Raw genomic sequence first — 48,108 nt, 5'->3', positions numbered from 1 at the left:
AAACCGAGGCGGTATTCGCTGCGCTCAATACACCCGCCTCGGTTTTAGCGGGGGTCTCCACGGGAGGAGTCAGATGATTCGATTGACTCAGGAAGATTCTCAACAACTGGGCTTAACTAATGATGAATTGAAAGATGCTCAAAAAAGCTGGATTCAAAGATGCAACAGTATTTATGGCTCGTCTCTTTCGTGAATTCTAGCGGGAGGACTGGTAGCTTCAATTGCTGTAAAAGATTCGATAATTTTGTAAGTATGAGACGCACCTTTTGGTACTAACCAAGAATCTCCAGCTTCTAATTTAACTACTTGACCCTCTAGATGTAGTTCGGCTTTTCCTTTGATTACATAACCTATGGTTTCATATTCGCGAGTTTCTTCGGGTTTTAAGTCTTCTGGCTGCTCGCTATCCCAAAGACGCATGGATATGCTTTTTCCCGCCACTAAATACTTTTGACCCATTTCGCCCGTTGGCGAATTAGTAGAACTAACTTTTTTAACAGTAGTATCGCTCATAAGAGTTTTTTCAAGAGGTTTAATTGCTACACGCGTAACTTGTTTTACTTTAGTGCCGTAGCCCAAACTTTTGCTTCTACTGAAAGACAGAAAAACAACAAATTATATAAATACTTGTCTGACTAAAGCAATATATTTAAAACGTCTCATGATTTAAAATTCTTTAAACTACAAAAAAATTTCCAACTAGGTCTTGAATATATTCTTGTTAATTTCAAAATTATTTATCTCTACTATTAGCAATAGATAAGTTAATAGTCTGCACTGAAGGATAACGAAATATCTATCGAGAGTATAAACAACGCTTGATGGCTAATGTGCGGGGAGTTTGGGGATCGGGCGTAACCTTGGCAGCAGATTTTTTACATCAGTCAGGATTGATTCATTATCAATGTGGCAAAATTGCAATTTTAGATCGGCAGAATTGGGAAGACGCTGCTTGTGAATGCTATCAGCTTTGCCACGACAACTATTATATCGGGAATAAATTTGCTATCAATATACATTTCCTGCTAAGTTTAAACAAGATATTCCAGGCTGGAACACCTACCAAAAGGGCTGAGTATCTCGCCGATTTGTAATCGTCGATCGCATCATTTAAATTGCCTCGGATTTTGTAGTTAGCTGCAACATTCCTTGAGTAATACCAGGAAATAATCGATGTAAGAAAGAAGGGACTTTTGCCGAACCGACTATGACCTCCGCTTGAGGATGTTTAACTGCATCCCAGATAGCTTGAGCGACATCTTCAGATTTGCTAGCCAGGGGACTAGTGAGCATTTTTTCCATTGCTTGACGGCGGTTTTGTTCTGCTTGAGAATCGCGATCTTTAAAGATTGCCCGTTTTAAAAAATCGCTTTTAGTAACACTAGGATGTATCCCCGAAACATGGATACCTTGTGGTTCTAATTCTAAACGTAGAGTTTCGGTTAAACCCGTAATAGCGAATTTGCTGGTACAGTATGCCGTCATTTTGGGTAAGGGAACTTTGCCCCCAAAAGAGCCGACGTTAATTATATTACCTTGTTTTCTAGCGATCAAATGGGGTAACAATGCTTTAATGGTGTAGATATATCCCCAAAGATTGACGTTAATAATTGTCTCCCAATCGTCAATACTAGTTTCAGCCATGGGCGCACTCATACATATTCCTGCATTGTTAACCAAGACATCAATCGCCGAAAATTGTTCAATACCCAACTTGACTAATTCTTCTACAGCCACGCGATCGCTGACATCTGTTGGGATGGCTAATACTTGTCTGCCATAACTTTTTATTTGTTCAGCAGTAGAATCTAATTGATCCTTAGTTCGGGCGGTAATAATTAGATCGTAGCCATTTTTGGCAAACAACAAAGCAGTAGCTTTACCAATTCCTTGAGATGCACCAGTGATTAAAGCAGTAGAAGACATATTGATCGAGCAAAATTGAATATTAAGGTGACTTTGAATCTAATTATAGAGAATATTGTAATTTACAGTTTTGATTCCCACAGCAGTTCGTCGCGATCAAGCAGACTAATCTTGATAATTCGCATTGGTTTGCTAAATATATTGCCCAAGCTACCAAACCACCCCCCATTACTGTCCGATTCATTAGCGAGTTTGACAACGATTTGTTTTTTGTAATCTTCTTCACCTCCTGGATAAATCACCGTTCCTTCACAGCTTACCTGAGTAGAAAAAGTGCCATTGCCTAACTTGACTGGTTGGGCTATGGAATTAATAGGGCAGTTTGGAGATACCGCCGATATGGACATATTTTCTGGTTCGAATTTGCCTTGGTAAGTTATCCGTAAGACAGGATTCTCAATACCTTTAGCAGGAGCATGAGATTGATTGAAGATAGAAAGAGTTAACTCTGTGGCTGCTTGAATTTCCTTGATTTGAGATTCAACATAAAGCTGTGGCTGATTTACCGAGGGAAAAGTTATTTCTGCTAGAGGCTCTCCACCAAATTCGGCATACATCTTCGCCAAAGCCCCCGTAAAGGCTGCATTGTAGCCAACGCCTACTTCATTTCTAATCCAATCAGTGCGATCGTCCTCCCAGTTATCCTGTTCATCTGGCCCCCCTACTAACGCCCCCATCAAAAGGTTACGGGTTTCTACTGGGTCGGACATACTATTCAACCAACTACCATGAGCAGTGCGGTGATGGGGGTTTTGGGGCGAGTTTTCACCATAGCCAATTTGATAACTGCGTTGAGCAGGATTTTTCCCTAGGATATAGTCAATTTGGCTCACGCCAAAATTCAAATAACGCTGCGCTTTATCTATTTGACCTTGAGATTTTAGCCAATCGCTGTAAATAAAACCGACAAAACTAGTATTAGCGCTTAAAGCCAGAGAAGCCCATTTAACTAAAAAAGCTAAACCACCAGGAGTATAAGTGATTTTTTCTCCCTGATAGCCTATCGTCCAAAAATCCAACCAAGCTTCAGTTCGTTGCTGATATTCTTCCTTCCCTGTTAATTGAGCGAGCAAGACATAAGTACCATAAGATTTATCATCAAACTGGTAAGTATAGTTATAGGGTTTGCTCATTTGGGCATACTCAGACTCTGCCTTAGCTAAATATTCTGAATCACTACCTTGAGCTTGTTTCGCCTTATATAACCAAATTGCACCCCAAACCAACTCATCTTGATAACCATTATTGGAGGTATAAAAAGGATTTGCAGCTTGGAGACAGTCGGAATATTTACCCCGATAGGTGTCAGCAAAATCAAATAGCCGTTCAGCTTTTTGCACTAGTAGATTGGCATATTCCGTCTCACCCTGATTACGAAACAGAATTGAACTAGAAGCCAAAGCAGCAGCAGTCTCCGCTGCTAAATCCGTTCCAGGACAAGTCGTATCAATTTTGTAGGCTGGGCGCTCCATTTCGTAATGCACCACCTCCAAGGGGCCCCACCAATTATGGTCTAGCTCACCGTTGCCCACCTGTCCATAGAGAACATATTCTCCAGGATTATCATTAGCAAAAGAACTGAGTAAATAATCAGTAGCCCATTTAATATTTTGCGTTAAATGTTCTAACTGACCTGCTGCTTGATAAGCATCATAATATTCAATCCCGCCCCAAGCTAAATTAACTACCGAAAACGCCAAAGGAAAATTAAACTTGACGTTATCTCCAGCATCAACCCAACCGCCAGTCAGATCTAACCCGACATCTGCCCCATCTTTGGGGGTAGAATCTCCCCGCCAGGGAAAACGATTCCACTCTGGTAGTTTGCCCGTCTGTTGTGCTTCATAAAATAAAATCGATTTTTGTAGTGCTTCGCCATAGTTTATGCTCTCTAAGCTGAAGCTTGGTGAGGAGGTCAAAGCAACCAAGACAAACGCCATCAGCCCCGCTAATATTTGCTTTAATTTGGGGTTTTTGCTCAAGTTGAAGTTTAAATACATCAGTAAATATATAAAAATGTTTTAATTTACTAGGCTATCGTGCAATACGTTACATATTCGATAAACTAAGAAATTTTCATATTTGAAGCAGCAAAATCTTAACTCTGTTTTGAGATCGCCAATTCTATAATTGCCCAAGGTATCCATAAAACTGGCTCTGTACCTAGATCTGGTCGATTAGCATAATCACTTCCTTGAATTGCTTGGTCGTATTGGTCAATTAATCCATGTTGATTCAACTTGATATTTAGCTTATGTGCAAAATCAGTTTCTAAACTATTACAAACAAATGAATGAAATCCTCCACAATCGTTGCCAAGAACTTCATAACCAAGAAAGTCATGATTGATGTTGATAGTTTGATTTGACTGTAGGGTTTGTTGACACTCCCACCACTAAATGATTGACTCCACTATCGTTTCGTCTTTCATTTTAGTGGGGGATTCTACATTCACCGACTCGCCATTAGCCAATAGGTTTACACCAACTGACCAAGAGGGCAAATCTCCTGTAGCGTACCGACAGTTCCCTGCGGAGGGAAACCCGTCCGCAGGACTGCCGTAAATTCCCGTGTGACCCACGGTACATAGTCCTTTTTTCAGGATATTGAGGCTAGCTGCAACGTCTCGATCTTCCGTATATCCGCAACTGCAAACATGAGTACGAGTAGAGAGAGATTTTTTGACTCGTTTACCGCAAGCTGGGCAATCCTGAGATGTGTACTGTGGTGGAACAGCAATGGTTATTTTCCCCATTTTCCATCCAAAGTATTCTACCCATCTGCGGAATTGCGTCCAGCCAGCATCCGATATGGATTTAGACAATCTGCTATTACGGACTAGATTCTTGACCTGTAAGTCTTCATAGACAATACAATCGTTAGAAGTACATACGGTACGCGCTAGTCTCTTAGCGTGTTCTTCCCGCTTTCTACTTATTCTCAGGTGTAATCTAGCGTAACGATTTCTAGCTTTGTGATAGTTTTTAGATTGCTTTTGTCCCTTCCTGAACTTCCTTGACTTGCGACGATTAAGCTTATTTAATCGTTTTTCACCTTGTCTATAGAATCTGGGGTTAGCCTCAGTGTGACCTGTACTATCAGCATAGAAATATTTCAAACCAACGTCTAAACCAATTGCTTTTCCAGTGGGTTCAACATTTTCTTTTACTTCGATTGAAATGCAGAATTGACAGTAGTAACCGTCTGCTCTACGGATCAATCTAACCCGTTTTATTTCTTCAGGTTGATAAAAGTAAATATCCCTTGAACCTACGAGTTTCAACCTACTTATACCTTTTTTATCGGTAAAAGTAATATGTTTTTTAGTAGTTTCATCTAGCTTCCAGCCAGATTGTTTATACTCAACTGAACGAGAATGTTTTTTAAACTTTGGAAATCCTTTTTTTCCTTTGATTTGCTTTTTGCAGTTATCAAAGAAACGACTAATAGCACTCCAAGCTCGTTCGGCTGATGATTGTCTAGCAGTTGAGTTTAATTCATTTGCAAAACCATACTTTTTAGCTATGACACGACAATACTTATTAAGGTCGTATTTATTGACCTCTTTGTTGTCTAGCCAATAGCGCAAAGCTTTGTTTCTGACAAACTGACCTGTGAGGATAGCCTCGTCAATTGCCAGATATTGATGTTGTTTTGCTTTGATTTTATACTCTATTACAATCATGTATTTATGCTATCCCAATTAGCACAATATTGTCGCTAACGCGGTTTTGTTTATTGGCAAAAATTCATCTCACCGCTAAAACATTGGGCGCGTCTAACTATGTTAGACTTGAATCGCCCTCGTTTTTAGCGAGAGTCTTCTTTTTGCATAGAGATAAACTCCTTCCTGAAAGTTATTAGAGGATAATTCCTCCTGCAAATAAAGATCGCGATATTTAGCAGTTGTGGCGATCGCTATTAGCTTAATATTGTGGATATTGCTTAAATAATCAGTAGCAAACTCTCTTGCCAGATTTAGATCGACAAAAACTCCACCCCAACCATATCTATTTTGCTCAAACCATTTATCTGCTTGACCTTGCAGCAACTTAAATTCTTCAATAGTCAGTTTTAATTTTCTCCTGTATTGCTCCCTATCTTCACTATCATTGACCCAGGTCAAAATAGCTAAATCGGGATGGTGAGAACAAATACAAGTACTGAGACTGCAGGGTGAACTCTCAACCAGATAATAACCGCCTAAAAAGTATGTTTCTGTCATAGACTTTTGTTTTTCTAGGTGTTGATTCTATCCTCTATTTAATCGCAGATAAACTTTACAATAAGAGATTGCAGCAATTATATGAAGAAATAGCAATGAGTGAGTTTGATTACGATTTAATTATTATTGGGGCAGGGGTTGGGGGTCATGGTGCAGCATTACACGCAGTTAAAAGCGGTTTAAAAACGGCAATTATTGAAGCGGGGGACATGGGGGGAACTTGTGTTAACCGTGGCTGTATTCCTTCCAAAGCCCTACTAGCAGCCTCTGGTAGAGTTAGAGAATTTGGCGATCGCCATCATCTTCAAGACATGGGCATTCAACTAGGGGAGGTGCAGTTTGAGCGTCAGGCGATCGCTGACCATGCTACCAATTTGGTCAATAAAATTCAAGGAGATTTAACTAATAGTCTCAAACGTCTCAAGGTGGATATCATTCGTGGCTGGGGAGAGCTGGCAGGAACACAAAAGGTTAAAGTATCAGGTGATGATGGGGATAAAATCTATACAGCTAAAGAAATTATGCTTTGCCCTGGATCTGTGCCTTTTGTCCCTAGAGGGATTGAAACTGATGGTAAAACTGTCTTTACAAGCGATCAGGCAGTTAAGTTAGAGTCTCTTCCTGACTGGATTGCCATTATTGGTAGTGGCTATATTGGGTTGGAATTTTCTGATGTATATACGGCTTTGGGTTGTGAAGTAACCATGATTGAAGCTTTAGATACTTTAATGCCTGGTTTCGATCCTGATATTGCCAAGATAGCCAAAAAAGTTCTTCTCGATCAGCGAGATATTGAAACCTACAAGGGTGTCTTTGCCACTAAGATTACTCCTGGTACACCCGTCCAAATTGAATTAACTGATGCCAAAACCAAAGAGGTAGTAGAAGTCTTAGAGGTGGATGCTTGTTTAGTCGCGACTGGACGTATTCCCGCCACTAAAAAACTCGGTCTAGAAACTTTAGCTGTTGAAATTGATCAACGTGGCTTCATTCCCGTCAACGATAAAATGCAGGTATTACGAGATGGCAAACCCGTACCTCACCTTTGGGCGGTAGGAGATGCGACAGGTAAAATGATGTTAGCCCATGCTGCTTCAGGACAAGGAGTAATTGCGATCGAAAATATTTGTGGCACAGACAAGGAAATAGATTACCGTTGTATTCCCGCTGCTGCCTTTACCCATCCTGAAATTAGCTATGTCGGCTTAACCGAAGCCCAAGCAAAAGAATTAGGACAAACCGAAGGCTGGCAAGTAGCTACAGTAAAATCTTTTTATAAAGGGAACTCCAAAGCCTTAGCCGAAGGAGAAACCGAAGGTGTCGCTAAAATTATCTATCGTCAGGATACAGGAGAATTATTGGGAGTACACATCATCGGTATTCACGCTTCCGACTTAATTCAAGAAGCAGCCAATGCGATCGCCAAGCGAGAATCTGTGCAAAATCTCTCTTTTAATATCCATACTCATCCTACCCTGTCTGAAGTGTTAGATGAAGCCTATAAACGCGCTCAAGTAGTTGCGGTATAAGTTAATTAGTTGCCCTCTAAGCCAAATATGATTTAGAGGGTTGTTTTTATAACAAGCATTTAAGCTTCTTCGGGCTTCCAGGGGGCAAACCAAGGTAGTAATATTAGCCCAGGTACGGCTGCTAACAAAGTAAATAAGAAAAAACCTGTCCAGCCGATCTCCTTGGCAAATATGCCGGCTGGAGCAACCAAAATATCACGGCTAAAAGCCATTAAACTCGACAAAAGAGCAAATTGTGTAGCAGAAAAGCGTTGATTGCATAAACTCATCAAAAAGGCGACGAAAGCAGATGTTGCCAATCCAGAACATAAATTTTCGATATTGATTGCCAAAACCATAAACTGATAATTTTGCCCTAGCTGTGCTAGCAAAAAGTAAACTAAATTACTGAATGCTTGCAAAATACCAAAGATCCACAGAGAACGATTAATTCCCAAGCGACTCAGAACTACTCCCCCAAGTAAAGCACCAACAAGAGTGGCAATTAAGCCCATCCCTCCTTGAATTGCACCAATATCAGTTTGCGTAAACCCAATCTGAAGCAAAAAAGGAGTCACCATGTTATTTACTAACGAATCTCCTAGTCTGTAAAGCACGATAAAAACTAAAACCAAAAAACCTTTGGTTATTCCCAATCTTTGAAAGAACTCTTGAAACGGGAGGGTAATAGCTTGTGCGAGATTGGTGGGGGGTTGCTCTGGTAAAATTGGTTCTGGCGACCAAATAGAAAAGATGATATTTATTGCCATCAACCCCGCCAAGAATAAATAAACTCCCTGCCAAGAAATGCGATCGGCTAAAATCAGCGCTAATGAACCTGTAACGAGCAAAGCAATACGATATCCTAAAACGCCGATTGCTGCTCCTGCTCCTGTTTCCCATTCCGTGAGAATATCGGTACGATAGGCATCAAAAGCAATATCTTGACTGGCACTTAAAAAAGCAATGATCACTGCATTAATCGCAAAAAGCTGTAGAGCTTGCTTAGGTTGTTGTAAAGACATAATGGCGATCGCAATCGTTAGACCAATTTGCGTGACAACTAACCACCCGCGACGACGACCTAAAAACGGTGGAACATAGCGATCTAAAAATGGAGCCCAGAGAAATTTAATCGAATAAGGTAGTGAAACTAAACTGAGTAAGCCAATGGAAGCTAAATCGACTTTCTCTACTGTCATCCAGGCTTGTAGAGTTCTGCTAGTTAAAAATAAAGGCATTCCTGAAGAAAAACCCAACAACAGCAAAGCTATCATTTTACGGCTTTGAAAAACTTGTAACAGAGACTTAGTTGTTTTCATTGATTGAGATAAAAAACCTCGAATAAATTCGTTAAATGGAAAATGACTCTGGAATGTCTTCCACTCAAAGAGTATTCATGATCGAGCAATTTTGTCAATTTGTTCGCTGGCGATCCGTAGGATACATCTATTTGGGAGCGATCGCTTAGAGCGCCAAGAGAAGAAAGGACGCGCCAGCTTATGTGAAGCTGATGTGAAGTGGTATTTTTTGAGTAATCTGTCGCTAAGAGTCTTAATGTTGCTTAATTTTTACTTTATTTAGCGTAAATTAGCTGGATTTTCCACTAATTTTGCGTCGATAAAAGGTTCAGATGCCAGGTTTTCTAAGCCAACAGAAACTAACATTTCCGACCATTTTTGACGAATCATAGTTTTCTCTGTCATAGAAGTTGGATCTTCAGTCAACGCCGATAAAGCGTCGAACCAAAAACCTTGTTGACGATAAACTTCTGCTTTTTCAAGCGAACTTGCTTCATTTAACTGCTGTTGAGTAGCTAGGTTAAGTCTTCCTTGACGCATCCAGCCTTCAACTACAATGTCACGAGAACGCTCTTGATGATTGCAAATCATCGATAAGTACCAACGGTAGTTTTGATTTGGTTGGAGCAGATTGGACTTAACTTCAGCAGGAACTTTGATGCTAATAATGCCGTTGCCCTTAGTAGAGAGAAAAGTTTCGTACATTAGTTGATCTTGTTCATTGCGTAAAACAAACTCTAGGGTGCTGGAATTTTTAAGCTCTGGAACGTAGAAAAATAGCTGAGGCGAAGCAGCAGCATTCATTCCCACAGTCTTTTGTGGAATTAACGCCATTAAGTTAGGGTTTTCAGTATTGGCAACGCAACTATCTCGACTGGATCTACTACCCCCATCTCGGCGATGAGTTGGCAAGCCAAAATCTGAAGCTCTAGTTTCTGCTGATTCTGCTGATTTTGGTTTTGCCGTAGCAGGGTTAGTTAATCCTAAATAGATTAGGTTTGCAATGAGAGTTAAGCTTAAAAATGAAAACAATTTATTAGACATATATTTAATGTTTAGCCTTAATCTTATCTATTTATTAACAAGTTAATTATCATTATTTGTGTCTATTATTTTAACCATGCTCAATCTAAAGCGCCATCTAGATAAAACTCATTTATACTTGTTATTGATTTGCTTTGACTAATGATAGATTCTAAACATTTTTACTTAGGTTATTAAATTAACCAGAATTTTTATAAGTAAAAATACGTAATAAAAATATTTATTTAAACTTAAAGTGTTTTGATGAAATTTAGATTTAATAGTCTCAAAAATAAATGCTTGATTAAAATTCAAGCCAATAATTGGCTTAATACCTATAAATTTTCTCTACTCCTGTTAACTATTTTGATTGCAGTTGCAGTAATGGGAGTGCGACGTTTAGGTGCATTACAGGCTTTAGAATTATTAGCCTATGATTGGATGATTAATCTGCACAACGAAAATCAAACCGATCCTCGACTATTGCTAGTAGAAATTACGGATAAAGATATCGAAAAACACGGCAGTTATCCCCTTAAAGACGAGTTAATTGCTCAATTATTGCGAAAATTACAGCAAAATCACCCCAAAGTAATTGGATTTGATCTGTATCGCGAAGTAGCATATCCTCCTGGTACAGATGCTCTCAGACAGGAATTACAAAAAGATAATGTAGTTGTAATTCAATTGATTGGTAATGGAGAAAATGGTGTTTCAGCACCCCCTGGAGTAAAGCCAGATCAAATCGGTTTTAACGATCTTGTGGCTGATATAGGAGATGATGTTTTACGTCGTAACTTAATGTATGTTCAGTTTGGTTCAGCACCAATCCAAGAAATGTATTCTTTTCCACTGCGCTTAAGCCTTAAATATTTAGAGGAGCGTCAGCTTAAGTTGCAGGTTGGTGATGATTTTCTTCAGATTGGTGAGGCAAAATTTCCCGATTTAAAAGCCAATTCAGGCGGGTATCAGCTTGAACCTTCTGAAACCGCAGGTCAACAAATTCTCATTGATTACCAATCTCCTAATATTGCTCAACGGGTTACTTTAACCGAAGTTTTAGCAGGAAAAGTTGCCCCTAGTCTAATCAAAGACAAGATCGTTTTAATTGGTGCTACCTCCATCAGTGTCAAAGATATTTTATCCACACCTTATAACCAAGGTTCCGATAGCTTAATGCCAGGAGTGGTAGCCCAAGCTCAAATGACTAGCCAAATTTTAAACATAGTTTTGGATAATGCTCCCTTGTTTTGGTTTTGGTCAGAATGGTGTGAAGGACTTTGGGTGTGGGGTTGGTCGTTAGTAGCCGTAGCGATCGCCTGGAAATTGAAACACCCAGTAGCGATTGTTGTCGGGGGTATAGTTGGTGTTGGCAGCTTAATAACTGTTTGTTTTGTTATCTTTACTTTTGCTGGCTGGATTCCCTTGATGCCAGCAGCAATTAGTTTAACCGTAACTATTGCCAGTGTTTTGGGTTATAAAGCACTTTATAATCTTTTCTACGATTCCCTGACAGGATTGCCGAATCGGAGTTTATTCGCCAAACAACTCAAAAAACTTCAACAAAAAGACAAGTCTCCAGGTTTTATTGGTATTTTATGCCTGGACTTAAATCGTTTTAAGTTAATCAATGACGGTTTGGGATATCAAGCAGGTGATCGCATCTTAATTGAAACAGCCCAAAGGCTGCAAGAAAATTTAAATTCTCAGACAATTTTGGCAAGAGTTGGTGCAGATGAATTTGCGATCGCCATTAAAACTGATGAATACACCGCCGAAGCGATCGAAATTGCCAATAAGTTAGATCGCGCGATCGCTTCACCTTATCAACTGAAGGAACAAGAAATCTTTACTTCTGCCAGCATTGGTTTAGCCTTTAATCGCCAAGGAGAAAACTTTCAGCCAGAGGAGTTATTACAAGCTTCCCACGCGGCTATGTATCAGGCAAAAGTAGCGGGTAAAAGACGACATGAAATTTTTACCACTAACATGCACGAACAGGCTCTCAAGCGACTTGAACTGGAAGCTGATTTAAACCAAGCGATCGGCAATCAAGAGTTTGAACTCTATTACCAGCCGATAATTTGTTTGAAAACAGGCATTATTAAAGGTTTCGAAGCTTTAGTACGCTGGCAGTCGCCGACTCGTGGCTTTGTTTCTCCTGGAGAATTCATTCCCGTTGCCGAAGAAACAGGTTTGATTGTGCCAATGGGAGAGTGGATTTTGACTACCGCCTGCGATCAAATGCAGCAATGGCGCAAACAGTTTCCTTATGCAGAATCGGTGGTGATCAGCGTTAATCTTTCTAGTAGACAGTTTGCTCAAGCTAATTTAATTGCACAAGTGCAAGAAACATTAATTACCACAGGATTAGCGGGGGGAAATCTTAAGCTAGAAATTACTGAGAGTATGGTGATGGATGATGTGGAAAATACGATTGACCTACTGCGCGAGTTGAAAAAACTAGACATCAAAATTAGCATGGACGATTTTGGCACAGGCTATTCTTGCTTTAGTTATCTTCATCTTTTTCCTCTTGATACTTTGAAAGTGGATCGCTCTTTTGTCTGTAATATGAATCAGGGAATCAAGAATCAAGATATTGTCAGCACCATCGTCATTTTGGCTCATAAATTGGGTATGGACGTGATTGCTGAAGGCATCGAAACTAGAGCCGAACAAGATATTCTACATCGCTTTAATTGTGAATATGGACAAGGGTATTATTTTGCCAAACCATTATCTCAACAGGATGCAACGCAATTACTTGAGCAGAATAAAATATGGAAAACTGATTACTGATCCTAAATCCGCTTGGCAAAGGTAATGTTTGATTTCTTCGTATAGAGAAATATATTTTTTATTCAATATTTAAATTTAGAGCAAAAAGTATTTTGTAATACTTTTTTAGCCTATTCCCCTAAACTGCATCAGCTTTTAGTATGTTGCGATACATTAAAATACTTTTTTTGTATCATTTATAGCAAATCAAAATATCAATGCTGATCGATCAAAAAAATATCGAAATAACTTAAATCTATTTCTAAATACATCTAAAGATAGATAACATTAAGAAATATATTTTCTATCTTGAAAGTAGTTAATATTTATTCACAATTCAAGGAATTATCAATCATGGCAAATATGGAAAACAAAACACCAGACGTACATTATGGCGCTCAGTCCGAACGTAAATATGGCGAGTTTGCGACTAAGTTTCAGTTCGGCTCTAATCCCAGTGCAGAAATTTGGAATGGCAGATTAGCAATGATTGGCTTTTTAGGCGCAATGGTAGTAGAACTAACCACTGGTCAAGGCTTCTTCCATTGGCTTGGTATTGTGTAATTTTATCTGCGATCTCTGACTTTCATTTCTAATTCTCTTGTCAGTAATTTATTTACAACCCTGTCTTTGACAGGGTTGTTTTAGTTAAAATCCTAAATCTGCTTTGGCGACTTTTGCAGCTGCATACACTTCTTCATTGGGCATTTCTTCCCAATCAGTACAGCCAATTTCGCGATAGAATTGGGCATCATAGGGTCGAGTACGGACAACTACGGGCATCGGTACAGCATGACCTAAAATTAAAGCCTGTTGTTTAGAATCAAGCTTGGCTAAGACAGATTTTAAATTTGCTCCTCCAGACACTCCAGTAAAAATTGCCTCAATGTCTTTTTCATCGTTAAGCAAGCAGGTGACACGAGTTCCGATCTGGGACATAACCTCGTTATCAATTCCTGAAGGGCGCTGATCCACTACTAGCAGGGTAACAAAATATTTGCGCATTTCCCGCGCGATCGTGCCAAAGATAGTTTGATGAACGACGCCAGAATCGAGGAAACGGTGGGCTTCTTCAATAGTGATCACAAGCTGACGAGGTTTGTCTAGGGGGTTTTTGGTTTGCAGAAAGTGATCGGCTTTCTTGACATAGCTGGCATGAATACGGCGAGTAATCATATTAGTCGCCAACATATAAGACAGCATATTGGACTGAGAACCAAATTCGATAATTACGTTTTTTCCCGCAGCCAAATCTTGAATTAGCTGATCGATGTAGTTGTGGGGACAAGTTGAGCGAATATATTTAAGGGTATCAAAGCGCATTAATTTGCGCTGCAAGGATGAAATTGACCCCTGGTGTCCTTGTTTTGCTTCGCAGAACATTTTGATGTCTTCGTTAGTCATGTTGAGCAAACGCACAATCCAAGATTTACCATACTCGTTATAGAGAATATTGGCGTTGTCCATTGCCGCTTCCGATAAGCCTAACTCTGAAGCAACTAATTTTAAATCTTCAATCTCAATCTGATCGTAGCTCAAATAAAGCTCCTGAGCATCCCTAACACCTCGACGTTTCGTAGATTCAGGATCGAGGGTATACATCATTACTTTACCTGGGAAAAGCTGACGCAAACCTTTAACAGTACTTACCTGCTTACCTTCTTTCATGGCTTCCCAACCATACTCCGAATGCATATCAAACATTAGATTGACTGCTGCTTCTTTGCGAATTACCCCTGATAATAATAAACGAGTGAGAAATGATTTACCTGTACCAGACTTCCCAAAAATGCCGTTACTCCTTTCCACAAAGCGATCTAGATCAATACAGACTGGCACTTCCATATCCAAAGGTTGACCAACAGAAAAATTACGCCGAAATGGATCGTCTTCCCAACCAAAGACGCTACGAAAGTCATGTTCGCTTGCTTCATAAACTTGACTAAAATGAGCGGGAATTGTTTTCACGGGTAGCAATTCCATGTCGGCGCTGGAGTTGGGCTGCATTGAACCCAAACTAGTATTAAGATCTAGATCGGGATCTATGGGCAGGGTAGAAAAATCGCTCTGGGTTGCCGTGGGAGTAAACATCAACATCGGAGACAGCGCGACTGTACCGTAAGTACCACTTCCTGCTAAAACATCTCGTAAAAAAGTATCGTCAATAGGAGGAGGATTAGCAATAATGCGATCGCTGGAACAGCCAAGAGAAACATCAGTAAGTAAGCAAAAGAAACGAGATCTAGTTCCCTGCACCACTAAAAATTTACCGACACGCATATCTTCCACCGATACATCTGGGTGTAATCTTACTTCTAAACCTTTGGTTAAAGAACCTTGAATGACTGAACCTAAAGGGAGTTGCGAGTTCATGTTTTGTTAGTTATCAGATGTTAATGAAGATGCAAAGCCGAATATATTTTTGCTAATATGCAGGATTTTTCTGCTAAAGAGACGCTTATTCCGCTAATTCTAGCCGATTTAGTTTTTAATATCCTATCAAATTAAAATAAGAAGTTATGATGTCAAGTACTAAAGAACTGATTCTGCCCCAGATGGGCTGCGGAACTTGGGCATGGGGAAATCGTTTACTGTGGGGTTATGACCAAAGTATGGATCCTCAATTACAAGCAGTATTCAATCTGTGCGTTAGCAACGGTGTAACTTTGTTTGATACTGGGGACTCTTACGGTACAGGTAAACTCAATGGTCAAAGTGAAAAGCTACTAGGAAAATTTGAGCGGGAATATCAGGGGGTAAATAAAGAGCGGATCTGCTTGGCAACTAAACTGGCTGCTTATCCCTGGCGATTAACTGCAAAATCAATGGTCAAGGCAGGAATTGCCTCAATAGAGCGCATGGGGAGGGTAGATTTGGCCCAGCTGCACTGGTCAACGGCTAATTACTTTCCCTGGCAAGAATGGCAGCTTTTGGATGGTTTAGCCGATTTATATGAACGGGGGGTAATTAAGGGGGTGGGACTATCTAACTATGGAACAAAGAGATTAAGACAAGTTCAGCAAAAATTTAGCGATCGCAATATACCCATTGCCACTTTGCAGGTGCAGTATTCTTTATTATCCACCTATCCCATAACTGAATTAGGCCTTAAAGATACCTGCGATGAATTGGGGATTAAACTTATTGCCTATAGTCCCCTGTGCTTGGGCATCCTCACGGGCAAATATAATGACCCGAGTACCTATCCCAAAGGGTTACGAGGAATACTTTTCAGAAGATTAGTTCCCGAAGCTAAACCACTGTTAGATTGTCTAGAGGCGATCGCGCAATCCCGTCATAAAACCATGGCGCAAGTAGCAATTAATTGGTGTATTGCTAAAGGTGCAATGCCGATTCCTGGAGCAAAAAATATCAAACAGGCACAGGAAAATATTGCCGCCCAAGACTGGCTATTGGATGCGGGAGAAATAGCAGAATTAGATCGTGCAGCAGCAAACATACCTCGGGCAATGGTTCAAAACATATTTCAAAGCAAATAGCAGCAAATCGCCGATATTGATTGGTTTAATAAAATTTCGCTGTTATTTCAGTATTTATGTTCTTATTTGAGAAAATAACTCCTTTCTGGTATTTTGAGGAAAGCTTCTCTGAAAACACAATAATTGATATTTATCAAGTATGACTACTAATGATGTGATGGAAAGTAGACAATTTGTTGTCGCTAAACCATCTTCTCAAGATTCTTCTCTTCTTAGTACTACAGGAAATGTCAACCAAAATTTTTACAAGCCCAAAATTCGTGTATTGATTGTTGATGATCTCAAGCTGGTTTGTGAAGGATTACAAGCGATATTTGCTGACAATCAAGATATTGAGATAGTTGGATATGCGCTGAATGGAAAAGATGCAGTTGAGCAGGTAAGCAAAATTAAGCCTGATGTAGTGGTTTTAGACTTAGTGATGCCTGTTATGGGTGGTATTGAGGCTACCAAAAGAATTACCAAACAAAACCCCGATGTCAAAATTCTCATTTTAAGCGCATTTAATAAAGATTCTAACGATTCGGTTGTGTCAGAAATAATAACTGCTGGAGCGAATGGCTACGTCTTGAAAAACATGGTTATGAGCGAATTGGCTTTGGCAATTCGCTCTGTTCATAGTGGTTCTTATCACTTTGCCGCCGAACTGATGGATAGTCTCGCCAAAATTGCAGTTTCAGACTTCAACGTAAATGCTAACCATAAGGAAAAGGAGATCAATTTAGCGCCCCAAAAAGTATCTCCCACAGACTCTCCAGTAGTTAAAGCCAAACTTTCAGCCACTAAGGCTACTGCCAAAAAAGCCAAAAAACCCAAACCAGAAAAACCATTGTTGCCCTATGCAGATTGGGCGCTAGTCGTATCGGGAATACTTGTGTTATCCCGTATCGAGGGCGCAGGACATGATCTAGGACATATAGGATTGTTCTTGCTCATGCTTGCTTTAATGGCTCGTCCGATTAAAGTTTGGTGGGATATTCCTTTAAAATATCGTCGAGGTGTTGGGGTAATTGCTTTTGCCGCTGCGCTAGCTCATGTAATCTATGCCACAGAAAATTTTTTGGAAGGAAATTGGGCAACAATTTCCTTAATGTCTACTCAAAATAAGTGGGGAATGTGGTCAGGCATCATCTCTTTGAGTATTATGATTCCTGCGGCAGCAACTAGCTTTCAATTTATGCAGCGTCAATTAGGCAAAGCTTGGCGTCAGATTCACTTATTAAGTTTGCCTTCCATGATTTTCGCAGTAGTACATACGGTTCTAGTTGGTCCACACTATTTAATGCCAGATGCACAGGTGGAAGCAGTTGATTACTTGCGAGCCTTCAGCGTCATCGCAGTAGGCATATTGATATGTTTACTAAGACAACGTGCTATTTGGTCTAAACTAAAATTAAATGACCTGGGCAAATCTGTTAAAAACAGATTCAAGTTTGTTTTTAACAAATTAAAGTCTGTTAAAATTTCTGTTTAGGTTGATGTGTTTAACCTGAACGAAGGACATTTAGGCAGTTTTGGTATTAACTATCATCGCTCAAGGCTAATTGATAGATATCAGCGTATTGTTGAATAATTCTACTCAAATCGTAGTTGGTTATTTTTGTCTGAGCTTTTTGTGCCATTACTGCCAAGCTGTCAGGATCTTCAATTACTTTGGACATTGCTTGTGCGAGGGCATCAGTATCTCCTAGATCGACTAATAAACCACAGCCGTTTTCTAATAAATCTTGAGTACCGCGAATGTTTGAGCCAATTACAGGGGTATTTAAACACATAGCTTCCATAATGCTACGGGGTAAGCCTTCCTGTTGAGAAACTAGTAAGACAGCATTAGCAGCTTGAATTAAGGTGGGGATGTCGTCACGATAACCTAAAAAGTGTACTTGATTGACTATTCCTAATTGTTTGGCTAATTCTGCCATTTTGGGCTTAACGCTACCTTCTCCTGCTAAAGCTAAATGAACTTGAGGATTAGCCACTTTTGCTAAAGCATTGAGCAAGTCTTGATGTCTTTTACGGGGTGTAAATTCAGCAATGCATAGTAATAGAGTATCTGAGTCGGTTAAATTTAACTGCTGACGAACCTGTGCTAGATTTACAGGCTCAACCTTGCTAGAAGCATAGTAGTTAATATCTACGCCAATGCCAGGAGTATAGTAAATTCTGTTGGCTGGTAGAAAATTATACTTTTTGGCAGCAGCTTCATCTTCTTGGTTAATGGTAATTAAATAATCAGTCCACGCCCCCGCCAGCTTTTCTAAACTTAAAAAAATAGCGTTTTTAACTATATTCCCACCATGATAAAAGTGAAAACCATGAGCGGTATAAATAACCTTGATTTTTTGGTTATTCTTTAAGGCATACCGAGTAACAAAGGCAGCAATAGGAGTATGAACATGAACCAGATCATAATCTTCTTGTGCTACTACTTGCTTGACTCGCGAGACTCCAGACCATAAATTTCTTGGATCGAAAACGTTACGTGACCATTGAATATCATAAATGCGATCGCATGTTTCTACACAATCTCGATTGGCTGAAATACCCTGCGCCATAGCGTCTACCTGCCAACCTAAACTGCGAAAATGTTGGATCAAAGGAAGCAGGAAACTGCGAATTGTAATAGGGACGGTGGTAACAACCAAAAGTTTAGGCATAGGAAAAGAAGGGGAAAAAGAAAAATCAACAACAGGAGTACTTTTATTAATTCTTGAGACAGATGAAATATTGATATTCGCAGCAAGTATACTATAACTCTTGGAGTTTGCCCGACAAGTATAGTCATTCTAGGTTATGGAAGATAGTCATTCAGCAGCAAAGCGTTTCCGACAGCTACAAAATCAGCTTCGAGAATGGACGAGATCTTTTGAAGAAGGTCAACTGTGGCAGAGTGTCGATATTTTCGATCAGGATGACTATGATATTTTAGTGATTCCTTCCTTTAGCGTCGATCAGCAGGTGGGAAGTAAAGTGCCAGGGTTTTTGCATTATGAAGAAAGACTATTATTTTCTTTGATTCGTCTGCGTAATCCTTTGACTAGGGTAATTTATCTGACCGCGTTACCTCTGTGTCCCATTGTCATTGATTACTACCTGCAACTCCTGCCAGGAATTCCTTTTTCTCATGCGCGCGATCGCCTATTATTAATTAGCACCTATGATGGCTCTCTCAAACCCTTAAGCCAAAAGATTTTAGACCGCCCCCGATTGGTGGCAAAGATTCGTCGTGCGCTGCGTCCTCATAAGTCTTATATGGTTTGTTACAACTCTACCGAGCTTGAGCAGCAGCTATCTTTAAAGCTGGGTATTCCCCTATTGGCAGCATCTCCTGAAGTACTCAAGTGGGGTTCTAAAAGCGGTAGCCGTCGTATTTTTGCCGAGGCGGGAATTGCTCATCCTGACGGCAGCTACACCGTGAAAAACGTCCCAGATTTAATCCAAGATTTATGGCAACTCTGGCAAAGACAGCCGAACTTACAACGGGTGGTAGTAAAGCTCAACGAAGGCTTTTCGGGAGAAGGAAATGCTTTGCTAGATTTAAGACCAATTCAAGCATATGCTCCTGGTCAAAAAGATGAAGCTCAAACTAAAATAGCTCTAAGTAAACAGCTAGAAAATATGAGCTTTCAAGCGGGAGAAGAAACCTGGTCGACTTTTTCGGCACGTATTCCTAAATTAGGAGCAATTGTGGAGGCTTTTGTCGAAGGGGAAATTAAGCGATCGCCTAGCGTACAGGGCTACATTCGACCATCGGGGGAAGTGGAAATTATCTCGACTCACGATCAGATTTTGGGGGGTGTAGATGGACAGGTATACGAAGGCTGTTATTTTCCTGCGGATGTCGACTATCGACATAAATTACAAGAGTTGGGTTTAAAAGTTGGTGAAGTTTTAGCTGCCAAAGGAACGATCGAACGTTACGGAGTAGATTTTATTGCCGTGCAGGATACAAAGACCAAACAATGGGATCTTCAAGCGATCGAAATTAATCTCCGCAAGGGTGGCACAACCCATCCCTTTATGACCTTAAGATTACTGACTAACGGCAGATTTGATTACGACACAGGCAACTTCTTAAGCCAACAAAATCAAGAAAAACACTATATTGCCACCGATAATTTGCATAAAGCACAGTATCAAGGTTTATTACCAAACGATCTCATGGATATTATTGCTCAAGAAAGACTACATTTTGATAGCAGCAGTCAAACAGGGACGGTATTTCATCTGATGGGTGCATTATCAGAATTTGGCAAGCTGGGTTTAACGAGTATTGGCAATTCTCTAGAAGAGGCTCAAGAGATTTACGATCGCGTTGAGGCAGTATTAGACCAAGCCACAGCAGCTTCTGCTACTGATGATGCTCAAGAAAATCCTCTCTCCCTGCCGATTAACTGGAGCAGTAACCAGTAAATGAGCGAAGCTATCAACTATTCAGTTAATTAATCCGAGATAAGACGCCATCTACGCGATCAAGTTCAATTTCTAGAAAATCATCAACAGTCCAGTTTGCTTGACGCTGTAACATATGGAGAGGATAAAGATTAGAGATGCCCACTACTTGGATCTTTGCCCGCTTGGCTGAAGTGATGCCAATCGGATTGTTTTCAATTGCCAAACATTCTTGCGGATTCAAGTTGAGCTTGGAGACTGCCAATAAATAAGGTTCTGGTTCTGGTTTGCTCAATTTTAAATCGTCACCAGCTACAATTAAATCAAAGTACGAAGCGAGTTCGACTTTTGCCAACACATATTCTACTTCTGAACAAGCTGCACCTGTTACTAAACCAACAGCTATGTTTTCCTGTTTTAACTGAGTAAGAAACGGGGTTAAATTTGCTGGTAAGGCTATTTCTGACAATTGATCGATTTTCTGACGATAACCTTGGGCTTTAATTTTCAGCAGCTTGTCAAGATATTCATCAGCTAAAATACGACCCCGATTAGCTAAAATATCTTTTAAGCAGGCGCGATCGCTTTTACCACGACAATATTGAGTATATTCATCATCATCAGCCCGCAAGTTTTCACTGAGAAGGATTTCTGCAATTAATTCTTGATTGATCGCTTCATCATCAATAATTACACCACTAAACTCTAGAAAAACTGCTTTAAGACTCATAAATTAAACATTAGGTATTAATTACTACTTACTGCTCGATTTTACTCCTATAGTTAGCTGATTTGTCCACCAAACATCTTCGGTTAGTACCTGATTAAAACCAGCCTTACCCATCCAGGCATCAGTACTACCTGCTGCATATTCTTTGAGATAAGGCTCGTCAAATATATCAGACAGCCAAGTAGTGTTCCGTAGGGTTTTCTGATGACCATCCAAAATAACGATCTGTCCTTCTGGCTTGAGCAGACGATAAGCTTCTTGTAGCACCTGTTGGGCAATAGAAGTAGGCATTTCATGAAACAATAACGAAGCAGTCACAACATCGAACTCAGCATCAGCAAACTTAGTTGCTTCTGCCAACCCATGAATCCAGTTAATGTCTAACTGTGCCTGCTGTGCTTTGTATTCAGACATGGTTAGCATCTGAGGGGATAAATCTAACCCCACAACTTCAGCAGTGGGAAAAGCCTGCTTAAGCATAATTGTTGTTGAACCAGTACCGCAACCCAGATCGAGAATTCTACGGGGACTTCCTATAACAGCTTTAATTACTGCTTCGCGATTCCAAGTTTCATTAGGCGGGAGGGCATGTTTAGTCACAGGATCGTAGGTTACTGCTGCACCCGAAGTCAGATAACCCCCAGTGATACCATGAAAATTCTGAGAAGTATAATATTCAGGATATACCAACTCTGGATCTTTGAGGCGATCGCCAGCTTTCGCCCAATCAATACTGTCAGAGAGTTCTTTGAGTGCCTCGCGATCGATTAAAAAACCAAATATGGGCTGGATGAATTTTTCCCACAAAGTATCTTGAGCAGTGGTCATTAGGTTTGTAGTTAACAGGGTTTGTTCCCTATATATTTTAGGCAATATTGTTCAATTACGCTTTAATACTACCCTATCTAGTAAAGTCACCAATTCACTCTATTCTTAAGGCAATAGTAAAAAATACTGTATTGGTGTCATAGATCAAGCGATCGCTATATAGAGTAATTTGAATAAATTATTTGATATACTTAAAAAGTCATAAATCCAATTAATACAATGGTTTAGAGGTTTTAAGATGACCATTGCTACTCATATTAACAATACTCAACCATTACTGCTCAATGTTAGCAATACCACTCTCCACGTCACCCCTGAAGAATTCGATTCTCTGTGTATTGACAATCCTGATTTAAGACTTGAATTAACCAAAGACCAAAAATTGATTGTTATGCCTCCAACAGGCGGTGAAAGTGGCAAGAAAAATATTGACTTAACTATTCAAGTTGGTGGTTGGAGTAAACACACAAAATTAGGACAAGCTTTTGAGTCTTCAACTGGCTATGACTTTATCGCCATTGGTGGTGGCAAAATGTCTCCCGATGTGTCTTGGATTGAAAAGTCGCGATTAGAGGGAGTAGATATCACAGGCTTCATTCCAGTCGTGCCTGATTTTGTCATTGAACTTCGTTCTGCTACTGATCGATTAAATATCCTCAAGACTAAGATGTTCGAATATCAAGGTCTAGGCGTGAAATTAGGGTTGCTAATTAATCCTCAAGATCAACAGGTTGGAATTTATCGCTTAGGGCAAGAGGTAGAAGTGTTAGAATCGCCTATGACGGTTGATTGCAGCGATATTCTGCCTGGATTTAACTTAGATTTGGCGGAAATTTGGTAAACATTTGAGTTGTTGGGTTTCGTTCCTCTATCCAACTTACAAGATCTGTTCGTAGGTAGTAGGTAGTAAATATCCTAACTTTAGTACTTATTTACTATACTTGTTTAGCAAATAGAATATAAAAGCATAATTTTCTAGAAATAGACCCTATTGGTATAATTGGTGGTCTAATATTCGGGTTACTAAAGTCATTATCTTTAATATCAGGATTAGTCGCTCTAATAACAGTTTTGACAAAATGAGTTAATTTGTTTTCTCAAAGCTAAAAAGGCGATCGCCACTACCAGTAAACAAACTCCTGTAAAGCTGTAGGTGTTAGCCAAACCAATTCCATTAGTAATGGGTTGAGAAACTAGCGGAGATAAAAACTGACCCAAGAAAAAGAAGGTGGTTAAACCACCCAAAGCTCGACCACGTAAAACATCGGGAATGATGCTCGACAGCCAAACATTAAGATTAGGCATTAATAAGCCAAAACCTAAACCAGCAATGATTAAACCGATTAAAACCATGTTGTAACTACCAGCTATACCAATAATTAAATACCCCACTGCTGCTACACCAAAAGCAAGGACTATAATACTGATAAAACCCAAACGCCTTTTAACAAATCCATAACGCAACGATGCGATCGCACTGGCTAAAGTTGAGGCGGCAATTGCCAACCCCGAAGCAGAAGCAGAAGCATTACTAAGATTCTGGAGATAAAACGGTAGTTGTACGGGAATTAAATAAAACACCACCATATAGAACCAAGCAACACCATAAATCATGGCTAGTACGCCGATGGGCATACTCGGCTGGTTTGCAGAAGAAGATGTTTGGTTGAGTATCTTACGCTCAGGTTCGTAAATAGTTACAGCGATCGCGATTAAAATAGCCCAAGCTGAAAGGTAAATTAGAAAAGGGAAGCGCCAGTTAAGATCGGCAATCAAGCCGCCGACTGAAAGAAATACTACTCCTCCCAAACCCATAAATGCTGCCTGCAAACCCATAAAGTTAGCCCGCGTTTGACCTGTATAATAATCAGCAATTAAAGTGGTTACCCCAGTCATAATTCCCGCTACCGATAGTCCTAATAAAGCACGACCAACCAAAATTGCACCCAAAGAGTTCAAGATAAAACCAGAACTACCAGCGATACCATAAAGTAAAGCCGAACCAATTAATAAAGGTTTGCGACCAAGACGATCTACCAGTTGACCGGCAAACATTCCGCCAATAGCGATAAATAACGCGGGGATAGTCAATACCAAACGAACTAACAGCGCGGAATTGGATACATCAGCAAAATACTCTTGCATCGCGGGTAGTGAAGGGGCAATTGTTGCTCCCGACATTACTGTTAAAGTACTAGTTAGTAATAAAGTTGCCTTGAGTGGTAAAGAATTGGAATTAGTTAGGCTCATTGATTATGCTTAAGAAGTTGCCTGTATCATCAAGAATACGATCGCTCTGTCAAAGATGGGCGGTTTCTAAATACTGCTTTACTGTTAGCGGTTGAATTTGAGAATAACGAGAATTTTGGATATTATCGAATTTGCCTTTGCCAGAAACCATTGTATAAACATATTGCTGAGGCAGATACTCATTAGGAGATGAAGCTGTCTGTTTCTTTTGCTCGATCCAGCTTTCCAATTTATCGCCCATCATGCCAGTAATACCAGCTAAAAGAACTACGGGTTTTGCAGCCATGTTAAATCTCCTATTTTAATTAAGTGAATGTGTTAGTTAAAGACAATGTTCCTGAATTTAAAAAGTTGTCGTATAATTTCTAATCACTAGGTATGGTTAGAACAACTTCATAAAGATGATGTTCATTTTCGGCAACACCTTCCCAATATTCAGATTTTCCGCCAAATCCTGGTTGTTTTTTCAGGTTTTCAATACTTTCTCGATCAAGCCATTGTCCGTAATTGATTACCCGAGTGCCATCGAGACTACGATGAAAATTAGCAGAAATTAATCCTGGTAACTCCATTGCTTTAACTACGTTCTCTTTCGCTAGTTCAATCATGCGCGGTTGATTCTCAGCAGGCAGCCGAAATTCGGCAAAATGAGTAATGTATTGTCCTTGTTTGATCTTTGGCGTTCCTGCTTTTGACTCAGAAATAACTACTTCATAAATATGAATGTCAGGTGGATTAAACTCTCTAAGTTTGGCTGCATAGAAACGACTGTTGGAAGGGTTAGTCTCCAATTCCGTTTTTAATGCCAATATAATCTGACAAATTAAAGGATCGGGTTTCATGAAATGCACCATGAGTTCCAAACGATCTAGATTGACGGATTCATAGGCAATTTGAGCAAGGGCTTGAGGAGCTATATAACAATGGATAAACTCAGATTCTCCCTTCCAGCTTACTTGATAAGAGCGATCGGCAGGGTAAAGTTGAATCATATTATCTTTTACTTGTGATGAAGTCATCCAACTTTTTCCATCCGAAATCACTTCCAATACTTCTGGATTTTTAGCTGACATACTAATGATGTGCTGTGAAATATAATGTTCGGGGATTTCTCCAGATAACTGATGATAATGAGCTAGATGAATACCATGCCAACCTGCTTCATAGCTAGATAATACAGGAGCATCAGACAGAATCTGCGACATTGCCCCTTGCTCAAACGGATTGACTGTTATGGGTTTAGCGAATGACATAATCTTTGAATTGCATCGATTACTTCTCTAATCAAGATAGTATGATGTAAAGATAAAAAGACGTAAAATAAAACACTTTAACAGCTTGCTAACAGTTGGATAATAATAGAGCGACCTTGGGTGATAATGAAAAATGATGAACTAAGTTTTATTGAAGCTGAACTAAATAGTCCTCTAGATAATATCGATTCAGCCAGCTCTGTAGGCGACATTCCACCTCCAGATCCAGAGCGAATGTTAAAGTTGTTAGAATCTGCTGTCGCTTCAGATCGGATGCTAGCAGCAAGAGCATTTTGTGAGCTAGAAGATCGCCGTTCCATTCCAATTTTAATTGAACTACTCAAGGATATCTGTCCTTTAATTAGAGTCAGCACTGCCTATGCTTTAGGACGCAATCCAGATGCTACTGCTGTTGAACCTTTAATTGAATTACTAGAGACAGACTTTAATGGCTATGTCCGCAAGGGAATAGTTTGGGCATTGGGTAACAGTAAAGATCGACGCGCTCTTCAGCCCTTACTTCATGCTCTTAAGACCGATATTTCCGCCGTCAGACTATGGGCAGCTAGTGGTTTAGCCCAAATTGCTCCAGCCAACTATGAAGATATCATTGCTGCTATTCCGCCTCTAATTCAGGGGTTAAGAAGAGATTCTATTGCAGCGGTACGCAGTAACTGTGCTTGGGCAATTGGGCAATTGTGTCGTGAACTACCTTCCAACGTTGTTTACGCTACGGCGATCGATGCTTTAATTGAATCTTTAGTAGAAGATGATGATTATGGTGTTAAAGATGATGCTAGAAGTGCTATCCTCAAAGTCGGCGATCCTCGTGGTTTACAGATGATCGAAGAACTTGAATTTGAAGGACTAATTTGACTAATTTACTAATTTAATTACTATCAATATTACATGACCAAACCCTTAATTATTGGCGTTAGCGGTGCTTCAGGGCTAATCTATGCTGTACATGCTCTAAAATACCTATTAGCTGCTGATTATACGATTGAACTAGTGGCTTCTCGCGCTACCTACATGGTTTGGCAAGCAGAAGAAAACATTCGGATGCCAGCAGAACCCGATCAACAAGAACTTTTTTGGCGAGACAAGGCTGGAGTTAAGACAAGTGGAATCTTAAACTGTCATCGCTGGGGTGATGCGGGAGATAACATTGCCAGTGGTTCTTTCCGCACTTTGGGCATGGTAATTATTCCCTGTAGCATGAGTACTGTCGGCAAAATAGCAGCAGGTTTAAGCTCAGATCTTTTAGAAAGAGCAGCAGACGTGCAGATTAAGGAAGGAAAACCTTTAGTAGTTGTTCCTAGAGAAACGCCCTTTAGTTTAATTCATCTGCGCAACTTAACTACTCTTGCTGAAGCTGGAGTAAAAATTGTGCCAGCAATTCCCGCCTGGTATCATCACCCCAAAACCATTGAAGATCTGGTTGATTTTGTGGTGGCTAGAGCTTTAGATACTTTAGATATTGACTGTATTCCCTTAGAACGTTGGAAAAGTAGCTAGTAGTGAATTGAAAATGTTTTAAATCTTTTTGCCTATAGACAATATCTCCGAGAAACTTATTAATTCTTTGAGCATTTTCATTAAGATAATGAGTTTTGGCTAAACCTTTTTGCTCAATTACATTTTTACATACAATATATTTCATGTTTTTTAATTGTCTCGATTCACTTACTAAACAAGATGGAATTTATTAATCTATCGGTTAAAATTCTGTTAACCTTTGACTGAAGTTGAAATATGTCTGAACCTGTTCTTGATGTTCGCCATCTGCAAGTCCAATTTATCACTCAAACTAAACCTGTAGTGGCGGTTGAGGAACTAAATTTTCAGTTAAGGAAAGGAGAAAAGCTGGGTATTGTCGGGGAGTCGGGTTCGGGTAAATCGGTAACATCTTTAGCAATTATGGGTTTAGTCCCCACTCCAGGGCGGATTACCCAAGGAGAGATTTGGTTTACTCCTGAAACTAGATCGCCAGTAGATTTATTACAGGTAAATGAAGCTGAACGCAGAAGCTATCGTGGGGGAGAAATTGCGATGATTTTTCAAGAACCCATGAGTGCGTTAAATCCTGTTTATGATATTGGATTTCAAATCACCGAAGCGATTTTATTACATCAAAAGGTATCGGCTGGGGATGCTAGAAGAAAAGCGATCGCCCTGTTACAAGAAGTTCAACTTTTACCCAGTGACGAGGCGTTACAACAGCAATGTCTGCAAGAGCATCCTAGCTATAGCGACAAAGAAGTATTTAGCTATATTAATCAGCAGAAGCAGTCGATCCTCAAGCGCTATCCTCATGAACTATCTGGGGGACAACTACAGCGAGTCACCATTGCCATGGCAATCTCTTGTAATCCTAGTGTTTTAATTGCTGATGAACCCACAACTGCCTTAGATGTAACAGTGCAGGCGACTATTTTAGATCTGCTGCGCCATCTCTGTGACGAAAGAGATATGGCATTGATTTTTATTACTCACGACTTGGGAGTAATTGCTGAACTAGTTGATTCAGTGGTGGTAATGTATCAAGGAAAGGTAGTAGAAGCGGGAAAAATCGAGTCTGTCTTTAGCCATGCTCAACATCCTTATACAAAAGGATTATTAGCCTGTCGCCCTCGTTTAGACTATCAATTGCAGATTCTACCTACGGTAGTTGATTTTATGGACGTAACGACTACCCCAGCAGGAAAGATTCAAATTACAGAAAAACAAACCGATATTAATCATCAACCAAAGGTTGTTACCGAAGCTGAACAACAGGCGAGATTAAAACAGCTTTTGCAGCAAGAATCCTTAATGTCTGTTAAGCAGCTACGGGTAGGCTTTCCAACCAAGGGTATGTTTGGCAAAACTAAAAAATATCTGATGGCGGTAAACAACGTCTCCTTTGAAGTCTATCCTGGGGAGACTTTAGGCTTAGTCGGTGAGTCGGGGTGCGGGAAATCTACTTTAGCCAGAACTCTCTTGCGCCTGATTCAACCGCTGGAAGGAGATGTAGTATTCCAGGGCGATAATATTACCAACTTAGCCCTGAGAAGCCAAAAATTGCGATCGCTGCGTCGACAAATGCAAATTATCTTTCAAAACCCCTATAATTCTCTTAATCCTCGCATTAATATTGGCAAAGCGATCGCCGAACCCTTAGTAGTTCATAAAATAAAAGGCGATCGCCATAAAAAGGTATCAGAACTTTTAGAACGGGTGGGTTTAAATCTTGATCTGCGAAACCGCTATCCCCACGAGTTGTCAGGAGGACAAAGACAACGGGTATGTATTGCTAGGGCTTTAGCCTTAGAACCCCAGTTTATTATCTGCGATGAGTCCGTTTCCGCCCTGGATGTCTCGGTACAAGCACAGGTATTAAACCTGCTCAAAAAGCTCCAGGCAGAGATGGGATTAACCTATATCTTTATCTCCCACGATCTCAGCGTCGTTAAATTCATGAGCGATCGCATTATTGTCATGAATCAGGGAAAAATTGCCGAAATAGGCACATCAGAGCAAATATACCGCAACCCCAAAACAGCCTATACCCGCAAGTTAATTGATTCTATTCCAACTGGAAAATTTGCCTAGATTCTGTGACTCAATTCGTGAACTGGGTTCGGTTATCCAATTAATAACAAAGGGCGTTGCTGATTGAAAGTATGACGTACAAAATAATACTGTTATAGCTATTAGCTCTTAGCTTTTTGATTCAATACAATATAATAAATTCAAAAAATCACATTTTACCCTTGTCCTAAAGGATAAGCTTCGCAATGGTATACCTCGATTCAGCAACGCCTAACAAAGTCTAAACCAGAGGTATTGATTCACGACAGGGTAGACAAAGCAGACCGATTAAATCTGTTTTATCGGTAATGAAACCGTAGCAATACGATCTAATAAATCTAATAAATCTGACTTCTCAAACGAATTTTAAAGTAATTTATCTAAGATTTATCCTAGCTTTACCTGAAAATCAGTGTCCTCACCAATTTACACAGCTTGATTACGCCAACTATATTGGGACAGTAATTGTATAAATGGCAACAGCTATAAGCAATATTCAACCTCTGGTTATTTTGCCTATAAATATTGCCTGAATACCAAAAAAGTATTTTTAATTTTATAGCTAATAAAACTGTCCTTAATATGAAAAACAAAGAGTTTTACAAACTTTTAAAAAAAAGCCAATCTAATTCTGGTTTTACTTTAACCGAACTACTAGTTGGTTTGGTGATGAGTATTTTTGTCATTGGTGCATTGGGTTTTGGTTTGATGCAGGTATTAGGAACTAGTCAAAGTGAAGGATCTAAAACAACAGCACGCAACGAAACAGGACGGGCTTTAGATTTTATCTCTGATGAATTAAGACGCGCTCAAGCAATTGAAGTTGACATGTCTTCTAGTTATTTGGACACTACTAACGATACTTTAACTACACTTATTAACGAAGAAGTAGCACCAGATTTTGTGCTTCCGACTGGAGGCACAGTAAGCTTAGCATTACAAATACCTGGAGTATCTCAAAGAGTTATCTATTTTGTGGCGCCACCAGCAACAGGTTCTCCTTGGAAAGGACCTTTAGTAATTTATCGTTGGGGACCCGAATTAACAGCAAATGGAAGTTATGTAACAGATCCAACTAAAGCAGGGCGGGTTAATAATCCTTTCGGTTGGACTAAAGAAGCCTTAATTGACAATATTGATGATACCGATCAAGATTTAGATTGTGATGGTGACGGTATTATAGATAGCACCTATCAAGGTTTTTTTGCTTGCGTGGTTGATGACGATGGAGATGATATTAGTGAAAATGCAGATAGTAATAATGATGGTTTTGTACTTGCAGTAGCCACAGATGTTGATGGAGATGGGATAAAAGAAACAGCAGATACTGCGTCAGCGGATGTTAATGGCGACGGTACTACAGATAGTAAAGATTTAGATATGAATGAAGATGGAGTAACAAACTTTGAAGATAATGCAGATTCAGATGGTAAATCAATTACAGCACAGCTTTTCTTCACTGGCGAAACGATAACAGTCTCAGGAACAAGCAGTTATTCCGCAGATACCCAAACAGTAGCTAGAGCTAGAATTGCTCCTGAAAATAATTCTGAAGAATTAACATCTTATTCTTGGAGTATTGAAGGCTTAGGAGGTGAGTACAACTGTAAATCTGGTACACCTTGGGATATGCAAACTGACTTTAGTAATTCCATTGATCCCAATGATAAGACAACCTGGATTCAGACTCGAGATAATAATAAACAACCCCAGCCGATCGAAATAGATTCTACTCAACCTCTAAGAATTACCTCTACTCCTATAAACGGCGCAGCAGACTGCAATAGTAGCTCAGCTCCAGTAGAGCATATAATAGATTTTGGTAAGCCTAAAACCTTTAATGGCGACTGTGAGCCGGATCCTGATGTTGCTGGAAGTAGTTGTAGCTCACTTCAAGAAAATAACTCGCTAGTCAAAGGCGATTCAGATGAGGCTGTGCAATTTTTCAAAAAAGGTTATGAAATTCCACGCTATGGTGGTTACGATGCCAATGGTAACGGTGAATTTAATACAGGAGATCAACCATCTTTAGGTAAGTTTTTATACGATAAAGGCTTGGCAATTCTCAAAGATCCAACACAAGAGTATACAACAGCAATTCTGAATGATAGCGATACAGAGTTCATCATTCCAACTGCTGAACAATTGGCATCCAGAATCAATTTGCCAACAGGAAAAGTAATCAAAGTTTTAGGAAAAGATCAACGGATTATTGGGTTTGAAATTGGTGATCATGATAATACTGAGAAACCTGGATTTGATTTACAGGACAATATTTTTATCGTTACATCAGGTGTATTTGAAAAGAAATTCAAACCTACTTGTTTTAGCGACAGTGGTTGTAGCTAGCACAAATACAAATAATACAGGTACAGGATATCAATAATTATTGTTGATTACGTTTTTAAGGTCAAATTAAACTGTTTTCACCGCAGATTAATCGTAGGGGCGAACGGCCGTTCGCCCCTACGATTAATTTTCAACCGATTACCCAAGGTTTGATTTTTTCGAGTTGTTCAGCTTCTGTCGTACATTAATGATATCAAAAAATGATATCATTAATGTACGAATAATATCTAGTCAAAAAATGATTACACGTGAATCAATCTAAAAAAACGTTGTATGAATAAAAAGCAGCGTCAAACTTTAAAAGCGGTGTTTAGTTCACCTGTCCGTTCTGATATTAAATGGACTAGCATCGAAAATCTCTTTAAAGCTTTGGGTGCTGAAGTTTCGCAAGGTAGAGGTTCGAGAGTTAGGGTGTCTCTAAATGGGGTTAAAGCCGTGTTTCATGAGCCTCATCCAGAAAAAGAGACAGATAAAGGTGCAGTCAAAGCTGTCCAAGAATTTCTAGTAAATGCTGATATAAAACCAGAAGATTATTAATTTAAATATTAGCTATGAAGTATAAAGCATACACAGCCCAAATTGAAATAGACGAAACAGCAGGAATCTTATTCGGAAAGGTATTAGATATCAAAGACGTAATTACCTTTAAAGGTAGTACTGTTGAAGAGTTAGAACAGGAATTTCATAACTCGATAGATGACTATTTAGAATGGTGTACTGAATTAGGAGAAGAACCAGACAAACCTTTTTCTGGTAAATTACCATTTAGAACAACAACCGAACGTCATCGCCAGATTTATTTAGCAGCTAAAAAAGCTAACAAAAGTATCAATTCTTGGATGGATGATGTCTTGGCAGAAGCTGTGGATTATTAGTCGGGGAAGGTGAACAATAGTATTTTTTCCAGTTGCTCTGCTTCTGCTGCTTGAGTATGATAGATTTCCCAAGCATTTTGCAAATTCAGCCAAAAATCAGGACTGTTACCAAAGAATTTAGATAGTCGTAAGGCAGTGGAGGGAGTAACGCCTCTTTTTTGGTTCACCAATTCATTTACTCGTTGATAGGGTACTCCAATTGCTTGAGCTAGTGCTTGCTGAGTAATTTGCATTGGTTCTAGAAACTCTTTAAGCAACATTTCTCCTGGATGAGTTGGCGGTCTATATTTGGGTATTTTCATAAACTGATTTTTAATGATAATCAACTATTTCTACTTCCCTTGCTTCAGGTTGTATCCAAGTTCATTCTAATGCTGTAAGGAAGATTTGCGAATTGAAGATCATTCTTGAAGGTTGAAGATCGCCAACTTTTCTTGAAGGATTTAAAGAAACTCAGAAAACAACCTAATCATAATGGTAACGACATTGTAAAAAGTAAATACGGTTATCTTTAATGCGATAGACTAGTCGATGTTCTAAGTTAATGCGTCGCGACCAAATATTGGAATCGATATATTTGAGAGGCTCTGGCTTGCCAATTCCTCTAAATGGTTGGTCACAAACTACCTCTACCAAATCTAAGATTTTGTAGATTTTAGCTGGATCTCTCTTAGCCCACCAAAGCAGATGTTCTCGAAAAGTGGAGGTGAAAATAGGACTCCAAACTTTAATTTCAGCGGACATCTTACGTATCTAAACTAAGTTTAGGTGTCTTGTCCCTGACAATGTTCAAATCATCACACAAGTCTTTTACAGATTGAGGCTCAATTACGGCATCATCCATTTGTTTGGATTCGTCTATGGCTTTAAATAGCTCTTTGGCATTCTTCGGAGAACGCAATAGATAAACAGTTTCCAATAAACTATCTAACTCTTCTTTGCTAATCAATGCCACATCTGGCTTATTTCGGCGATTGATAATTACAATTTCTGAATTCTTACTAACTCGATCCAGTAAAGATGCTAATCCATTTCTGGCATTAGTATAGGCGATGGAATTGGTTGTAGGAATCATATCCTGACATAAAGTTGTACAAGTCCAATCTAACACAATCAATAGCGATCAACTTAGAAGGAAAAAATTTAATACATTTTCAGCTATTTATTGAGTTTTACAGTTGGTGTAGGAAACTGAACCAGTTTTACTGCCGTTGTAATCACCAACTCTTTTGATTCCAGTACCCAAGGCAATCACAAAGCATTTTTGCGAATCAGTATGATCTGAAGACAGAACAATAGTACCCATTCTAGTGGTGCTGCCTTTATAGGAAAAAGTAATATTTGTCGTGCCTGGAAAGTTGCTGCGGATTTTTATTTCGCTGTTAAGACTGCGATCGCTTAATAAACATCCTGCTGTGTTAGCAGTAATCTTATTAGTGCTGGGATTGACATTAATTCTACAAGACTTACCCCGAACCATAGCTAGTCTTTGGGTTTCGTTGATTGCGCCTAATAACTGTTGCAATGCTCCCTCTAATCGATAGCGACTAAGTAAGCCTGTAAAAGCAGGAAGTGCGATCGCAGCAATCACCCCAATAATAATTAGAGTGACCATCATTTCTGTTAAAGTATAACCGCGATCGCTCTTTCGGTTAATGTTATTCTTCATCAGTAATAACTAATTAATTAATAGCATTATTGATTAACTAACTTTGCAGCTAGTAGTTCCACTGTCATAGTCGCCAGTTAAAATATTTCCCAACAATCCTGCTATTTGCAAACATTTGACTGTAGTAGTCTGGGGGTGAGATACTCTAATTATTCCGTCGCTATCGCTGTCAGTATTTCCCTTAACAGTAAAAGTTATTTTTTCAATACCACCTAGGTCTAAAGATACACCTACTGGTAATATTCTCCTTTCCAATAAACAGCCATTATAAAAACCAGCAGCTACAGTTTCTCCTGTATCTGTACTTTCAACCACATTAATCGTTTCTCGCGATTTGCCATCTATAGTCTCAGTCACAAATTTAATTTTGCAAGTTTTTCCTCGGCGTATAGCTTGTCTTTGCGCTTCTTTGATTGCACCTTCAACCTGTGCTAAACCGTCTTTGACACGACTTTGATTAAGCAAACCAAGAAAATTGGGAACAGCAATACTGGCAATTACGCCAATAATAATCACTACGACCATCATCTCAATAAGAGTAAAACCCTGATTAACTTTTCTACGGACATTGTAAAGCAACATCGGGTATTACCTCCACATAACGTTCTGCAATAACATCACCAGTTGGTAAATCGGAACTATTTAACTCCCTTACTTGAAAACTAATTTTTAATGTTCGATATGGAGCATCCTCTGGTGGACTAGGATCTGTTGAATCATTAATTTGTTTGCGAATTGAACCAATTTTTTTGCCTGATTCAGTTCCATCAGTAGTTTTTAACAGATGAGCGGTGGGTTGTGGTTTCTTATCAATAGCTTCCCATAATTGGTAAGCATAGCCATTTTGATAAGCAGTCTTTGCTGGAGTACTTCCTGCTGCTGCTGTTGCAATGGGATTACATTTATCATCATGGTCTTGAATAATGTTACTTCCCAAAGTTGTTACCTTTTCCAAATCTTCTTGAATTAGTTGATTAGCTCTTTGTTTTTCTTGTGCTTGAACCTTTAGAGCCATTGCATATACAAAAGACTGCATAGCGACACTGACAAAAGCTAGAGCAATAATAATAGAAACTAAAATTTCTAGAGTAGTAAAACCTTGATTTAAAGATTTTCTGTGTTTAAATATCAATAATTTTGGCATTAGCTTATTGCACCTCCTCTCTTACCCAATCGGTTGGGGTGCTGGTTAAAGGTCTAGGTGTCATAGTTGCGCTAGTTGTATAAAATTTATAAGAAGCCTCAGCAGCAGTTGTGGTGTCTGTTTTATCACTTCTGACATTGACGGTTGTACTAGTATTATTAAAACTATTTACCCACACTGCACCATTGATATTTACTGTGCCACCTCCACTTATATTTAAAGTTGCATCAGGAGCATGAATAAAGCTTTCTATATTTACAGTTCCACCGTTAGTGTTGATATCGATTTGAGTAGTAGTACTAGAACCGTAAATTTCTAAATTTTGAGATGAGACGCTAGTACTAATGGTATTAGCACAATTAAAGTTGGCAAAACTAAGAAGAGCAGGAGGAGTAGCAGTGCTAGCAGGATCTACACAAGCAGCTTTGGTATTAGGATTCGCTGCGTTACTATTTCCTATAGTTATGGTAGTTCCAGACGCACCAGTAATATTGATATTACCTGTGGCATATAAAGTAACCTTGGCAATCCCGTCTGTTTCTAGATTGTTAGTTGCTACGTTTATAGTTGAAACTTCATACAAAAATCGACCCTGATCATTTTTGTTATCTGGAGTAACAGAAGGTGTAGGTAAAGTTATTTTTGAGCTTGTGGTGTCTATAGTACCAATACTATTTTTTTTAGTGGAATCAGTAGGTAATGAAATAATGGCGGGTAAATTACGAGGATCGCTGATGACATTAGTATTTCCAGCTATAGCCGCAGGTGTGGAACATCCAGTACCAGAGCTTTTCAAAACAATATTGTCATCAGCATTAGGGATATTTAAAGTTCCTGGAGTTGCGATTGCACCACTTTCTACCCACAATACGGGAGCAAAATTTTCTAAGTCATTAATACGTAAGGGAATTTTTGTTTCTATTTGCGCTATTCCACCATCAGGACTTCTTCCCTGAACAGTTAGAATTCCAACAGCATCACTTTGTCCATCATCATCTGTATCATTTTCATCAGTGATACTATTTACAGTAACACCAGAAGCAAGTGTTCCTGGGTCATCATCTTTGTCGGCATCGCTAAAAAGGTCAAAATCGTTGTTATCGGCTGTGCTATCAGCCGTACCCGTAAGCCCATCAATATCATACTCATAGCTTACTAGTCGATATTCACCAACAAATTCGCCATCATCTGTCGTATCACCATCACCATTAAAATCTTCGTTGATTTCCCACCAATTATCATTATCGGTAGTAGCAGTATCAGTAGCAGTAGCAGCAGTATCGTTTGCTAGAGTAGCTGTACCTGTCCAACCTGTGGGTGCAGTTGCCATGTTAGCGCAAGTCTGCCCTGCGACGTTAGTGCTAGTCCATTGATCTTCGTTATAAACAGTTAATATTCGATTTTGATTTAATAACTCTCGATATTTAATAATCCCAACCTCAGCAACAGCCATAGCATCGGCAGAACTATTTTGAGATATGGCAGTTATATTTTCTTCGCTAGATTTAACAATATTTATCGTACCCAAAAGAATCATCACTAACCCGATCGCAATTACCATCGGCAAGGTAAATCCTTCATCCCTGGCACGACGCTGTAATAGAATTTTTAATAATAAAAGTTTCATCTAAAGCTAGCACTTACAAATAGGTGTCAATCGAGGCACAAAAGACCTCGCCTTAAGTCTCACCTAGAGTACCCAGAATAAGTGCGATCGCGATCGTTGACAGATGAAAAATTTGCGATCAGCAATCTCAAACAGACATTGCGCTTTGTTATTAGAAAATTTATTTACCTATCAATCGATTTAGATAATTAAAAATTTTGCTTTTAAATTCGGGTTCGGTTACAAGTCCCTGACTCGGACTAAAAAGCAATGCTAGCAAGAAAAAAACAAAGATGACCATGACGATCGCTGCACCAGAAGGCAAATCAAAGTAATAACTACTATACATTCCAGCGACAGTGGAAATCATGCCAATAATTGAGCCAAAAAACATCATTTGAAATAGTTCTTTAACTAACAGATAGGCAGTGATCGCGGGACCTACCAACAAAGACATTACTAGCAACACCCCCACAGTCTGCATACTGGCGACAATGGTTAAAGTGATGGCGCAAATTAGACCGAAGTGGAGCAAATTAACTGGTAGACCACAGGCTTTTGCACCTAGAGGATCGAAGGTATAAAATTCTAGTTCTTTATAAAACAGCTTGGTTAAGACTAAGATGATTATGGTGATAATCACAGTGCGCCAAACATCCCCAATAGTTACCCCTAAAATGTCACCAAAAAGAATATCGTTTAAATTTATTTGATCGGTTTTAAGGGTAGTAATTAAAATTACTCCCATAGCTAAAAAACTGGAGAGGGTTAAGGCCATCGCTGCATCAACTTTAATTCGAGATCGCTTCTGAATCCCCATAACGACTAAAGCACTTAACACCCCAGCAATAAATGCTCCCAGGGCAATGTTTATTTCTAAGAAAAAAGCGATGGAAATACCAGGTAAAACTGCATGAGCAATTACCTCACTCATCATCCCCATCTGTTGCAAAATTAGATAGCTACCTACCACCGCACCCAGGATGCCTAAAGACAAGCCAATGGCGATCGCCTGGCGCATAAACTCAAATTCTAATGGTTCAATTAACCAAGTCAGCATTAAATAGGATGATTCATAGTTCTTAGTTGAATAATACTGCTTCGCCGTAGCTATAGCATTGCAAACGTTAGAACATTTCTGAAAACTCGTTACTTACGAGCAAATAACTTTAACATGTCCTAATTTAACTTTGTACGGCTATATTAGCGCTCTAGACTTTTATTTGAGTAAACTTTAGCAGCTAAAAGCTAATAAGTAGTCGTTCAAAATTAAGTTCCTAGTTGAAACTGGGTAAAGGGAAAAGGTGAATAATAATGTGTAATTAATTTTGTTTAGGCACTTAGCTAACAGCTTTTTCAATAAAATACTGATAAGCTTGGTTGATATTTTCGTTAGTTAAAACTTCTTCTTTTGTCCCTGAGGCAATTAAGCGTTTGTTAATTAATAGTAACTGATCGTAATTATTTAATGTTTCACTCAAATCGTGACTAATTACCAGTAAAGTCTTCTGTTGAGCTTTTAATTCGGCAAAAATATCAAAAATAATTGTTTCCGTCTGCTGATCTACATTGTTAAATGGTTCATCAAACAAAAGTAAATCGGCTTCTTGAGCGATCGCTCTAGCTAGAAATACGCGCTGCTGTTGTCCTCCAGATAATTCTCGGATTTGGCGCTGACGATATTGCCACATCCCGACTCTTTCCAAGGCGTTGCGAACTAATCGCTTTGATTTCCGACTATGGTTGCGAAACCAGCCTGTAGTAGCCACCCGTCCCATCATCACCGCTCTTTCTACCGTGACAGGATAATCCCAATCAATTTGCGATCGCTGTGGTACATAAGCAACTTTGTTTAGCTGTTTCGTGACTGGTTTGCCAATCCATTGCGCTACTCCACCTGAATAGGGAATTAAGCCTAAAATAGCCTTGACGATAGTACTTTTACCAGCGCCGTTTGAGCCGAATAATCCCGTTACCTGTCCTGGTTGTAGAACAAAAGATACGTTTTCGACAGCTATAGTATGGCGGTAGTTGACGCTCAGGTTACAAACTTCCAGCATTACTCAATAAAAATGATAACGGATCTCATTGTACCTTAAACTAATTAGAATCATTATCATTCTGATTTATTAGTGGTGTTATGTTTAAAAATATTCAGGTTAAATACATACTGGGTTTAGTAATTATCGGTATTGCCACCAGCGCGGTCGCCAGTAATTTTAAAACCAAAAGTAATCTTGCTCAGGCAGAGTCTAAGCCGAAAGTAGTTGCTTCTCATAATGTGATCTGCGATTTAGTTAAAACCGTTGCTCAAGACACGATTGATTTAACTTGCCTGATCGATGCTAATCAAGATCCCCACAGTTACAACCCCACTCCTTCAGACAGCAAAGCGATCGAAGAAGCTCAGTTAATTTTCTATGGTGGGTATGAATTAGAACCCCAGGTAACTAAATTATTATCAGCTACAAAAACTCCTAAAATTGCTTTATATGAGCAGGCTGTTACCAAGCCGATGATGGTTGCAGAAGATCACCACGATGAATCAGCAGAGAAACCAGCAGCAGAATCCGCTGCCAGCAATGAATTAGAACCAGATCCTCATGTCTGGCACAATGTCGCAAATACCGTCAAGATGGTCGAGCTAATTCAAGCAATATTTTTACAAGCTAATCCTTCCGCAGCAGACCAATACTTAGTCAACAGCAAGAATCTAACCGAACAACTTTGGCAGCTAGATGCTTGGATCAAAGATCGAATTGCCACAATTCCCGAACAACAAAAAGTTTTAGTAACCACCCATGACTCTTTGAACTATTATGTTAAAGCATATTATCTTAAAGACTATCAAACTCTCCAGGGTCTTAGTGACAAATCCTCCCCTACTGCCTCTCAGGTACGTAAACTCTCAGCAGAAATCAAAAAAACAGGAATCCCCACCATTTTTGCTGAAGCCACCGCCAGCGATCGCGTAATTCAAAATGTAGCTCGTGCTGCTGATGTCAAACTATCGACCGAAAAAATCTATGCTGATGGATTAGGAGAAGCAAAAAATTACTTTGAGATGATGTCCCATAATACCTGTGCGATCGCTAATGGTTTGGGTGGCAAGTGCCAACCTTTTAGCCCAGATTATCGCTAATTACAGCCGTTTTTGGTTGCATAGACTACGTTATTAATTTAGTTAGTTACTTACTGATCTTACGCAATTTAAGACGAAAATCGATTGCACATAAACGATCCAGACAGATAACAGATAAGTTATTACCCACTACCCACTACCTACTACCTACTACCCACTACCCACTACCCACTACCTACTACCCACTACCTACTACCCACTACCTACTACCCACTACCCACTACCTATGCTTCATAGATAGATTAATTAGTGCGTAACATTAGTTACTTAGTTGGTCTAACTTTTTGCCATAGCTTGCCCAGTAACATCATCCAACTCGAAAATAATCCAGCTTCAGCTTCAGAACTATTTTGATTTTGCGCGGAAATTTGCTGAGATAAATTATGTTTAATTGAGTTACTTGTTTGCCAGAGTCGTTTTTGTTTTGTTTCAAGTTGAGGCATAAGCACTTTTGAGATTGTGGAAATAGTTTGTTCGGGATGTATACAGTAACGACTCAACCAAATTGCCAACTGACGATGTCGATCAGTGTCTAACGCTAGAATTTCTGTCCACCATAATTGCGTTTCAGGCTCTAAACTATTTAAATCAGGGTTGATTAACTGGTTAAAATGAATTTCTAAAACTGGCAATTGCGATCGCCTGATTGACTGGGGAAAACGATCAAAGGTGTCCACCAGTCGAGCGATATTTTCTGGAGGAGCATTAAGTACTGCGTATAATAGCCGTTCATTGGTAATAAAACAGTATTTATTGAGATCTAACTGCAAGGCAACATGATCGATTGATTTTAATAACTCTAGGTCATACTCAGAATTGTTGTCACTTGCCGTCGTCGGTAATTCTTCAAAATCCCACAGCGGATCAGTAGCAAAAGATTCGGGATTTTCTAGTTGTTGCGCTATTTTGTCTACAATCGAATGAGTGGCTTCCACTGCACCATTAATTGCCTGCATCATGGTCGACATTTGAGCAGAATCTAAGTTGATTTCGATTTCTAAGACTGCTTGCCAGTCTGCTTCTATTTCACCCAAAACTCGACAATAAAGCCAAATTTCTAAAAATTCTAAAGGGAATGTTTTAGTGATGACCCTATATATTTTCGACTTGAGGTTTTGATAGTCAAGTTCTGCCTGAGTTGGTCGATTAATATAAACATGTAATATTTCATCTTCGATAATTATTTGGAAGCGCAAGGTGTCATCTTCACAGGCATTAGCGATCGCAGTTATAATCTGTTCTTCAATCATGTTTAATTAGGCAAATCTTAAGTCTAGTTTGCCCAAAACTGATGATTAGTTAACTTATTTAGTGAAGTGATTGAAGAGAAAATTTAAATAAAATTTAAATGTTAGATAATTGGCGAATTTGATATATGTTAGCCGTTTAATCAAAGTTTTTATACTACACATATATAGCCTGGCTCATCACTAGAATCGTCTCTACCAACTGCAAAACTATGCCCATTACCCCAGAAACCAAAAAAAAAGTTGCCCAACTCAGAGAACAGCTACAAAAAGCGGGTTACGCCTATTACGTCATGGATAGTCCGATTATGGAAGATGCGGTGTATGACCAGCTATATCGCCAGCTACAGGATCTAGAAACCGAGTATCCAGAATTAATTACTGCTGATAGTCCTACCCAGCGAATTGGCGCTCAAGTAGCCACTAGATTTACTTCTGTTAAACATAATATTCCCCTCTATAGTTTAGAAAATGCTTTTAGCGATCGCGAGTTGGCTAAATGGGAAACTCGCTGGCAAAAACAGCTAGAAACCATCCCAAAATTTAGCTATGTTTGTGAACTAAAAATTGACGGTAGCGCGATCGCCCTTACCTACGAAAACGGTATTTTAGTTAGAGGTGCAACCCGTGGGGATGGGGTGACGGGAGAAGAAATTACTCAAAACATCAGGACGATTCGCACAATTCCCCTCAAGTTAAATCTAGAGAATCCCCCACCAAAAATAGAAGTTAGGGGAGAAGCATTTTTACCTTTAAACGTATTTGCAACAATTAATCAAGCCAGAAGTGAATCTGGAGAGGCTTTATTTGCTAACCCTCGTAATGCAGCAGCGGGGACACTGCGCCAGTTGGATGCTCAAATCGTTGCCCAACGTAAGCTCAATTTCTTTGCCTATACTTTACATATTGAACAAGCAATTAGTTCCCAGTGGGAGTCTTTAGAATTACTGCAAAAAATGGGGTTTTTGGTTAATCCTAACCGTAAACTATGTAATTCTTTAGCAGAAGTAGAGGCGTATTTTCATGAATGGGATACAGCTAGAAAGACTTTACCCTATATGACTGATGGCGTAGTGGTCAAACTCAACAACTCTCAACTACAGCAACAGCTAGGATTTACCCAGAAGTTTCCCCGTTGGGCGATCGCCTTAAAATATCCTGCGGAGGAAGCCCCCACGATCGTTACAGAAATTATCGTCAACGTCGGACGCACAGGGGCAGTGACACCAATGGCAGTTATGCAGCCTGTCCAGCTTGCAGGAACTACGGTACAGCGGGCAACTCTCCACAATAGCGATCGCGTGGCCCAACTCGATCTTCGCGTTGGCGATACGGTAATTATTCGCAAGGCGGGGGAGATTATCCCAGAAGTTGTCAGGGTTTTACCCGATCTGCGTCCTGCTAGTACTGTTCCCTATCAAATGCCGCGCAATTGTCCTGAGTGTAGTTCCCCTTTGGTACGCCAAAAAGCGGAAGCTGTTACTCGCTGCGTCAATATATCTTGTCCTGCCATTTTACGGGGTAGCATTATTCACTGGGCTTCCCGTAATGCTTTGGATATCAAGGGTTTAGGCGAAAAAATGGCAATTTTATTGCTGAAGAATAATTTAGTTACTTCTGTTGCGGATCTATATTCTCTAACTGTGGAAAAAATAGCTAGTTTAGAACGTATGGGGACAAAATCAGCCGAGAATTTAGTCAGTGCGATCGCCGAATCAAAAAATCAAACTTATGATCGGCTTTTATATGGCTTAGGTATTCGTTACGTGGGTAGTACCAACGCCAAAATTCTGACGGAAAATTTTTCCACCATTGAAGAGTTGTCCCAAGCCTCTTTTGAATCTATTGAAGCCGTATATGGCATTGGGGTAGAAATCGCTCAGTCTGTTTTTGAGTGGGTGAGAATCCCTGCTAACCAAACCTTGATTCGACAATTGCAAGACGCAGGATTACAGTTTTCCTCAGCCAGTACAACTTCTCCCAACAAAACTGACCAAATTTTCTCAGGTAAAACTTTTGTCATTACAGGCACTTTACCTACTTTAAAACGGGACGAAGCTAAAAAGCTGATTGAACAGGCAGGAGGAAAGGTTACAGGCTCAATTAGCCAAAAAACTGATTATCTATTATTAGGAGAAAATGCAGGGTCGAAACTAGCAAAAGCTGAACAGCTAGCGATCGCCCAGCTTAGTGAAGCAAAATTATTAGATATGTTGTCGATTAGCTAAATTCTGAATTGCTACTCAGAGAAGAAGACAAAACTGTTGATTGATATGGAACGCACTAGTACCACTGCGCGTAAATAATAAATAATAAGTATTGATTGATCAGCTTTTACAGATTATTCGATGGTTACTTTATTCACGCCCTCGTCTACTAGGTGATCCAAACTGTATTTTCTTTGATTGAATGACGACGACTGGTCGTAGTTGGACTATCGCTATAACCTAAATATAAATACCCCAAGCAGCGGTCTTTTTCTCCCAGTTGCAAAAATTCTTTTAGTTCAGGCGTATAGGTTACCCCACCAGAACCCCAAAAACTACAAATTTCGTAAGCTGCTGCGGTTAATGCCATATTCTGCACGCTACATGCTACAGCTTCTATTTCTTCTATCTCAGGAATTTTCTCTGATTTTTGCCGTTCCATGCAGATAACAATCACATGAGAAGACTGAAGAATATTATTTTTCATTCTGGTGTATTTTTCTGGCTTAAACTTTTCTGGCGCAGTGATTTTTTGATATAAATTTGCTTGAAACTCTGCTAATTTAGTCAACCCCGAATCAGCAAAGACTTTATATCTCCAAGGCTGAGTCAAACCATGGTTAGGAGCCCAATTAGCATTTTCTAAGATCTGCCAAATAATCTCATCAGCTATTTTCTGACCATTGAATAGTCTAGGCTTAGTAGAACGGCGCGATTTAATCAGTGTATTGAATTGTTCCTTGAAAATAACCATGCTGATGAAAAATAAAGTAATTACGATTAATTGATTAATTTAGAACTAAAGTAAATTTATAGATTAAATTTAAAATATCAGTTTTAAACGTTACCAACCTATTGACTATCAAAAGGGTGTCGAAAACTAAAATTAAGGTTAAATTGGGTGTTGTGTAATTTCACCGTAAACTCAACTCATCAGCTTTGGCTGATTTTTGCTGTAATTAACATATTCTTAAGTTTATTCACTCGGCGATTATTTCCAGACTTAAATATAAGTAGTTATGCGCCATTAGTGCGGAAAACAACCAGATCTAAGCAAGAAACTAAGCATTAACACCTATGAAAGATAACTCTCTAAAAGACAATAAAAAACTGCTGCTCATTGACGACGATCCTAACTTAATTTTACTCGTAAAAGACTATCTTGAATTTAGAGGCTATAACGTCGATACCGCGGAGAACGGTCGAGAAGCTTTAGAAATTCTGGACAATCTAATTCCAGATATGATTATTTGCGATGTCATGATGCCAGAAATGGACGGATACACTTTAGTCAAGCACATTCGCCAAGAGCCTGTAACAAATCGCATTCCTGTATTATTTCTCTCTGCTAAAGGACAAACTCAAGATCGAGTTAAAGGTCTGAATGAAGGTGCTGATGTGTATATGTCTAAACCTTTTGAACCTGAAGAATTAGTTGCACAGGTCGAGTCTTCCCTCAAGCAAATAAAACGCTGGGAACATGGTCGTCCTAAAGGTCTTGATGGCGCACCAACTATTGTCGTTCCCCACAATGTTGAACTAACCCCCACCGAAACCAAAGTGGTTCAATTAGTAGCCAAAGGTATGGCAAATCGTGAGATTGCTCATCAATTGAGCGTTAGTCAGCGCACCATTGAAAGCCATGTTTCTAACATGCTTAATAAAACTAGTTTGAACAACCGTACTGAATTGGCACGGTGGTCGATTGAAAGCAGTATGGTATAGAGTTTTAAGTTTCATTAGGTGTATAAAGTAAAAAAAAACCCAGTTAGTTAAATAGTCTGCTATTATATATTTCTAGTGCTGGCGTAGCTCAGTTGGTAGAGCAGCTGATTTGTAATCAGCCGGTCGCAAGTTCGAGTCTTGTTGCCAGCTTCAGAAATAGATTAGTTTAGATGGACAGACATAGTTGTACAATTGACAGTTGTATTCTGCTAAACAGACTGTGATTGAACGCTATACACTGCCCGAAATGGGCGAAATTTGGACTGATGACTATAAACTCAAAACCTGGCTACAGGTAGAAATAGCAGTTTGCGAAGCACAAGCAGAACTTGGTTACACTCCTCAAGAAGCTGTTGATGAGATCAAAGCGAAAGCTAATTTCGACCCTCAAAGGGTCTTAGAAATTGAAGCTGAAGTGCGTCATGATGTGATTGCCTTTTTAACCAACGTCAATGAATATGTTGGTGATGCAGGAAGATATATTCATTTAGGCTTGACTAGCTCAGATGTTTTAGATACAGGGTTAGCGCTACAGATGGTAGTTAGTCTTAATCTCATTTTAGAGCGTCTCGAAGAATTAATTCAGGCAATTCGTTATCAGGCACAACAGCATCGCTATACCGTAATGGTTGGTCGATCGCACGGTATTCATGCCGAACCAATTACCTTTGGCTTTAAGCTGGCTGGTTGGTTAGCAGAAGTATTGCGTAATCGCGATCGCTTGGTACGATTACAGAAAGAGATTGCCGTAGGTAAAATTTCAGGTGCGGTGGGGACTTATGCCAACGTAGATCCGCAGATTGAAGCGATCGCCTGCCAAAAACTAGGTTTAGAACCAGATTGCGCCTCTACTCAAGTTATTTCTCGCGATCGCCATGCTGATTATGTCCAGCAACTAGCTCTACTTACCGCCTCGATCGAACGTTTTGCCGTGGAGATCCGTAATCTTCAGCGTACAGATGTTCTAGAAGTAGAAGAATTCTTTTCTAAAAATCAAAAAGGCTCATCAGCCATGCCTCACAAGCGGAATCCTATTCGTTCGGAAAGATTGACGGGAATGGCGCGGATTGTGCGGGGAAATGCCGTAGCTGCCTTAGAAAACGTTGCTCTCTGGCATGAACGAGATATTTCTCATAGTTCCGTCGAACGGGTGATTTTGCCCGATAGCTGCATTCTGACTCACTTTATGCTTAAAGAGATTACTGGCTTGGTGAAAAACCTGCTGGTATATCCTGAAAACATGCAGCGTAATATGAATGTCTATGGTGGAGTGATCTTTAGTCAGCGAGTTATGCTTACTTTGGTCGAAAAAGGCATGAATCGTGAAGAAGCTTACCGAGTAGTCCAAGGATGCGCTCATGAAGCCTGGAATAAAAGCGATGGCGACTTCCGCAAATTAATTTCTCAAGACGAAATTGTGACTGAGACTTTATCTAGCGAGGAAATTGATGCTTGCTTCGATCCCAATCATCATCTGAAAAACTTAGATGAAATTTATCAAAGATTGGGTATTTAATTATTGTCGGGGCAAACGGCTTTTTGCCCCGATCAGAAATTTGGCTAAATCTGGGACAATTTGGCGATCTCAAATAGAAGGGAAGATAATTACAGCGATCGCCATTTGCTTAATTCTCGTAATTTCTCATCAGGCTGTATATTCACAACCACAGGATACTTCTAACTTACCTCCAGCAAAAGTTCACGCTTTACCCCAGTCTCTAGCTACTTGGGAAACAAACAACCAGGGAGATTACTTTAAGCAGATTAAATCTACACCTTTAGGATATCTAGTCTGGTCGCAATTTCCGCTAAAGGTATATGTAGACTCGGTAACGCCAGAAAATACCGCAGCCAATCAGCGTTTTCAGCAATGGACAGAGACAGCCAGAAAAGCGATCGCCGAATGGAACGTTTATTTACCTTTACAGGAAGTAGCACAAAGAGAGCAAGCAGATATATTGATCTTGCGATCGCAACCCCAAAGAGCAATCAAGTTAAATCCTGATACTAAAAAATATGACATTCCCAGAGCAATTGCCGCTCAAACTAACTATAAATTCTATTTAACAGCAGATCCTGTGGCGATCGCTATGCGCATGACGATGCAGGTAAGTCCAGATTTTACGGGAGTATCTTTGTTGGCTACCATCCGTCACGAATTAGGTCATGCGCTGGGAATCTGGGGACATAGCCCAGAAGCAGAAGATGCTCTATATTTTTCCCAAGTAAGCAATCCCCCAGCCATTTCTGAGCGAGATATTAATACTCTGAAGCAAATTTATCAGCAACCCACCAGATTAGGCTGGAAAATTCAGTAGAGCCAAAAGCGATTGTTTATACCATTTGCGAAGCTTATGCTAAAGCATTTGCCCTAAAGGATTCCCTCTGGTCACGAAGCTTATCCTTTAGGACTAGCTACGCGTCGTCCTTTAGGGCTTTTTGCCATATTGAGCAAAAAAATCTACAATGTAGATACTTATTTTAGTGAAAAACAAAGATGTCAACAGTTGCCAAGTGGGGAAATAGTCTGGCAATCCGCATTCCCAAAAATTTAAGCGATCAAATAAACTTGAAAGAAGGAATGACTGTTTCGATTAAAGTGACGGAAAATAATCTAGTCATTACTCCTAAAAAACTAAAATACACTCTCGCAGAATTGCTAGCAGGAGCAAACAGCGAAGATTTTAGTGGTGAATACGATTGGGGCAAGGTAGAGGGTGAAGAAATTTGGTAGTGCAGAATATATACCCCACCGTGGAGATATAGTTTGGTTAGATTTTAACTAAAATGTCGGGCAGAATTCCCCATCTTCTAAAGTTGTGGGATGAATGCCCGACCAATAAACAAACTGCGT

General features: G+C 39.5%; 47 protein-coding genes and 1 tRNA gene. 22 read left to right on the top strand and 26 right to left on the bottom strand.

Features of this window, described 5'->3' with window-relative positions; genetic code table 11:
* On the top strand, nt 1-193 hold a 193-nt coding region (locus C7B62_RS26515; protein ID WP_233219896.1), incomplete at its 5' end, for a hypothetical protein.
* On the opposite strand, the gene C7B62_RS09990 is transcribed toward C7B62_RS26515, so the two are convergent.
* Entirely contained in the window at nt 172-513 is a 342-nt protein-coding gene (locus C7B62_RS09990; protein ID WP_106235419.1) for a cupin domain-containing protein, read from the bottom strand. The genes C7B62_RS26515 and C7B62_RS09990 overlap by 22 nt on opposite strands.
* 308 nt (nt 514-821) lie before the next feature.
* On the opposite strand from C7B62_RS09990, the gene C7B62_RS09985 reads away from it, so the two are divergent.
* On the top strand, nt 822-1,094 hold the full coding sequence (locus tag C7B62_RS09985) for a hypothetical protein (RefSeq protein ID WP_106235409.1): 273 nt from the start codon (nt 822-824) through the stop codon (nt 1,092-1,094).
* Between the two features lie 16 nt (nt 1,095-1,110).
* Here the strand turns inward: C7B62_RS09985 and C7B62_RS09980 are convergent, their stop codons facing one another.
* The 5 genes from C7B62_RS09980 to C7B62_RS09965 all read right to left on the bottom strand — a co-directional run bounded on the left by C7B62_RS09980 (nt 1,111) and on the right by C7B62_RS09965 (nt 6,151).
* A complete protein-coding gene (locus tag C7B62_RS09980; protein WP_106235407.1) occupies nt 1,111-1,926 on the bottom strand; it encodes an SDR family oxidoreductase in 816 nt (271 codons plus the stop codon).
* A 62-nt stretch (nt 1,927-1,988) separates the two neighbouring features.
* Nucleotides 1,989-3,926: a glycoside hydrolase family 9 protein gene (locus C7B62_RS09975; protein WP_106235405.1), complete on the bottom strand. Its 1,938-nt coding sequence runs from the start codon at nt 3,924-3,926 to the stop codon at nt 1,989-1,991.
* Between the two features lie 98 nt (nt 3,927-4,024).
* Complete coding sequence (locus C7B62_RS25665; protein ID WP_158260659.1) at nt 4,025-4,165, bottom strand: hypothetical protein; 141 nt, start codon at nt 4,163-4,165, stop codon at nt 4,025-4,027.
* Nucleotides 4,166-4,321: 156 nt separating this feature from the next.
* Nucleotides 4,322-5,611: an RNA-guided endonuclease TnpB family protein gene (locus C7B62_RS09970; protein ID WP_106235403.1), complete on the bottom strand. Its 1,290-nt coding sequence runs from the start codon at nt 5,609-5,611 to the stop codon at nt 4,322-4,324.
* Nucleotides 5,612-5,713: 102 nt separating this feature from the next.
* A complete protein-coding gene (locus C7B62_RS09965; RefSeq protein WP_106235401.1) occupies nt 5,714-6,151 on the bottom strand; it encodes a hypothetical protein in 438 nt (145 codons plus the stop codon).
* Between the two features lie 95 nt (nt 6,152-6,246).
* Between C7B62_RS09965 and lpdA the strand changes: the two genes are divergently transcribed.
* Nucleotides 6,247-7,680, top strand: coding sequence for a dihydrolipoyl dehydrogenase (gene lpdA, locus C7B62_RS09960; RefSeq protein ID WP_106235399.1), 1,434 nt, complete (start codon nt 6,247-6,249; stop codon nt 7,678-7,680).
* Nucleotides 7,681-7,739: 59 nt separating this feature from the next.
* On the opposite strand, the gene C7B62_RS09955 is transcribed toward lpdA, so the two are convergent.
* Both C7B62_RS09955 and C7B62_RS09950 read right to left on the bottom strand, forming a co-directional pair.
* Nucleotides 7,740-8,981 (bottom strand): AmpG family muropeptide MFS transporter, encoded by a 1,242-nt coding sequence (locus tag C7B62_RS09955; protein ID WP_106235397.1) that lies wholly within the window; start codon nt 8,979-8,981, stop codon nt 7,740-7,742.
* A gap of 258 nt (nt 8,982-9,239) precedes the next feature.
* Nucleotides 9,240-10,004, bottom strand: a complete 765-nt coding sequence (locus C7B62_RS09950; protein ID WP_106235395.1) for a DUF928 domain-containing protein — start codon at nt 10,002-10,004, stop codon at nt 9,240-9,242.
* Nucleotides 10,005-10,247: 243 nt separating this feature from the next.
* Here C7B62_RS09950 and C7B62_RS09945 point away from each other — a divergent pair, with 243 nt between their 5' ends.
* Entirely contained in the window at nt 10,248-12,785 is a 2,538-nt protein-coding gene (locus tag C7B62_RS09945) for an EAL domain-containing protein (RefSeq protein WP_106235393.1), read from the top strand.
* Between the two features lie 342 nt (nt 12,786-13,127).
* Nucleotides 13,128-13,328 (top strand): chlorophyll a/b-binding protein, encoded by a 201-nt coding sequence (locus C7B62_RS09940; RefSeq protein ID WP_106235391.1) that lies wholly within the window; start codon nt 13,128-13,130, stop codon nt 13,326-13,328.
* Between the two features lie 84 nt (nt 13,329-13,412).
* Here C7B62_RS09940 and C7B62_RS09935 read toward each other — a convergent pair whose 3' ends face one another.
* Nucleotides 13,413-15,137 (bottom strand): ATP-binding protein, encoded by a 1,725-nt coding sequence (locus tag C7B62_RS09935; protein ID WP_106235389.1) that lies wholly within the window; start codon nt 15,135-15,137, stop codon nt 13,413-13,415.
* Between the two features lie 149 nt (nt 15,138-15,286).
* Here C7B62_RS09935 and C7B62_RS09930 point away from each other — a divergent pair, with 149 nt between their 5' ends.
* Together C7B62_RS09930 and C7B62_RS09925 are read left to right on the top strand one after the other, a co-directional pair.
* Nucleotides 15,287-16,264 (top strand): aldo/keto reductase, encoded by a 978-nt coding sequence (locus C7B62_RS09930; protein ID WP_106235387.1) that lies wholly within the window; start codon nt 15,287-15,289, stop codon nt 16,262-16,264.
* 139 nt (nt 16,265-16,403) lie between these two features.
* Nucleotides 16,404-17,738, top strand: a complete 1,335-nt coding sequence (locus C7B62_RS09925; RefSeq protein ID WP_106235385.1) for a response regulator — start codon at nt 16,404-16,406, stop codon at nt 17,736-17,738.
* Nucleotides 17,739-17,784: 46 nt separating this feature from the next.
* On the opposite strand, the gene C7B62_RS09920 is transcribed toward C7B62_RS09925, so the two are convergent.
* Nucleotides 17,785-18,921: a glycosyltransferase family 4 protein gene (locus C7B62_RS09920; protein ID WP_106235383.1), complete on the bottom strand. Its 1,137-nt coding sequence runs from the start codon at nt 18,919-18,921 to the stop codon at nt 17,785-17,787.
* Nucleotides 18,922-19,057: 136 nt separating this feature from the next.
* On the opposite strand from C7B62_RS09920, the gene C7B62_RS09915 reads away from it, so the two are divergent.
* Nucleotides 19,058-20,677 carry a peptide ligase PGM1-related protein gene (locus tag C7B62_RS09915; RefSeq protein WP_106235381.1) on the top strand — a complete coding sequence of 540 codons (1,620 nt, stop codon included), beginning with the start codon at nt 19,058-19,060 and terminating at the stop codon, nt 20,675-20,677.
* Between the two features lie 25 nt (nt 20,678-20,702).
* Here the strand turns inward: C7B62_RS09915 and C7B62_RS09910 are convergent, their stop codons facing one another.
* The gene (locus C7B62_RS09910; protein WP_106235379.1) at nt 20,703-21,386 is read right to left on the bottom strand and encodes an HAD family phosphatase; all 684 of its coding nucleotides are present in this window, start codon (nt 21,384-21,386) and stop codon (nt 20,703-20,705) included.
* A gap of 24 nt (nt 21,387-21,410) precedes the next feature.
* Nucleotides 21,411-22,214 carry a class I SAM-dependent methyltransferase gene (locus C7B62_RS09905; RefSeq protein ID WP_106235377.1) on the bottom strand — a complete coding sequence of 268 codons (804 nt, stop codon included), beginning with the start codon at nt 22,212-22,214 and terminating at the stop codon, nt 21,411-21,413.
* Nucleotides 22,215-22,452: 238 nt separating this feature from the next.
* On the opposite strand from C7B62_RS09905, the gene C7B62_RS09900 reads away from it, so the two are divergent.
* Complete coding sequence (locus tag C7B62_RS09900) at nt 22,453-23,055, top strand: Uma2 family endonuclease (RefSeq protein ID WP_106235374.1); 603 nt, start codon at nt 22,453-22,455, stop codon at nt 23,053-23,055.
* A gap of 218 nt (nt 23,056-23,273) precedes the next feature.
* Here C7B62_RS09900 and C7B62_RS09895 read toward each other — a convergent pair whose 3' ends face one another.
* The 3 genes from C7B62_RS09895 to C7B62_RS26510 form a co-directional block, all read right to left on the bottom strand.
* The gene (locus C7B62_RS09895) at nt 23,274-24,464 is read right to left on the bottom strand and encodes an MFS transporter (RefSeq protein ID WP_106235372.1); all 1,191 of its coding nucleotides are present in this window, start codon (nt 24,462-24,464) and stop codon (nt 23,274-23,276) included.
* A 49-nt stretch (nt 24,465-24,513) separates the two neighbouring features.
* Nucleotides 24,514-24,750: a hypothetical protein gene (locus tag C7B62_RS09890; protein ID WP_106235370.1), complete on the bottom strand. Its 237-nt coding sequence runs from the start codon at nt 24,748-24,750 to the stop codon at nt 24,514-24,516.
* A 79-nt stretch (nt 24,751-24,829) separates the two neighbouring features.
* Nucleotides 24,830-25,717, bottom strand: coding sequence for an antibiotic biosynthesis monooxygenase (locus tag C7B62_RS26510; protein WP_233219893.1), 888 nt, complete (start codon nt 25,715-25,717; stop codon nt 24,830-24,832).
* Between the two features lie 126 nt (nt 25,718-25,843).
* On the opposite strand from C7B62_RS26510, the gene C7B62_RS09880 reads away from it, so the two are divergent.
* The 6 genes from C7B62_RS09880 (at nt 25,844) to C7B62_RS09855 (ending at nt 32,514) form a co-directional block, all read left to right on the top strand.
* Nucleotides 25,844-26,593, top strand: coding sequence for a HEAT repeat domain-containing protein (locus C7B62_RS09880; protein WP_106235368.1), 750 nt, complete (start codon nt 25,844-25,846; stop codon nt 26,591-26,593).
* Nucleotides 26,594-26,626: 33 nt separating this feature from the next.
* Nucleotides 26,627-27,235, top strand: coding sequence for a flavin prenyltransferase UbiX (locus C7B62_RS09875; RefSeq protein ID WP_106235366.1), 609 nt, complete (start codon nt 26,627-26,629; stop codon nt 27,233-27,235).
* A gap of 237 nt (nt 27,236-27,472) precedes the next feature.
* A complete protein-coding gene (locus C7B62_RS09870; RefSeq protein ID WP_106235364.1) occupies nt 27,473-29,311 on the top strand; it encodes an ABC transporter ATP-binding protein in 1,839 nt (612 codons plus the stop codon).
* A 504-nt stretch (nt 29,312-29,815) separates the two neighbouring features.
* Nucleotides 29,816-31,639 carry a hypothetical protein gene (locus C7B62_RS09865; protein WP_146132080.1) on the top strand — a complete coding sequence of 608 codons (1,824 nt, stop codon included), beginning with the start codon at nt 29,816-29,818 and terminating at the stop codon, nt 31,637-31,639.
* Nucleotides 31,640-31,912: 273 nt separating this feature from the next.
* Entirely contained in the window at nt 31,913-32,176 is a 264-nt protein-coding gene (locus C7B62_RS09860; protein ID WP_106235360.1) for a type II toxin-antitoxin system HicA family toxin, read from the top strand.
* A 14-nt stretch (nt 32,177-32,190) separates the two neighbouring features.
* On the top strand, nt 32,191-32,514 hold the full coding sequence (locus C7B62_RS09855) for a type II toxin-antitoxin system HicB family antitoxin (protein WP_106235358.1): 324 nt from the start codon (nt 32,191-32,193) through the stop codon (nt 32,512-32,514).
* Here the strand turns inward: C7B62_RS09855 and C7B62_RS09850 are convergent.
* From C7B62_RS09850 to C7B62_RS09810, 9 genes are all read right to left on the bottom strand, one after another.
* The gene (locus C7B62_RS09850) at nt 32,511-32,816 is read right to left on the bottom strand and encodes a HigA family addiction module antitoxin (protein WP_106235356.1); all 306 of its coding nucleotides are present in this window, start codon (nt 32,814-32,816) and stop codon (nt 32,511-32,513) included. The two genes, C7B62_RS09855 and C7B62_RS09850, sit on opposite strands and share 4 nt — an antisense overlap.
* A gap of 163 nt (nt 32,817-32,979) precedes the next feature.
* Nucleotides 32,980-33,258, bottom strand: a complete 279-nt coding sequence (locus C7B62_RS09845) for a Txe/YoeB family addiction module toxin (RefSeq protein ID WP_106235354.1) — start codon at nt 33,256-33,258, stop codon at nt 32,980-32,982.
* Nucleotide 33,259: 1 nt separating this feature from the next.
* The gene (locus C7B62_RS09840; RefSeq protein ID WP_106235415.1) at nt 33,260-33,589 is read right to left on the bottom strand and encodes a type II toxin-antitoxin system Phd/YefM family antitoxin; all 330 of its coding nucleotides are present in this window, start codon (nt 33,587-33,589) and stop codon (nt 33,260-33,262) included.
* 87 nt (nt 33,590-33,676) lie between these two features.
* Nucleotides 33,677-34,183, bottom strand: coding sequence for a Tfp pilus assembly protein FimT/FimU (locus C7B62_RS09835; protein WP_106235351.1), 507 nt, complete (start codon nt 34,181-34,183; stop codon nt 33,677-33,679).
* Nucleotides 34,184-34,216: 33 nt separating this feature from the next.
* Complete coding sequence (locus C7B62_RS09830) at nt 34,217-34,765, bottom strand: Tfp pilus assembly protein FimT/FimU (RefSeq protein WP_106235349.1); 549 nt, start codon at nt 34,763-34,765, stop codon at nt 34,217-34,219.
* Entirely contained in the window at nt 34,743-35,327 is a 585-nt protein-coding gene (locus tag C7B62_RS09825; RefSeq protein WP_106235347.1) for a type II secretion system protein, read from the bottom strand. The genes C7B62_RS09830 and C7B62_RS09825 overlap by 23 nt, the downstream gene beginning before the upstream one ends.
* Nucleotides 35,328-35,331: 4 nt before the next feature.
* Nucleotides 35,332-36,954 carry a hypothetical protein gene (locus C7B62_RS09820; RefSeq protein WP_106235345.1) on the bottom strand — a complete coding sequence of 541 codons (1,623 nt, stop codon included), beginning with the start codon at nt 36,952-36,954 and terminating at the stop codon, nt 35,332-35,334.
* 160 nt (nt 36,955-37,114) lie between these two features.
* Nucleotides 37,115-37,993, bottom strand: coding sequence for a metal ABC transporter permease (locus C7B62_RS09815; protein WP_106235343.1), 879 nt, complete (start codon nt 37,991-37,993; stop codon nt 37,115-37,117).
* A 280-nt stretch (nt 37,994-38,273) separates the two neighbouring features.
* Complete coding sequence (locus C7B62_RS09810; protein ID WP_106235341.1) at nt 38,274-38,993, bottom strand: metal ABC transporter ATP-binding protein; 720 nt, start codon at nt 38,991-38,993, stop codon at nt 38,274-38,276.
* Nucleotides 38,994-39,073: 80 nt separating this feature from the next.
* Here C7B62_RS09810 and C7B62_RS09805 point away from each other — a divergent pair, with 80 nt between their 5' ends.
* Nucleotides 39,074-40,075, top strand: coding sequence for a metal ABC transporter substrate-binding protein (locus C7B62_RS09805; protein WP_106235338.1), 1,002 nt, complete (start codon nt 39,074-39,076; stop codon nt 40,073-40,075).
* 263 nt (nt 40,076-40,338) lie between these two features.
* On the opposite strand, the gene C7B62_RS09800 is transcribed toward C7B62_RS09805, so the two are convergent.
* A complete protein-coding gene (locus C7B62_RS09800) occupies nt 40,339-41,325 on the bottom strand; it encodes a hypothetical protein (protein ID WP_106235335.1) in 987 nt (328 codons plus the stop codon).
* A 209-nt stretch (nt 41,326-41,534) separates the two neighbouring features.
* Here C7B62_RS09800 and ligA point away from each other — a divergent pair, with 209 nt between their 5' ends.
* On the top strand, nt 41,535-43,550 hold the full coding sequence (gene ligA / locus C7B62_RS09795; RefSeq protein WP_106235333.1) for an NAD-dependent DNA ligase LigA: 2,016 nt from the start codon (nt 41,535-41,537) through the stop codon (nt 43,548-43,550).
* A gap of 148 nt (nt 43,551-43,698) precedes the next feature.
* Here the strand turns inward: ligA and C7B62_RS09790 are convergent, their stop codons facing one another.
* On the bottom strand, nt 43,699-44,283 hold the full coding sequence (locus C7B62_RS09790; RefSeq protein WP_106235331.1) for a nitroreductase: 585 nt from the start codon (nt 44,281-44,283) through the stop codon (nt 43,699-43,701).
* 323 nt (nt 44,284-44,606) lie between these two features.
* On the opposite strand from C7B62_RS09790, the gene C7B62_RS09785 reads away from it, so the two are divergent.
* The 5 genes from C7B62_RS09785 (at nt 44,607) to C7B62_RS09765 (ending at nt 47,988) form a co-directional block, all read left to right on the top strand.
* Nucleotides 44,607-45,254, top strand: a complete 648-nt coding sequence (locus tag C7B62_RS09785; protein WP_106235329.1) for a response regulator transcription factor — start codon at nt 44,607-44,609, stop codon at nt 45,252-45,254.
* A 77-nt stretch (nt 45,255-45,331) separates the two neighbouring features.
* A tRNA-Thr gene (locus tag C7B62_RS09780) sits at nt 45,332-45,404 on the top strand.
* 70 nt (nt 45,405-45,474) lie between these two features.
* Complete coding sequence (purB, locus tag C7B62_RS09775) at nt 45,475-46,770, top strand: adenylosuccinate lyase (protein ID WP_106235413.1); 1,296 nt, start codon at nt 45,475-45,477, stop codon at nt 46,768-46,770.
* On the top strand, nt 46,742-47,572 hold the full coding sequence (locus tag C7B62_RS09770) for a matrixin family metalloprotease (RefSeq protein ID WP_146132079.1): 831 nt from the start codon (nt 46,742-46,744) through the stop codon (nt 47,570-47,572). Before purB ends, C7B62_RS09770 begins: the two co-directional genes overlap by 29 nt.
* A 179-nt stretch (nt 47,573-47,751) precedes the next feature.
* The gene (locus C7B62_RS09765; protein ID WP_106235327.1) at nt 47,752-47,988 is read left to right on the top strand and encodes an AbrB/MazE/SpoVT family DNA-binding domain-containing protein; all 237 of its coding nucleotides are present in this window, start codon (nt 47,752-47,754) and stop codon (nt 47,986-47,988) included.
* Nucleotides 47,989-48,108: the final 120 nt, after the last annotated feature.

Source organism: Pleurocapsa sp. CCALA 161 (genome assembly GCF_003003995.1).
Taxonomy (GTDB): domain Bacteria; phylum Cyanobacteriota; class Cyanobacteriia; order Cyanobacteriales; family Xenococcaceae; genus Waterburya.
The sequence above is the reverse complement of the archived record's forward strand: the minus strand, read 5'-3'. Positions and strand labels throughout refer to the sequence as shown.

Bases quoted from the DNA above. Each gene is read 5' to 3' on its own strand.
- C7B62_RS09785 (WP_106235329.1), top strand. From the start codon at position 44,607: ATGAAAGATAACTCTCTAAAAGACAATAAAAAACTGCTGCTCATTGAC.
- C7B62_RS09940 (WP_106235391.1), top strand. From the start codon at position 13,128: ATGGAAAACAAAACACCAGACGTACATTATGGCGCTCAGTCCGAACGT.
- C7B62_RS09915 (WP_106235381.1), top strand. From the start codon at position 19,058: ATGGAAGATAGTCATTCAGCAGCAAAGCGTTTCCGACAGCTACAAAAT.
- C7B62_RS09850 (WP_106235356.1), bottom strand. From the start codon at position 32,816: ATGAAAATACCCAAATATAGACCGCCAACTCATCCAGGAGAAATGTTG.
- C7B62_RS09790 (WP_106235331.1), bottom strand. From the start codon at position 44,283: ATGGTTATTTTCAAGGAACAATTCAATACACTGATTAAATCGCGCCGT.
- C7B62_RS09870 (WP_106235364.1), top strand. From the start codon at position 27,473: ATGTCTGAACCTGTTCTTGATGTTCGCCATCTGCAAGTCCAATTTATC.
- ligA (WP_106235333.1), top strand. From the start codon at position 41,535: ATGCCCATTACCCCAGAAACCAAAAAAAAAGTTGCCCAACTCAGAGAA.
- C7B62_RS09980 (WP_106235407.1), bottom strand. From the start codon at position 1,926: ATGTCTTCTACTGCTTTAATCACTGGTGCATCTCAAGGAATTGGTAAA.
- C7B62_RS09825 (WP_106235347.1), bottom strand. From the start codon at position 35,327: ATGCCAAAATTATTGATATTTAAACACAGAAAATCTTTAAATCAAGGT.
- C7B62_RS09860 (WP_106235360.1), top strand. From the start codon at position 31,913: ATGAATAAAAAGCAGCGTCAAACTTTAAAAGCGGTGTTTAGTTCACCT.
- lpdA (WP_106235399.1), top strand. From the start codon at position 6,247: ATGAGTGAGTTTGATTACGATTTAATTATTATTGGGGCAGGGGTTGGG.
- C7B62_RS09875 (WP_106235366.1), top strand. From the start codon at position 26,627: ATGACCAAACCCTTAATTATTGGCGTTAGCGGTGCTTCAGGGCTAATC.
- C7B62_RS09805 (WP_106235338.1), top strand. From the start codon at position 39,074: ATGTTTAAAAATATTCAGGTTAAATACATACTGGGTTTAGTAATTATC.
- C7B62_RS09890 (WP_106235370.1), bottom strand. From the start codon at position 24,750: ATGGCTGCAAAACCCGTAGTTCTTTTAGCTGGTATTACTGGCATGATG.
- C7B62_RS09895 (WP_106235372.1), bottom strand. From the start codon at position 24,464: ATGAGCCTAACTAATTCCAATTCTTTACCACTCAAGGCAACTTTATTA.
- C7B62_RS09970 (WP_106235403.1), bottom strand. From the start codon at position 5,611: ATGATTGTAATAGAGTATAAAATCAAAGCAAAACAACATCAATATCTG.
- C7B62_RS09955 (WP_106235397.1), bottom strand. From the start codon at position 8,981: ATGAAAACAACTAAGTCTCTGTTACAAGTTTTTCAAAGCCGTAAAATG.
- C7B62_RS09880 (WP_106235368.1), top strand. From the start codon at position 25,844: ATGAAAAATGATGAACTAAGTTTTATTGAAGCTGAACTAAATAGTCCT.
- C7B62_RS09925 (WP_106235385.1), top strand. From the start codon at position 16,404: ATGACTACTAATGATGTGATGGAAAGTAGACAATTTGTTGTCGCTAAA.
- C7B62_RS09845 (WP_106235354.1), bottom strand. From the start codon at position 33,258: ATGTCCGCTGAAATTAAAGTTTGGAGTCCTATTTTCACCTCCACTTTT.
- C7B62_RS09810 (WP_106235341.1), bottom strand. From the start codon at position 38,993: ATGCTGGAAGTTTGTAACCTGAGCGTCAACTACCGCCATACTATAGCT.
- C7B62_RS09990 (WP_106235419.1), bottom strand. From the start codon at position 513: ATGAGCGATACTACTGTTAAAAAAGTTAGTTCTACTAATTCGCCAACG.
- C7B62_RS09945 (WP_106235393.1), top strand. From the start codon at position 10,248: ATGAAATTTAGATTTAATAGTCTCAAAAATAAATGCTTGATTAAAATT.
- C7B62_RS09965 (WP_106235401.1), bottom strand. From the start codon at position 6,151: ATGACAGAAACATACTTTTTAGGCGGTTATTATCTGGTTGAGAGTTCA.
- C7B62_RS09935 (WP_106235389.1), bottom strand. From the start codon at position 15,137: ATGAACTCGCAACTCCCTTTAGGTTCAGTCATTCAAGGTTCTTTAACC.
- C7B62_RS09985 (WP_106235409.1), top strand. From the start codon at position 822: ATGGCTAATGTGCGGGGAGTTTGGGGATCGGGCGTAACCTTGGCAGCA.
- C7B62_RS26510 (WP_233219893.1), bottom strand. From the start codon at position 25,717: ATGTCATTCGCTAAACCCATAACAGTCAATCCGTTTGAGCAAGGGGCA.
- C7B62_RS09765 (WP_106235327.1), top strand. From the start codon at position 47,752: ATGTCAACAGTTGCCAAGTGGGGAAATAGTCTGGCAATCCGCATTCCC.
- C7B62_RS09820 (WP_106235345.1), bottom strand. From the start codon at position 36,954: ATGAAACTTTTATTATTAAAAATTCTATTACAGCGTCGTGCCAGGGAT.
- C7B62_RS09800 (WP_106235335.1), bottom strand. From the start codon at position 41,325: ATGATTGAAGAACAGATTATAACTGCGATCGCTAATGCCTGTGAAGAT.
- C7B62_RS09900 (WP_106235374.1), top strand. From the start codon at position 22,453: ATGACCATTGCTACTCATATTAACAATACTCAACCATTACTGCTCAAT.
- C7B62_RS09835 (WP_106235351.1), bottom strand. From the start codon at position 34,183: ATGAAGAATAACATTAACCGAAAGAGCGATCGCGGTTATACTTTAACA.
- C7B62_RS09975 (WP_106235405.1), bottom strand. From the start codon at position 3,926: ATGTATTTAAACTTCAACTTGAGCAAAAACCCCAAATTAAAGCAAATA.
- C7B62_RS09770 (WP_146132079.1), top strand. From the start codon at position 46,742: ATGAAATTTATCAAAGATTGGGTATTTAATTATTGTCGGGGCAAACGG.
- C7B62_RS09950 (WP_106235395.1), bottom strand. From the start codon at position 10,004: ATGTCTAATAAATTGTTTTCATTTTTAAGCTTAACTCTCATTGCAAAC.
- C7B62_RS09920 (WP_106235383.1), bottom strand. From the start codon at position 18,921: ATGCCTAAACTTTTGGTTGTTACCACCGTCCCTATTACAATTCGCAGT.
- C7B62_RS09815 (WP_106235343.1), bottom strand. From the start codon at position 37,993: ATGCTGACTTGGTTAATTGAACCATTAGAATTTGAGTTTATGCGCCAG.
- C7B62_RS09855 (WP_106235358.1), top strand. From the start codon at position 32,191: ATGAAGTATAAAGCATACACAGCCCAAATTGAAATAGACGAAACAGCA.
- C7B62_RS09830 (WP_106235349.1), bottom strand. From the start codon at position 34,765: ATGTTGCTTTACAATGTCCGTAGAAAAGTTAATCAGGGTTTTACTCTT.
- C7B62_RS09930 (WP_106235387.1), top strand. From the start codon at position 15,287: ATGTCAAGTACTAAAGAACTGATTCTGCCCCAGATGGGCTGCGGAACT.
- C7B62_RS09910 (WP_106235379.1), bottom strand. From the start codon at position 21,386: ATGAGTCTTAAAGCAGTTTTTCTAGAGTTTAGTGGTGTAATTATTGAT.
- C7B62_RS09840 (WP_106235415.1), bottom strand. From the start codon at position 33,589: ATGATTCCTACAACCAATTCCATCGCCTATACTAATGCCAGAAATGGA.
- C7B62_RS09905 (WP_106235377.1), bottom strand. From the start codon at position 22,214: ATGACCACTGCTCAAGATACTTTGTGGGAAAAATTCATCCAGCCCATA.